This is a genomic window from Dickeya aquatica, assembly GCF_900095885.1.
Taxonomy (GTDB): domain Bacteria; phylum Pseudomonadota; class Gammaproteobacteria; order Enterobacterales; family Enterobacteriaceae; genus Dickeya; species Dickeya aquatica.
The window spans coordinates 3,458,619-3,515,187 of record NZ_LT615367.1 but is presented as its reverse complement, the minus strand read 5'-3'; the positions used below and the strand labels follow the sequence as shown (position 1 = coordinate 3,515,187).

Sequence of the window (56,569 nt, the reverse complement as noted above, 5' to 3'; positions counted from 1 at the left end):
TGGTAACACGAAAGCGCGTCCACACTCAATGAGAGAATGGGTAATGCATCCAGATAAGGGCTTTTGCGAAACATTTTACGTGCTTCCGGCCAGGTGCCATCCAGCATGACAAAGAGCGGTGGTTTGCCGCTTGCGGGCAGGTGATGATGAATTTCCCGGCCCGGTTCGTCACCGTCCGCCAGAAACACCAGCCACGGTTGATAGGCTTCGCTTTGTAACAGCTGCAATAACAGGGGGTCAGGCGTGGTGCGTGACCATAAAAACGCTGTGGTATCCGGCAGAATGTCGGCAATCAGCCTGCCGGTGTTGCTGGGTTTCATCGGTTCGGTATCGAACATCACCAGACAAAAACGGCTGCGGGCGGGATGGGGCGAGAGTGTTTCACACAGGCAGTGAACCTGTGGCAGCAGGCAGCGCTGGCAGCGGATGACGCGGCTGCCTCGGGCACGAAAAGGTCGGGTAGAGAGCGCAAGGCGCTGCTGGCGCAGTTGCAGGACAGCGTTACCGGTCATGATATTCCGCCGAAAAGCGCCATTCTAAACGACTGTGCGGCCTGGCAGAAGCCCCGGCACGGCGATAGCCGGCGGGGCAACCCTAAACCCGTTGCGCTAGAGTGATTCGGCAAGCCAGCTTTCAAACTGTGGCTTAGGCAGTGCGCCACCAAGCATATCGACCAGTTGCCCCTGCCGGAACAGCATAATGGTTGGAATAGTGCGAATGCGAAAACGGGCGCTGAGCTCGGGCTCGTCTTGTGTATTGACTTTGATAAAACGGATTTTCTCGCCGTTTTCGTGGGCAACATGTTCAAAGACCGGGGCAAAATTAACGCAAGGCCCACACCAGGGAGCCCAGAAATCGACCACCACCGGCAGCGAGTCTTGCAGTAGCTTATCCAGTGTTTTTTCTGTCGCGTTGATGACTTCACCGCTAAACAGCGCCTCGCCACAACGTCCGCATTTGGCATGCGAATGGGCCTGAGTCGTGTTGTCAGGCAGGCGGTTGGTGGCGTGGCAAGATGAACATACCGTATTCATAAGCAAACCTCGAATAACAAAAACGGAACAAAACCTGTACAGTTAACGCCTGAGTACATGAGCAGGAGCAAGGCGGTAAGGGGAGTCAGTATGGTGAGGTGGCGTTATCACCACAAGGCGTTTTACCCAATGGTTATAATAGTGTGGAACTTTTATGATCGGGCCGGTGGCTAACTGGGTGGACATAGGGTAATCTTCGCGCCCTGCGTGTAGGGGGAGAACAAGATGAGCGATGCATTAAGTGGGAAAGGCGGTAAGGTCCGTGTCATGTACGTTCGCAGTGACGATACTGCGGACGATAAAAGCAGTAAAACGAAGCGGCCTGCCGATAAACGCCGTGGTGGTGAAGGGGAAAACCGTTCTCACCATAAAGGGCGTGACGGTGGCGCGCGTGGCGGACGAGATAATGCCGGTGGCGGTGCGAAGTGGCGTGGCGAGTCAGACCGGCGTGAGCGCCCGGTGCGTCGTGATGCCGCCGACCGCGTGGACTCTCCGTGGAAGACCGTCTCCCGCCCATCAGATGACACACCGGATCACGGTGGCATCAGCGGCAAAAGCCAGATTGATCCCGAGCAGTTGCGGCGTCAGCGCACGGAAGAGACCCGTGTCTATGGCGAAAATGCCTGCCAGGCGCTGTTTTTAAGCCGCCCGGAGTCGATTGTTCGCGGCTGGTTTTTGCAGGAAGTGACCCCCCGTTTTCGTGAAACGCTGCGCTGGATGGCCGCAAACCGCAAAGCATACCATGTGGTTGATGAAGATGAACTGACCCGGGCATCCGGCACTGAACATCACGGTGGCGTCTGTTTTATCATCAAAAAACGCCGTGGCCTGGATGTCGCCACGTACCTGAAAACCGCCGGGGAAACCGACTGTGTGCTGGCGCTTGAAGATGTCGGCAACCCGCATAATCTGGGTGGCATTGTACGTAGCTGCGCGCATTTTGGTGTCAATGGCGTGATGGTGCGTGATGCGGCCATGCTGGAGTCTGGCGCAGCCGTGCGTACGGCAGAAGGCGGAGCCGAGCATGTAAAAGCCATCAATTCCGATAACCTGATTGAGGAATTGGCGCAGTTCCGCGCGGCAGGATATACCATCGTTACCACCTCCAGCCACAAAGGAAGCCGTTTATCACAGGTAGAATTACCGGCCAAAACGGTGATTGTGCTCGGGCAGGAAGGGGATGGCCTGTTAGATAGCACCTGGCAGCAGGGCGATATGAAAATCTCCATTGACGGCACCGGTAAGGTCGAAAGCCTGAATATTTCAGTCGCAACCGGTATTCTGCTGGCGCAATGGTGGCGGCAGAACCACGAGTAAGTACGCAGGCCTGCATCAAAAAACAAGGTGGCGTATGCCTAATGCTTGTCAGTTAAGCCTTTGAAGGAGGCCGCAACGGATAACGTTGCGGCCTCTTTTTTACCGCTCTGGGGTAATGACGTGCTCTTCGTTCCGGCAGAACCAATCCCGGGGTCATCGCCATTATCTCTTTCATTATTCACGGGATTTTTCCCGGTGCCACACCCGGTAACAGGCTCAACTGACTTTTCAGATACAGCGCTGACTGTTTAAAACTCATCTGATAAGGCTCCACACCTTTCAGGCTATACGCCATCTGTGCCATCATGAACCTCAGAAGATTGTAGGACAGCGCCACTCCCCACCGTTCCTGACGCACAAGCTCCGGTTTTTTGCTTCTTACCGTTAGCTCATTATTCAGCAGATGTTGTTTCATCTCCCTGAACCCATGCTCTATTTCCCGGCGATGACTGTACAGCTCCACAATATCCGATTTTGGATACCTCAGCGGGTCACACATGGAGGTCAGTATCTGTACCACCTTGCCGTTGAGCGCTTGGCTGACAAGCCTTGCTGTCAGCGTCAGCGTCAGCGTCTGCGGCGCGAGCGGCCATTTTTTCTTCGCCTGTGGCGATAACGATAATTCCACCAGTTCCTGCCCGGCACCTGACTTGCGTACAACACGGTACTGAGCGCCTTTACGCAGTGGCAGCATCCAGTGCCTTTCCGTTCCGGTGAGACAGGGGTGTTTTCTCAAACCACAGGCGCTGAGTTTTCTCAAACATTAACCGGACGACGTCTTCACCGGGTCGCTGGCGAGCCTGAACAACGGCACTGGGCGCGACAAAGGGTCGTTTCCCCGGCAGCAGAATGTCCAGATGAGACACGAGCTGGTTCATTGAATGGGAACGAAAAAGTGACATTCCCATCACGGCTCAGACCATCATTTCCATCGACAGTCGGCGTTTACGTAATGTGACCACGCCGGTATCGGCAAGGCACTCATCAATCAGTTCAGGAGAAAGGCGGTCTGAAGGGACTGCGAACTCCTGAGGAGTAAATGGGTGGAGGGTGTCCAACGCCTGGCTGAGAAGCATAAAAAATCCGTAATCCTTGAGAGATTACGGATTCTTGCAGAACTGCCGGATCGTTCAACCGATCATTTTTGTCTTAACTGATCGGCATTAGGCGTATGCCACCTTATTTTTTTGTCAGCGTTGACTCACCTTAACCCCGGCAAAGACTCAGTGTGCGCCACCGGCTGAATGGCTGCCAAATGGGGGTTTGGCAAACCAGACCAACACAATCAGCACCACAAAAACCCCGGCGGAGAGCCAGAAGATCTCATTTGCGCCAATGATAAGCCCTTGTGCTGTCACCTGCTGGGCCAGATAACCGGACACCTGTTGCTGGCTCATCCCCATCGCCTCAAGTTGCTGATAGGTTTGCTGCGCCACCGGGTTATAAGGGTTGATAGCCTCTGTCAGGTGTTCATGATGCAGTGCTTCGCGCCGCTCCCACAGCGTGGTGGTGATGGATGTCCCAATCGAGCCTGCCAATGTACGGGCGAAATTGAACAGGCTGGAGGCGGCGGCCATGCGCTCAGGCGGCAGGCCGGAGAGGGTAATGGTGGTCAGCGGCATAAAGAAGCACGCCACGGCAAACCCCTGAACGAATTGCGGCCAGGCCGATGCGCCGAAATCCATTGCCGGTTCAAAGGTATAAGCACGCCAGTAGAAACAGACGGCATACATGATAAAACTGAACGTCACCAGACGGCGCATATCCAGTTTATGCATGAACTTGCCGATGATGGGTGAGAGGAGAACCGGCATCAATCCGACGGGAGCGGAAGCGAGCCCGGCCCAGGTGGCGGTGTAGCCAAACACCACCTGAAGCAACTGTGGCAACAGCACAATCGCCCCGAAGTAGAGCATAAAGGCGAGACTGGTACACAGGCAGCCAATGGTGAAGTTCCGCATCTTGAACAGTGACAAATCCACCACCGGATGGTCGTCCGTCAACTCCCATACCACCAGCACCGACAGTGACACCACCGCCACGGCGGCCAGCACTATTATTTCGGTGGAGTTGAACCAGTCCAGCTCTTTGCCCCTATCCAGCATCATTTGCAGGCTACCGATACCGGCGGCCAGCAGCACCAGCCCCATGCTATCAATGGGGCGGATTTCCGTTTTAGTCTCGCGCCCGCGCAAGGTTTGCAGCGTGACCAGCACCACCAGAATGCCGAGCGGCACATTGATGAAAAAGATCCATCCCCAGTGGTAATTGTCACTGATAAAGCCGCCCAGAATCGGGCCGAAAATAGGGGCCACGACCACGGTCATCGACCACAGTGCCAGCGCAATACCGCGCTTGGCAGGCGGGTAGTTATTGAGCAGCAGGCTTTGCGACAGCGGAATAATCGGCCCGGCGACCAGCCCTTGCAGCATCCTTGAGAAGATAAGCATCTCCAGGCTGGTAGACATGCCACACAGCCAGGAGGTGAGGGTAAAGAGGGCAGTAGCCCAGACAAACAGCCGTACTTCACCAAAGCGTTTGGCCAGCCAGCCAGTAATCGGAATGGAGATAGCATTGGCTACCCCAAACGAGGTGATGACCCAGGTACCCTGTGAGTTGGAAGCTCCCAGATTCCCGGCAATCGTCGGTATGGCCACGTTGGCGATGGTGGAGTCCAGCACCTGCATAAACGTGGCCAGTGACAGGGCGATGGTCATCAGAGCCAGCGTCATTCCTTCAAGCGGTTTTCTCATCACGCAGCTCTCCCTGGCGTTCAGTCCGCGTTGTCACTGATGATACGGGCAATCAACTGGTCAACCGGTGCCAGCTCCAGCTCCAGCGCATCGCTTTGGTAGGCGGGCGTATTGCGCGGCGTATCGGCCAATACTTTGCCTTCGCTATTGGCGGTATCCACGTTAACCAGCATCGACAAACCAATACGCAGCGGGTTGTCTGCCAGTTGTCGGGCATCAAGCTCAATACGTACCGGCAGACGCTGTACCACTTTAATCCAGTTGCCGGTGGCATTTTGGGCAGGCAGCAGTGAGAAGGCGCTGCCGGTGCCCATGTCGAGCCCGACCACTTTGCCTTTGTACACGACTTTGTCGCCATAGACGTCACTGATGACGGTCGCTGGCTGGCCGATGCGCATATTGGCTAACTGGGTTTCTTTGAAATTGGCATCAACCCAAAGTGGTGCGGCCGGGACGACGGCCATCAGTGCTGAGGTGCTGCCAATTCTGGCCCCCACCTGCACACTACGGCGCGAGACATAACCCTCAACCGGGCTGACGATATGGGTACGTTTGAGCGCCAGCCACGCGCTGCGCAGGTCAGTTGCCGCCTGAGCGATTGCCGGTTGTTGTTCCAGCGGCGTGTTTAACACCAATGCCTGTGTGGCGGCGTATTGATGTTTGGCCGCCTCCAGCGAGGCTCTGGCGCTGGCAACCTGATCGCGGGCGTGTTGCAGGTCTTCGCGGCCAATTGCGTTAGCGCGCCCCAGCACTTCACGGCGATTGAGGTCATTTACCGCTTTATCGAGCGCGATTTGTTGCAGTTCGATATTCGCTTGGTACTGGCGCACGTTGATCATCTGCTGGTGCACCTGACGCACACTATTGGCCAGCGTGGTTTGTGCGCGGGCAAAGGCCTGCTCGGCATCAGTCGGGTCAAGTTCGACCAGCACGTCGCCTTTTTTAACCACATCCGTATTATCTACATTGACGCGGATAACACTGCCGCTGACCTGCGACATAATTTGCACCTGATTGCCTGCAACATAGGCATCGTCCGTTTCCTGGTGGTGTTGCAACACCAAATACCAATAGGCAAACCAGATACAACCGATAAAGATGAACACTATCATTAATAGCGTCAGCATCCCTTTGCGCGATTTTTTCGCTTTATGCGGCGTGGCAGAGGGGGTCTGACTTTCCACGTTGGCACTCATAATTCTCTCCTGATTAACGTTCTTTTTTTGCGGCCTTTCATGGCCTTTCGATTGCCGTTCATGGCGACATCATGGCTGTGGTGGTGACGAATACAACGCAACCTGCAAACCACGAGGGTTTGCAGGGTAACGAAAAGAGTGGTCTGTGTCGGTGCTGCTACAGGTGCTAAACGCCGTTTTGTTCCATTTCATCCAGGCGTAACAGCAATTTGCGCATCAGCCCGTCCAGTTGTTCTCGTTCGTTGTCTTCAAGCACAGAGCAAAGAATATGCAGGCTGCGATGCTGCGGCGGCAGCAACTCATCGAGAAACGCTTTGCCTTTTTCTGTCATGTACAGGTAAAGGCAGCGGCGGTCGCTGTCGCTTTCACGCCGCTCAATCCAGCCGCGTTTTTCCAGTTCATCCGCGATGCGGGTGGCATTGGTACGAGAGGAGCCAAGCGCGGCGCTCAGCTCTGACGGCTGGATACAGTAATTCTCCTGTGACTCCAGTGTAATCAGCGCCATGAACAGGGTTTCATTGATATCCTGCTCTTTAAGCATTTGATTACGGTGTTCCAGTATTTTGGTTTGCATATGCAAAAACAAACGCAGCAGCATTACTTCCTTGAGCGGAAAATCAGGGCGGCGTGAAGCCCGCATACGTAGCATATCTTCAATTGGGGCGAATGAACTTTCCATAGATGTCAACCTCATTAATCACGACCAGTATAGTAACCAATGTTACTAATTGGGTAAATGCGAGAAACTTGTCGATTAGTGCTTATTTTGCTGCGGGCCGAAAACGTATCGACGTTAACCCGTCGCCATTTAGACGCCAGTTGCGGGCAGCATGTGAAGCACCTTGAATACCAGCCCATAACACAGCGCACCCAACAAAGTTGAGAGCACGATGCTGCGAGTCTTGTAAAAACACAGTGTTAGCAGGGTAAACCCCGCCAGCGTTGGCAGCACTCTGTCAGCGTGACGCAGAACCTCCGGTACGCTTGACACAACCAGCAATGCACAAATAGACGCAATGCCGATGCTATCGAGCAATAAGGCCATCTTCCCCCGGTACAGCCGGCCTGACCGGCTACCACCGACGTGCAGCGGCAGATAGCGAAATAAAAAATTGACGGTTCCCACCAATAAACCAATCAATATCACTGAAGTATTCATGATGATGTTTCCCTTTCTGTGCGCTGTGGGGCCAGAGAGGCCAGGCAACCGCAGCCAATGCCTGCCAGGATTGCAGCCGGAATCGATGAGGCCAGCAATCCCAGCAGCGCACCGCCGAGTGCCGCCGCGACCACCAGACTTTGACGACGACGAAAGGATGACAGCAGAAAGCTCAGAAACAGAGCGGGTAACATAAATGCCAGTGCTGACTCCACCGCCGGAAATTCGGCCAGTGGGCCATTACCGAAGTGAGCACCCAGTACCGTTCCGGCCACCCAGGACAGCCATGCGCTGATTGCCACCCCCAACATCCAGTGTTCGCTCCAGCCGGAATGACGGCGCGAGAGCCTGGCGGTAGCGGCGGCAAAAACTTCATCGGTTAAACCAAATGCCCACCACGGCGTTTTCCTGGTAGGCAGGCGCTGAGTGATGCGCTGGCGCAGCGAAGGGCCGTAGAGCACATGGCGGATATCCATTGCCATGACCGTGAGGGCGGCGACCCAGAGCGAGGCTCCGGCGCTCAGGAGCGCGGTAATCACGAATTGACTGGCTCCGGCATAAATAATGCAGGAGAGGAAAATCGCGTCCAGCGGTGTAAAACCCAGTTTTACCGCATTGAGCCCGAAAGCAAAGGCGACGGGAACATAGCCAATAACAATCGGCAGGCTGTCAAATACGCCGCGGGCAAATGAGGCCTCTGTCGCAGAGGGAGCCTGGCTGGAAGAAAGCGGTTTCACGGTATCTGGGTCTGTCCTTAACATGAAAAAATCATCGGTACCAATCGTTGCCGGTAGTGGTTGGATAAACGACCTGATCGAGACGTTAACTCACTGTTAAATTGAGCTAAGTAGTTTAGTATTGAACAGTCACGCCACAGAATCCAGCAATTTATCTTATAAATTCACCCGAAAATAATCAGGTATTTTATCAGTCAATCTGAAAAACTTATCGGTATCACGGCTGAACCTGGTCACCATGACGGCAACGTGATAACCGCGACCGGCTGCTGAGGTCGCGGTGACACGGCGCTGTAGCGTTACTTCACCGCTGCACGCGCACGGGCTATCCAGCCGTCAAACAATGCCTGATGTGCCCCTATCCAACCCTCAACATGGCGTTCAATGGCTTGCGCGGAGGACTCTCCCTGACGCATACGCAGGTTTTGTGCATTCACATCCGCCAATGGCAAGGTCATGATGGCGAACAACGTTGCGGCAGCCGGGTTTTTTTGTGCCCATACCTTGTTGGCCACAATCCGCATTTGGCTGACCGGAAAGCCGTAATTGGCACCGCCAGGCAGGGCTGTCTGGATATTTTTTTGTACGCCGGGGAGCGAAGAGAAAGGAACCTGTAACCAGACCACATCACGCCCTGGCCGCAGCACATCACTCACCCAGTACGGTGTCCAGGTGTAATAGAGAATGGGTTTACCCTGCTTATAACGGCTAATGGTATCAGCTATCAGGGCAGCATAATTCCCCTGATTATGGGTCACGCTGTTGCCAAGGCCGTAAGCCTGAATCTGGTGATTGATTGACGCCTTCACAGCCCCATCCGGGTTGCAGCCGGTCAAATCGGCTTTGCCATCGCCATTGGTATCAAACAGTCTGGCCAGTTTCGGGTCTTTAAGCTGATCGATGCGGGTAATCTGGTACTGCTCGGCGGTTTTCTTATCGATAAGATACCCTTGAGCGGCACCGGAAACATACACACCCTGGCGGTAGAAGATGTTGTCACCGCCTGCTGACTGATACATGTCATCATGTAGCGGCTGCCAGTTGATTGCCGTGAAGGTGGCATCGCCGCTGGCAATTGAGGCATAGCCAACGTTGTAGTCTACCTCGCTTGGCTTTTCGACGCGGTAGCCCAGTTTTTCCAGCGCTTTGCTGACCAGCAATGTCTGAAATGTCTCTTCAGATAGCGTGCTTTGTATCGGTTTGACGGTGATGCCCTGGCCGGGCAGGCGTTTGTCGGCATCGGGATGCGCGAGTGTCGTCAGGTTATCGGTGGCCAACAGACTGCCACTGAGTAACGCCGTCAGTGCCAGTGTGGCTATGTTGATATATCGCATCATATTTCCTTAATCGGTTTGACGGTGCCCGGCATCGTGCGGTAGCGGTATGGCGGGCACCACTGTTCGCGGTGTTGCAGGCAGCCAAACGGGCGATTATCCCCGTGAGACGAACGGGCGCATTAGTAGTCCGACTGGCCCGTGCCGGTACCAGCGATGGGGGCCACGGCTGCGCGCATCGCGGCCGAGTGATTGCGTCAGGCGGTCAAGAATGATCGCCAGCATCACGATGCCCGCGCCGCCAATCGAGGCCAGCCCCATATCCAGACGGCCAATCCCACGCAGCACCATCTGCCCAAGGCCGCCAACGGCAATCATGGAGGCGATGACCACCATGGAGAGCGCCAGCATCAGTGTCTGGTTGATGCCTGCCATGATGGTGGGCATCGCCAGCGGCAACTGGACTTTAAACAACATCTGACGTGGGCTGGCTCCGAATGATTCCGCTGCCTCCAGCAAATCGGCAGGTACCTGGCGGATGCCCAAAATTGTCAGGCGTACCATCGGAGGCAGCGCGAAAATGATGGTGACGACCACGCCCGGCACGTTGCCGATGCCAAACAGCATCACAATCGGCACCAGATAAACAAATGCAGGCGTGGTTTGCATGGCATCAAGCAGCGGGCGCACAAGGCGGGCTGCGCGATCGCTGCGTGCCAGCCAGATGCCAAGCGGCGCGCCGATAGCGACACAAAAGAGCAGCGCAGTAAGCACCAGTGACAGTGTGACCATGGCCTGTGACCAGGCTCCGATAGCACCGATAATCACCAGTAACGTCAGCGTCAGCGCGCCGATACCGGCGCTGGCTATCTGCCAGGCCAGCAGTGAAAAGACCAGGATGGTCAGCGGGGCGGGCAGGCTATTGAGCAGTTGCTGAAAACTGTTGAGGATCACATCGACAGGGACACGAATGCCCTGAAAGAGCGGGCGAAAGTGCAGTACCAGCCAGTCAATGCCCCCGGTAACCCAGCTATCCAGCGGGATCAGGGGATGATGAAACGGGTCTGACAGGCTAAACGGCTCCTGCGTTGCAGGCGGCACGCTATTGAGCCAGTCAGCGTTGCCGGATGAGCCTTGCGCCGCTGCCGTGTCGGTCACCGGTGATGAGGTTGCCCACGGGTCAGGAGTGGTGTCGGATGTCGCCTGCACGGCTGTCGTGAGGGGGCGGTGGTATCAGTCATTCTGCGTGCTCTCCTTATCGAGGGCCTGTAGCAGCATCCCTTTGGAGATGATGCCAAGATAGTCATGCTGCTCGTTTACGACCGGTACGGCGCAGGGGGCTTGTGCCACCAGAGAGAGCAGTTCACTGAGCGGCATATCCGCCTGTACGGGGGCCGGGGCAGGTAACAACGCGTGTTCCAGCGGTTGTTGTTGACGTAGTGCCTGTTTGAGGGAATCGAGGGAGACAACGCCGATAAACCTGCGCCCCCGTTCCAGCACGTAACCGTATTCCCTATCCTCCTCTTGCAGGATCTTGAGCGCGGCGCGAGGGCCGACACCCGGCGTATGGCGGATTACGGTGACAGGGCGACGGCGGGCAATGTCTTTGGCGCAAAATACCTGGCTGATGTCCACACCGCGAAAGAAGGTGCGCACATAGTCATTGGCTGGTGCGTTGAGGATCTCATCGGGTGTGCCGGTCTGGATAACTTCGCCGCTGTGCATAATGGCAATGCGATCGCCGATACGCATGGCTTCGTCAAGATCGTGCGAAATAAACACAATAGTGCGCTGCTGGCGGGCTTGTAACTTGATAAGCTCATCTTGCATTTCGGTACGGATTAGCGGGTCGAGAGCGGAGAATGCTTCATCCATCAGCAGAATATCGGGGTCATTGGCCAGCGCCCGCGCCAGCCCGACGCGCTGGCGCATTCCGCCGGACAGCTCATCCGGATACGCCGCGGTATAGGCCTCAAGCCCCACCTGTTGCAGGGCATTCAGCGCGTTTTGTTCCCGCTCGGTACGGGAAAGACCGGCGAGATCCATACCGAAGGCGGTGTTATCGAGAATATTCAGGTGTGGCATCAGCGCAAAAGACTGAAACACCATGCTGATTTTTTTACGCCGTACCTCTCGCAACCCACGGGCTGGCAGGCGCGCAATGTCTTGCCCGTCTATCAGCACTTCGCCGCGGGTTGGCTCTATCAGGCGATTGAGAAGGCGTACCAGGGTCGATTTACCGGAACCGGATAATCCCATGATCACAAAAATCTCGCCTTCTTCAATGGCCAGACTGACATCTTTTACCCCGACGGTCAGACCGGTTTTTTCAAAAATCTGATCTTTATCTCGCCCTTGATCCAACAGGTGAAACGCGCGTTCGGGTTGCTCACCAAATATTTTATAAAGGTGTTTTACTTCAAGTTTAATTGACATGTAATGATGTTTTTCCTGTGTCGTTTTTTCTCTTAATGCCTCATTGCGAATGAAACTTTTTATACCCTATCACAAACTGTCGTGCTGACAACCCCTGGGGATAATCGTGGTTTATGTTGAATTAATACGTACTTGATGGGATTGGTGGGTAATTTCACTCATCTTTTTTATTCGTGTTTCATATTTCCATGTTTTTTATTTTTTTTGTTTTAAATCAATTATTTGTTTTTTTTATTTTCTTGTTTTTTTATCCGTGATTTACTTCGGGTTTATTTTCTTTAAATAAAATTATAGTGGTTTTGGAATAACGATGGATTACCGATGTTGATGCCTTTTTAACCTAATCGAATTATTTCTTTATGACTGCTTTTAAATAGCGCCCTGGCTTGATGGTCAGGTAATGGAAATGTGCAGTAATAACGGGGGCGTAGCGCGGAAATTTGTTATCGTCAACGAGGGAAATATAACCCGAAAAATAATCGGTATGATAATTAATGGTCGGATAATTCTTAAAAATAGATAAATGAGAAAAATACCCTGCCGATGTGGCCTGGCAGGGAGGATATCGCTCACTTGCTGAACGTGTGTCTTAGCACCGGGGCCGGGCGTGGGAGCGCCGGTTTGCGTGATGACCGGCGCGTGACATCGCAGGCTCCTGTTTTACTGTAACTGAGCAAGGTATGACCGCCAGCCGCCAAATGCCGTAATATCCTGCGCCCCTTGCAGCGCAGCCGGTTCACAGATAAACCCTTTCACGCAGCGACCATCGGCCAGTGTGATGGAGCCGATGCCAAGCGGTGACGGAATCTCTGCCACGAATTCGCCAAAGCGCGCGAGCGGGATGTCCCACAGCTCTACCGTGATCGGCTGCCCCTGACCGGTTTTGACCAGCCCCGGCTTGGCAGGCACGGTATTCGCCAGCGCATACAACCGATAGTCTGCCGAGGTGCTGGTTTCTTCAACCCACACCGCGTTACGGCTGACTAACTGATGATTCAGCGGCATTCCGCGCAAATGCGCACCCACAACCGCAAGACGAACGTGGTGCGGTGAACAGGCACCGGGACATGCCGGGGGTGCAGGCAACGGCTGCGCGGTTGCCCCCAGCGGCAGTTGAGTGGCTGCTTGCCAGCGTTGCCCGAAGGCGGCCAGCGCTGCATCGTGCCAGGCGGGCGCAAGCAGGGTGATACCGGCGGGCAGGCCGTCATCGCGAAACGGTGCCGGTAACGCCAGCCCGCATAAGTCAGCCAGATTGGTGAAGTTGGTGTAAAAACCGAACTGCGAGTTGTACGCCACCGGCTGCTGCGCTATTTCTGCCCGCGTGTGAATGGTCGGCGTGGTGGGCACCACCAGCGCATCAAACCCGCTTAAGCGGGTGGCAATTTGCCGCGCCAGGCTGGCGCGCAGGTATTCGGCTTCAAATACGTCACAGGCGCTGAATTCCGCACCTTTGGCAATAATGCCGCGCACCACCGGGTCGATTGCCTGCGGCTGTTCGCTAAGCAGCGCGCCGACGGCGACCGTGCGTTCTGCCACCCATGGCCCTTCATATAACTGGCGCGCCAGTTGCACAAAGGGGCTGAAATCTATCGGTTCAAGTTTTGCGCCCAGCGCCTGAAGCTGTGATAGCGCGTGCTGAAATGCCTGTTCGGCGTGTGTGTCGCCAAAAAACTCCAGTGGATGTGGCAGCGCCAGCCTTGGGTGCACCGGCAGGGCTGCCGGTGTGGTGTGCGGATGTACACGCGAATAGGCGTCATCCGCATTGTAGCCACCGGCCAGCGACGCGACCGTAAACGCATCTTGCACGGTGAGTGCAAAAACCGAAACGCAGTCATTGAGGCGGCAGGCGGGCACCACACCCTCGGTGGACAACCAGCCTTTGGTGGGTTTTAATCCGACAATGTTGTTAAACCCGGCGGGCACCCGCCCGGAGCCGGCAGTATCGGTGCCGAGAGCAAACGGCACCAGGCCGCGCGCCACCACCGAGGCCGAACCGGAACTGGAGCCACCGCTGACGTAATCCGGCTGAAAGCTGTTGACCACTGCGCCGAAAGGAGAGCGGGTGCCGACCAGGCCGGTGGCGAACTGGTCAAGGTTGGTTTTGCCGATGACGATAGCCCCGGCTGCCTTCAGGCGTGCAACAACGCTGGCATCGCGCTCTGCGGTATAGGTAAAGGCCGGGCACGCGGCACTGGTCGGCCAGCCGGCAACATCAATATTGTCTTTAACCGCAAACGGGATGCCATAGAGTGGCAGTGAGGCCGCATCCGGTTGACTGAGCAGGTGGTCAATTTGTGCATTGAGCTGTGATGCCTGCGCCAGCACTATCCAGGCGGTATCACGCGGGTTGTCGTTATCCGTGCTCAACTGCCGGAGCAGTGCCTGCAAGGTGTGACGTAACTGACGTTCAGACTGGCGCTGGTGGTGCAACCACTGTGTCAGGGTCAGTCCGGGTAAAATCGCGTGCTCTGTCATGGTAAGAATCCATCGGGTATACAAGATGGTTTTGCTATTCAAAGCCTGTGCCAGTTTTTTAGTGTGTTGTTTTATATGGGGTTATTTTCATTCTGGCGGTTTGCGGTGCCCGGGGACGCAACGGTGTGCGCCGTGATGGGGCAGCCCCCTGGCAGGGGAACGGCCCCAGAGTGTGTCTCACCCGGTTCGCTTATGCCTAGGCTGTGTCCCTTAACTTAACAACCGCTTTAAAAATAACCTGATCGCCCCCAGCTTTAGCATACTCAGGTAGTTTCTGGCTGTTTTTTCCGAGCGTGTAGCGATACGACGATTTTCTTTGAGTATCGCAAAGCAGCGCTCCACGACATTGCGTTTTTTGTACAGGCCTCTGTCGAGGGGCCGACGTCTGTCCTGACTGGCTTTTTCATTCGATTTAAACGGAATTACCACTTTTATTCCCTTTATTTTCAAATGAATGCGGAGGCTGTTACTTGAGTAACCCTTATCCGCCAGTACCGCTTTCGGACGCGATTTCAGATGCCCACTTCTTCGGATAATCCCGACGCGGTTAAGCAACGTTTCCGCATACCGGCTTTCGTGGGCCTGTCCACCGCTCAGGCAAAAACTTAGCGGTAATCCTGTGCCATCTGTCGCCAGATGGATTTTGGTGCCAAAGCCGCCGCGTGAGCGACCCAGCCCATGGTCCTCGTGTTCATCGGGATGTTTTTTTTCGCACCAGCGGCCGCTTTCAGGGCGCGAACGTTACTGCCATCCAGCGCGATAACATCCCAGTCAATCAGTGCGCCCTCATCCAGAATCTGGAGTAATTTATTGAAAATACTGTTTATTACTCCGGCTTTAGACCACCGGTTAAAGCGGTTGTAAATCGTTTTCCATTGACCATAACGCTCAGGTAAATCCCGCCATGGCGCGCCGGAGCAAAGCACCCAAAATATGCCATTCATGACATGCCGGTGAGCAAAGTAAGGACGGCCGCCTCTGGAAGAGCCTCTTTCAGGCGGCAGCATGGGAGAAATCAGCGCCCATGCATCATCGGGAAAATCGTAACGAGCCAAATTGAAGTACTTTTTGTGGCAAAATCATGTCCCTGATTGTACAAAAAACAGTTACGGGACACAGCCTAGTCTTTTTCCAGCGCCAGAGCGGATAAACGGCTGTCCGGTGTCTGGGTGAGTTCACGGCGGGCCAGGTAGCGGTAACTCCCGGCACCGAGAGCCACGCCGATAAACCAGCTAAAATTAGCCACCTCATGCCAGGCCGGAATAAAGCTGATAATCAGGCCAATAGCCACAGACGGCAGCAGTGCCAGCACCGCATTCGGGTTGATGCCGTTGCGATACCAGTAGCGACCAGACGGGGTATCGTTAAACAGGGCGTCCACATCCACCTTCGCGCCTTTAATCAGGTAAAAATCCGCCAGCAGGATGCCAAACAGCGGGCCGATAAATGCGCCCAGCACATCCAGCGTGTAGTGAATCAGCTCCGGTGAATTGAACAGGTTCCACGGTGTCAATAGCACCGAGCCGACTGCCGCTATCATGCCGCCGGTACGAAAACTGATGCGTTGTGGCGCACAGTTGGAAAAATCGAACGCCGGAGAAACAAAATTAGCGACAATGTTGATGCCAATGGTGGCAACTACCATCGTCAGCAGGCCAAGCGCTACCGCCACACTGTTGCCAACGCGGCTGACGGTTTCAATCGGGTCGGTAATCATTTGGCCGAATAACGATTGGGTGCCGGAGACAATCACCACCGTAACCACCGAGAACAGCAGAAAATTGAACGGCAGCCCCCAGCGGTTGCCCCGGCGAATTTCCTGCATATTTTTCCCGTAGCGGGAAAAATCGCCAAAATTCAGCAACGGGCCAGAGAAATAAGAGACGACCAGCGCAGTGGCGGTGATCATCTGCCAGAGTTGTTCACCCTGACTGAGCGACTTGCTGCCTAGCGTGAAGGAGATATTGCCCGGCCCGGTCTGGTAAATAATCCACCCGGCCAGCGCCAGCATCACCACATAAACGGCGGGGCCTGCGATATCGATAAAACGCTTGATGGCGTTCATGCCGTGCCAGAACACCATCGCCTGAAGCAGCCACATGATGCCAAAGCATAGCCAGCCCAGCGCTGACAGGCCAAGCCAGTGGCTGGTGGTTAGCGTGTTGAGGCCGGGGGCGAATTTTAGCAGCACCAGCATCAGGGCATTGGCGGCCAGATAGGTCTGGATGCCGTACCAGGCAAAAGCGATAAGCCCGCGGATCACGGCCGGAATGTTGGCCCCGAAGACGCCAAACGCCTGACGAGAAATTACCGCATACGGCACGCCGCTCATCTGGCTGGGGCGCGCCACCAGATTCGCACACACCTGCACGATACTGATGCCCAGCAGCAGGCACAGCAGAACCTGCCAGCTCGCCAGCCCGAGAGTGAAAAAGCTGGCCGCGACGACGTAACCGCCCATGCTGTGTACATCTGACATCCAGAACGAAAAAATATTGTACCAGGACCAGCTTTGTACCCGCGTGGGGGCCAGATCCTCATTACACAAACGCGGGCTGTAGTGCGTAAGAGGCTCTTTGTCGCTGGCTGATGCGATGCCGGGGGAGAACGTGTTTTCTGGCATGGAATCTGCTCCTGTGTGATCGCGTGAATAAAAAATGATGAATGATGTATGCAATCAGTTGTTGCAGGATTTAGGCCAGATTGGTGAATTTTGTATACAATAAATTTATTTTATGTGTACGATTTGCTGTCGGCGTAATAATGGAAGAGAGCCATGAGCGATATGTACGGTGTTGAGAAAGAGACATTTATTGAGCAAAAAGATGAGGTTATCTATCAGGCATTGCTCAATGCGATGGTAGAACAGCAGTTGTTACCCGGTACCCGCCTGCCTGAAGAGGCTCTGGCGGAGGTGTTTGGCGTCAGCCGTACCGGTGTGCGCAAGGTGCTGCAACGTTTGGCGACAGTGCAAATGATCACCCTGCTGCCCAAACGCGGTGCAGTGGTGGCCACCCCTTCTGCGGATGAGGCGCGTGAAATTTTGCTGACGCGCAGTTTGATAGAGTGTGCGAACCTGCCTGCGGTGATCGCGCATTGTCAGCCACCGCATCTGGCCGCGCTGGAGACGCTTATCGCCGCAGAAGAGCGCGCGCATCAGGATCGCAACGGGGCGGAGGCTATCCGCTTGTCTGGGGCGTTTCACGTCCAGTTGCAGGCGATATCGGCCAATCAGGTATTGACCGGGCTGCTGTCTCAACTGGTGCGTCGCTCTTCTTTGGTGATTGCGGCCTATGGCGCGCCCTGGCAGCAAGGGTGCCGCTGCCACGATCACCGTGCACTGCTCACACGGCTACGTGACCGTGACCTGGCCGGGCTGACGCAGGCGATGCAGCAGCACTTTGACGATATTACCGCCAGCCTGCGCTTTGACCGCGATGACACACAACTTCCCGATTTTTCAAAGTTATTTAGCCATCTTCGTTCGGGCGGTGCCGCATGAGCCGCTGCGTTATTCAGGTGATTAACCCCAATACCAGTCAGGCCATGACTGCCACCATCGGGGCGGCAGCAACGCGCGTGGCCGCTCCCGGCACCGAGATAGTGGCGGTGTGCCCGTCGCAGGGTGTGCCATCGATTGAAGGGCATTTTGATGAAGCGGTGGCGACGCTGGGCGTACTGGAGCTCATTCGGCAGGGGCGTGAGCAGGGGGTCAGCGGCCATGTCATCGCCTGCTTTGGCGACCCCGGTTTACTGGCCGCGCGTGAGCTGGCCTGCGCGCCGGTCATCGGTATTGCCGAGGCAGCGATGCATCTGGCAACGCTGGTGGCGACGCGCTTTTCCATCGTCACCACGCTGCCGCGCACGCTCATCATCGCCCGTCATCTGTTGCAACGCTACGGCTTTGAGCACCACTGCGCCGCGCTGCATGCCATCGACCTGCCGGTACTGGCACTGGACGATGCGCAAGGGCTGGCACAACACAAGGTACGAGAAATGTGTATACAATCGAAGCGGCAGGATGGATCCGGTGCCATTGTGCTGGGCTGTGGCGGTATGGCCGATCTGGCGCAGACGCTGACGCAGGAACTGGCAATGCCGGTGATAGACGGCGTGAGCGCGGCGGTAAAAATGGTGGAGTCGCTGGTGGGGCTGGGGCTTGGCACCAGCAAACACGGCGATCTCGACTACCCGCTCGATAAGCCGTTAACCGGCGTATTTGAGGGATTACGCTAACGCTGCGGTGTTGGTTTTTATTCACCACTCGTGCGTGACGGTCTTGCCGTCGCGCTCATCAGGATAGGACATAACGTATGGCACTTTCTCCGCAATGGCGTCTCGATCCTGACTACCCGCGTGACCTGGTGGGTTATGCCGGTCAACCGCCGCACGCCCGCTGGCCCGGACAAGCGCGTATCGCCGTGCAGTTTGTGCTCAATTACGAGGAAGGGGCGGAAAACCATGTGCTGCACGGTGACGCCGGTTCCGAGCAGTTTCTGTCTGATATCATTGGCGCGGCCAGCTACCCGGCGCGGCATATGTCGATGGACTCGCTGTATGAATACGGTTCCCGTGCCGGTTTCTGGCGTATTCATGATGAATTTCAGCGTCGAGGCCTGCCGCTAACCGTGTTTGGTGTGGCGATGGCGCTGGCACGTAACCCGGCGGTCGTGGCAGCCATCAAAACCGCCGATTACGACGTGGTGAGCCACGGCTGGCGCTGGATCCACTACCAGAATATGGATATCGACACTGAACGCGCGCACTTGCAACAGGCGATTGCGGTACACACCGACTTGTTCGGCCAGCCGCCGCAGGGCTGGTACACCGGGCGTGACAGCCCGCAAACGCGGCAACTGCTGCTGGAGCAGGGGGGTTCCCTGTACGACAGCGACTACTACGGTGACGACCTGCCATTCTGGCTTGCGGTGCCGCGCGATGACGCGACCTGCAAACCGCACCTGATAATCCCCTATACGCTGGATGCCAACGACATGCGTTTTGCCTCACCGCAGGGGTTTAACAGCGGCGAGCAGTTCTTCTGTTACCTGAAAGACAGCTTTGACGTGCTGTACGCCGAAGGCGCAGAGGCACCGAAGATGATGTCGATTGGCATGCACTGCCGCCTGCTGGGGCGGCCGGGGCGTTTTCGTGCCTTGCAGCGGTTTCTTGATTATATCCAGCAGTATGACCGGGTGTGGGTCTGCCGCCGTCAGGATATTGCCGAACACTGGTATCGCACGCATCCGTACTGCGCCTGACGCAATAAGGCACTCATCGCGCCACCAGGGGCTGGGTATTAGCCAGGTAATGTTACTTATGGGTTTCATTATCTGGCTTTTTTGCATTTTGTGAAACGTATAGGTTTCATTATCAATAAACGGAGTTTTTGATACATAAAGGTAACGTTAAAAGCGTGGTGGCAATTTAATGTAACCTTTTGGTGATGTTAATGGTCTTTTTGGTATTTTACGTGTGCTATATTACGCGTAATGAGATCGGAGGGGCTATGGAGAGACTGACCGTACAGGCGTTTATCGACAATGCGTGGCAGGATATTGCCGAGATCGGTTTTCCCGAGAGCTACCGGGATAATTACCTGCTAACCCGGCTGGATTATGCGTCCGATTATGGCATTGACTATATGGATTGCGATGACCACCACGCGGTTTCCGTCAATTATCCGGTGCAGATCTTCTTTGACGATGGTGGTGAGCCTGGGTGGATGCGCTTTCTGGATGACATCATCCCGGCCGGGGCTAGCCGGCAGTATTGGATTGAGCATCTTGATCTCTCCGGGTTACCGACACAGTTGCAAAATTATGTCTTGCTGCGTCACGCCACCATTGCTCCGGTTGGTCACTTGCGTATCAAAGAGTCAATTCCTGCACAGCATAACGGCACCACCCGATTTTTCAGCGTGGAGGACGTAAAGAATCGGGCCAGCGATTTTCTGGATTATGCACAGCAGCGTGGTGCCGCGGCTGGCGGTGCTACCGGTGCAGGCGGCGAGGCACCCAAACTGCTATTACGTTGCAATGCGGATAATAGGGTATGGATCGATACCTGGCAGGATGACCTTGGTTGTTGTGATGCAGCCTATCTGGTGAAGTTTCCACGCGGTCAGCGTAGCGAGATTGACTGCGACATCCTGCGAGCCGAGTTTCATTATTACCATGAACTGGCCGAGATGGGGTTCGACACCATTCCTGTAGCGGGTATGCGTCTGGAAGAAGGACGGCATTATCCGTCGCTCTGGTTACCGCGCTTTGATATTGAATTCTCTGGCAATGGGCAGGTTAAGAGGTACGGCATGGAGTCGGTGTATTCCCTGCTGCGAGCAGGGCCGGGCAGTGCGCTGCGCCATGATCGAACGATTCGCACGCTGATAGCCAAAATCGTGTCCAGCCATACGGTGAGCGTAGACGGAAAAGCGTTTGACCCTGCGGCGTTTGTGATCGAGTGGATTCGACGTGATCTGTTGAACATTGCGTTTGGCAACAGTGATAACCACGGCCGCAATACCGCTTTCCTCAGGGACGAGCGAGGGATTCGGCTGGCACCGATTTATGATTTTGCGCCGATGAAAGCGGACCCGGCAGGTATTGCCAGAACGACCAAATGGCCGGAGCCGCTGGAAATCGGCGGTGATTATCAGTTTGAGCGGATCGCGTCGTTGTTTTCCGACATTCTTCCGCCAGAATTGTTGATGGCAAAATTACAGCAGACAGCCACGCAATTGGTTGGTCTGAAAGCGCGGCTTCAGCGGCGCGGTGTACCCGAATCGATCATCACGTTGCCCTCCATCGGGTTTGATTACCTTCCTGAAAAGTTACAGCGCTGGGGGGTGTTATGAGTCAGGACCGCAATAATAACGATAACTACGCCGATGCACAGGATGTTCAGGCAACCATACGCAAGCTACGTCAGCGTATGCAGGAGCGCAGTGTAGCGCAGACGTATTTTCAGCCGTCATCCGTTGCCGTGGTAACCGAGACTGCCGATATCACAAAAGTGAGGGCATCAAAAAACTCCCGGCCACTCGATACCAGCGAGCGGCGGCTTGCCATGCAAAACGTTATCCGCAGGATGATGTTCGGCGAGATATCGCAGGGAAACGCACTTAAAGAATTGCGTCTTAACGTGTTGGGCCTTCGACAGGAGGCTTACGCCACTCTGGTGGGGGTATCACGCAAAACCTTGTCCGAAATAGAGAACGGCAAGGGCAATTATACGGCGGATATTATCAACAAAGTGTTTAAGCCTTTTGGGTTGAAGATGGGGCTTATGCCGGTATCGCCGTCATTACTTACCGAGATCCTCTCGACCGCTCCCACCTCTGGCGGGCAATCGGATAGCCGGTAAATCTAGCGGCTATCCGACATGCCAGTGGCTACCCGACATGGATGTCGCAACCGTTACACCATCAGGCTCACATGCGCGGCAACGATGCGCCAGCCCTGTTCGGTACAGAGCCAGGTTTGCATCTGGCGGCCGGTTTTCTCGCTGCCGTCACGACGAAACTCGGTACTGGCGACCGCCATGTCGCGGCCATAGGTGGTTATCACGGTGTTGTGCAACTGCCTGTCCAGCCCGGCTGACGGGCGGGCGGCGCGAAACTCACGGATCTGCTCAATACCGTACAGGTTTTCTGAGGCACCGTAGCGCACGGTGTGTGCACTGTGCCAAAACAGTTCATCAAGCACCGCGATGTCATTGCCGGTCAGGGCTTTTTCGTAGCGGTAAAAGGCGGTTGTTACCTCAGCCAATACGTCGGGCAGGTTGATTTCGGGTGTCATAGTGCTTCCTTTATGAATGAAAAGCCGCAGGGAGGGTCGCCCGGCACACACCGGACTGTTCCAGCCGCCAGGCGGCTTGCAGGGCGATATCCTCGCGCCACGGCGCGGCGATTAATTGCACCCCGACAGGCAGGCCGGTGCGGGTGGTGAGCGGCACCGTGACTACCGGCAGCCCGACGAATGAGATTGGCTGGGTTAACATGCCCATGCTGGCGCGAGTCGGTAAATCGGTATGGTTGATACGCAGGCTTTCCTGGCCGATCGGTGTGGCCGGGCAGGGCGTCGCCGGGGCAATCAGCAGATCGGTGTCACGGAACAGCGCCAGCACGTCACGGCGGAAATGATCGCGAAAGCGCTGCGCCTGCACATACCAGGCCGCCGGGATCATAGCACCGGCCAGCAACCGTTCACGAGAGAGCGGTTCGAACAACTCCGGCGTCGCTTGCAGCGCAGGCAGGTACTGATTGCCTCCCTCGCTGGCAGACAAAATAAAGGCTGCCGTGCGCGCCAGGCTGGCATTGGCCAGCGTCACTGCCTCGCCAGCGCCGAGTGCCTGTGCGACGGCATTCACTGCCGCGCTGGCGTTTTCATCGCACCACTCGGCAAAGTAACCGCCCAGCACCTGACTGCGTAACGGCGTGGCATCGGTCAGTGAAGACGCGGTGGATAGCCGCGGGCGATCCGCCTGAAAACGATCGGCCGGATCGCGGCCTTGCAGGGCGTCAAACACCTGCGCCAGATCGTCGGTGGTGCGGGCAAACGGGCCGATATGATCCAGGCTGCCAACAAACGGCTGGGTGCCGTGGCGTGATAACCGCCCAAAGGTCGGCTTCAGCCCGAAAATACCGCACAACGAGGCGGGAACGCGGATCGACCCATTGGTGTCGCTGCCCAGCGAGAAATTCACCAAACCTGCCGCCACCGCTGCGGCCGAGCCGCCGGAGGAACCACCGGCAATGCGCGTCAGGTCATGCGGGTTACGGGTCGCGCCGTAGTGGCTGTTCTCGGTGGTAAAGCCGTAGGCGTAGGCGTCCATATTCAGTAAGCCGGACAGCAGCGCACCTTGTGTTTGTAACTGGCGCAGGGCAAACGCATCGTGCGTAGCGGCAGGGCGCTGGCTAAACAGTCTGGCTCCGGCAAGGGTGGTTTCACCGGCGGCATCAAACAGGTTTTTTACCGCATAGGGCACGCCCGCCAGCGCAGGCAGTGGCTCGCCCTGTCGGCGTTTAAGATCGATACTCTCAGCCTCGGCCAACATACGCTGTGCAGTGATGGCGGTATAGGCGTTGATGACCGGGTTGTGCTGTTCAATGTGCGCCAGCGTGTCGCGGGCGATGTCGGTTGCCGACAGGTGTCCTGCCGCCAGTTCTGCCTGTAATGCGCGAATCGATAATCGGGCTGCTTTCATGGCTGGTAGACTCCCGCCACTTCCTGCCGTTCGTCGAGCGAAAACGCCATCAGCGGTTGTGCCATCGCGGCAATGCGGCTGAACTGGACGTGCAATTCCTGACGGCGGGCGTCATCCAGTTCGAGCCCCATCAGGACTTCCATTTGTTGCAGGTACGCCGCCAGCGTGTCCTGATCGATATCCCTGTTTTTCATCATCAGCACCTTAGGGTTGAAAAATTAATAGCCAACCGCGCTGCCGTTGCTGCGCGGGTCGCTGGCACCTTCGAGCATGCCGTTAGCATGACGCACGATGGCTCCGGCGTGGCCGACGGTTTCGCTAAAGCTGGTCAGCAGTTCGACATCGTGGCCGAGTGTGCGCAATGCCTCGATGGTCGCCGGGGTGAAGCGGTCTTCCAGCTTCAGGGTATCGGAGGTTTGCCCCCAGGTACGGCCCAGCAACCAGCGGGGCGCGGTGACAGCCTGCTGTAGCGGCACCCCCTGCATGACATGGCGAATGAACAGCGCCGCCTGTGTCTGTGGCTGGCCGTCGCCGCCCATCGAGCCATATACCAGGGTGCGCCCATCATTGAGGCGCGCCGCTGCCGGATTCAGGGTGTGAAACGGCTGTTTGCCCGGCTCCAGCGCCAGCAGGTGATAAGGGTCAAGGCTGAATGACGCGCCCCGGTTTTGCCACAAGACACCGGTGCCCGGTAGCACCACGCCGCTGCCAAACTCATGGTAGATACTCTGAATAAACGACACCGACAGCCCGTAGCGGTCACACACGCCCATCCAGACCGTATCGCCCGGCCCTTTCCCCTGTCCCCAGGGGGCGGCGGCGCGGGTGTTCACATTTTTAGCCAGCGTATTCAGGCTGGCGTCAGACAATAGCGCCTGAATGTCTTGTGTCACCTGCGTCGGGTCGGTGATGTATTTATCGCGCAGTTCAAAGGCCAGCTTGGTGGCTTCCACGATGCGGTGGATGGTCTGGCTGTCGCTGAGATCAGCCATGCAAAGCCGGTCGGTGATACCCAATATCGCCAGAGAAACCAGCCCTTGCGTGGGCGGAGCCAGATTAAACACCTCGCCCTTGCTGTGCTGTAGCACCAGCGGCGCAACGCGGCGGGCACGATAATGAGCCAGATCGTCACCCGTTACCGGCATGCCAAGCGCGGCCATTTGTGTGGCCATACGCTCGGCCAGCGCGCCCCGGTAAAAGCTCTCCAGGCCATCTTGCGCCAACTGTTGCAGGGTCTGGGCAAGGTCGCGCTGGATAAAACGGCTGCCGGTACGTGCAAACTGACCCTGTGGCATAAACAGGCGGCAGAATTCTGCGTTATCACTCAATTCATGATGGCGGTTTATCAGCGCATCTTCCTGCGATTGGGTGACGGGAATGCCGTCCCGCGCGTAGCCGATGGCGTCTTCCAGCAAGGTGGTCAGTGCCAGTGGCGCGTTAAGCGATAACTCGGCAGCATAGTCGAGCGCCGCCTGCCAGCCGCCGACAGTGCCTGCCACCGTGAGCGCTGCGTCAGGGCCGCGATGGGGAATACGGGCGTGACCGGCATAGCGCGCACGGTTTGCCAGTGATCCGGCCGCCCCGCTGGCATCAATAGCAATTGGCTTGCCGTCAGGGGGCACTATCAGCCAGAAGCCGTCTCCGCCCAGACCATTCATGTGCGGGTATACCACGGCGATGGTTGCCGCTGCCGCGACCATCGCTTCGATGGCGTTGCCACCGGCGCGCAGAATGCGTTGGGCGCAGGCGCTGGCAAGATGGTGTGGCGTCACCGCCATGCCTGATGGGGCGATATGACTTTGCAGCATAGCTCTACTCGTGTCAGAGAAAACATGGTCGTGTTAAGCAAAAGCCGTTCCAGTTTTTGTGGCGCATGTTTTCTTTTGTCTGGATTGCCCCTCATGGCCCGGGCGGGCTTGCCGCCCGGTGGCGGTTGTGTGGTATGGTCGCAGTCTGGCTCAGGCGATGAAACGATCGTTACAAAAACAGGGCCAGCAAACAGGCATGATAAAGAAACCGGGGAGCAGCAAGGCAATGAAGCAGATTGATGAGCGGCTACGCAGCCAGTACAGCGAACTGTCGCCACAAGAGCAACGGGTGGCTGACTTTATTTTTGACCATCTCGACGATCTCATTAGTTATAACAGCGCCGAGCTGGCGCGGCTCAGCGGCGTATCAAAGGCGACCGTCAGCCGGTTATTCCGTCGCCTTGGCTACCCGAGTTACCGGGAAATGCGCGATGAGCTGCGCACCCTGCGTCAAAGCGGGATGCCGCTCACCGATAACCGGGACGCGGTGCAGGGCAACACCCTGCTGGCACGCCATTACAAGCAGGAGATGGCGAATTTAACCCAGTGGGTCAACCAGATTGACCCGCAGCAATTTGGCGCGGTGATAGCGGGGTTACAACAGGCGCAGCGGGTCTGCATTGTTGGGCTGCGCAACAGTTATCCGGTGGCCTTGCACCTGCGTCAGCAACTGTTGCAAATTCGCCCGCAGGTGCTGATGCTGGCACAGCCCGGCCAGACGCTGGCGGAAGAACTGGCGGATCTCAGTGCGCGGGATGTGGTGGTGGTGGTGGCCTTCCGTCGCCGTCCACGCCTGATTGTGCCGTTGCTACAGCAACTGCATGTGCGCCAGATCCCGGTGTTGTTGCTGTGCGAGCCGCAGGCGCACACGTTACCGCCACTGGTGTCCTGGTCGCTGAGCGCACCGCTGGATAGCGTATCAGCGTTTGACAGCTATGCCAGCGCCATGAGTCTTATCAACCTTATCAGCAATGCGCTGCTGCATCAGATGCTGGCAGATGGTCGCCAGCGTATTCACGATATTGCCGATCTCTACCAGCAACTTGATGAGCTGGAGCAACGCTGATGGTGCACCACCCGGTGCATTTGATTCATTTTGGTGCAGTCCTTTTCTCATTTTCTGCCCCGATCGTGTGCATTTTCCCGGTCATTCTCTGTACTGACCGGCAATGTTTTCGGTCTTCATCCCCCCTATGATGCGGTTTTTATCCTGACAATAGCCTCAGCAATATGGGTTTTCCGGTGTGTGGCTATCTGGCACGTATCTTGCTTTTGTTTTCTGCAACGAAGGTTTCAATATTTTTATTGAAGAATCTTTGGTTTCAATCTAACTTAACCGGGGGCACAGCAATGAAGATCGGAAAACGTTTTTTGGCGGTGGCAGGTGCGGCGCTGTTGATGGTTCAGGCCGGTCAGGCAATGGCAGACCAGTTGCAAGACATCCAGCAGCGCGGTGTGCTGCGCGTGGCCGTGCCGCAAGATTTCCCGCCGTTTGGCTCAGTCGGTACGGACTTGCAGCCACAGGGTTATGACATCGACATGGCGCGCTACCTCGCCAGTGAGATGAAACTAAAGTTGCAGCTGGTGCCGGTGACCAGCGCCAACCGCGTGCCCTATTTGCAAACCGACAAGGTGGATTTGGTGATTTCCAGTCTGGGCAAAAACGCCGAGCGGGAAAAAGTGATTGATTTCAGCCGGGCTTACGCGCCGTTCTTCCTCGGGGTTTTTGGCGCGAAAGAGACGGCGGTGGACAAGCCGGAAGCCTTGCAGGGGCAAACAGTTGGGGTAACACGGGGCGCGGTGGAAGACATGGTACTGAGCGAGATTGCGCCGAAAACCGCTGATATCAAGCGTTATGAAGATAACAACACCACGCTGTCGGCGTATCTGTCCGGCCAGGTGCAGTATATCGCCACCGGCAATCTGGTGGTGGCGGCGATTACCGAGAAAAACCCGGCCAAAGCGCCGGTCGCCAAATTCATGCTGAAAGATTCACCTTGTTACATCGGCCTGAAGAAAGATGAACCGGCGCTGAAAGCAAAAGTGAATGAACTGATTGAAAAAGCCGTCAAGGACAACACCCTCAATGGGTTGTCGGAAAAATGGCTGAAAGCACCGCTGCCGGCCAATCTGGGCGCGTAAGGATAAGCCGATGACATACCAGCTTCATTTTGCGGCGCTGTGGCCCTACTGGCCGGCGTTACTGTCCGGGTTATGGGTGACGGTGCAGTTAGCCACGATGGCAACGCTCGGCGGCATCGCGATTGGCATTTGCGGTGCGGCATTACGCAGCGGGAAACCGACGTTTATCAGCCGCCTGTGGGGCCTGTATGTCGAGCTTATTCGCAACACGCCATTTGTGGTGCAACTGTTCTTTATCGTGTTTGGGCTGCCGGGGCTGGGGTTAAAGCTCACCGCCGGGCAGGCCGCCCTGCTGGCGATGCTGGTGAATCTTGGCGCGTACAGCACGGAGATTATCCGTGCCGGTATCCAGGTGACGCCCAAAGGCCAGTGGGAAGCGGCACGGGTGCTGGGGTTATCCCGCACCCAGACCTTTGTTCGGGTGATTCTGCCCCCGCGTTTGCAACGGATTTACCCGGCGCTGGTCAGCCAGTGCATCATCGTGATGCTGGGTTCCTCGGTGGTGTCACAAGTCTCCTACGAGGAACTGACCTTCGCCGCCAACTTAATTCAGTCTCGAACCTTCCTGAGTTTCGAGGCGTATCTGGTGACGACGCTGTGCTATTTGCTGTTGTCGATAGCCATGCGCCAGTTATTGCTGCTGGCCGGGCGGCGTTTTTTAGGGACGGCACGCTGATGACGACCTTTACTGACTGGGATATTGTGCGCAACCTGCTGCTGGCCGGGCGCTGGACGCTGTTGCTGTCGCTGGTGGCGTTCTTTGGCGGCGCGCTTGTCACGCTGCCGCTGCTGTTGCTGCGGTTAACGAAACGCCGCTGGCCGCTGCGCCTGACGCGTGTGTACGCCGATGTGTTTCAGGGCACGCCGCTGCTGATGCAACTGTTTCTGGCATTTTTCGGGCTGGGGCTGTTCGGTATCGACGTCAGCCCGTGGACGGCGGCTGCGCTGGCGCTGACGCTGTTTACCAGCGCCTTTTTGGTGGATATCTGGCACGGCAGCGTGCAGGCCCTGCCGAAAGGGCAGTGGGAGGCCTGCCGCTGTCTGGGGCTGAGCTTTACCCAAACGCTGACCCGGGTGATTGCCCCGCAGGCGATGCGTATTGCCATTGCGCCGACGGTGGGGTTTTCGGTGCAGGTGATCAAGGGCACCGCGCTGGCGTCCATCATCGGTTTTGTCGAGCTGACCAAGGCCGGCACCATGCTCAACAACGTCACTTATCAGCCGTTTAAGGTGTTCGGGCTGGTGGCGCTGGGCTATTTCCTGCTGTGTTACCCGCTGTCGTACTACAGCCGTTATCTGGAGAAGAAATTCAATGCCGCTCATCACCATTAATCAGGTTCACAAATATTACGGCCAGAACCACGTTCTGAAAGGGGTGGATCTGGATATTGATGCGGGCGAGGTTATCTCCATCATCGGTCGCAGCGGTTCCGGCAAAAGCACCTTGTTGCGTTGCATCAACGGGCTGGAAGGCTATCAGGACGGCAGCATCAAACTCGGTGGCATGACCGTTACCGAACGCGACTCGCAGGCACGGGAAATCAGTCGTTCCGTCGGCATGATCTTCCAGAATTTCAATCTGTTCCCGCACATGACTGCGCTGGAAAACGTGATGCTGGCCCCCAGGCTGGTGCTGGGGAAAAGCGCCGCCGAATGCCGCGAACTGGGCGTGAAGATGCTGGAGAAGGTCGGGCTGGGCGAGCGTATCGATTACTACCCGTCGAATCTGTCCGGCGGCCAACAGCAGCGGGTGGCGATCGCCCGCGCGCTGGCGATGAACCCGAAAGTGCTGCTGTGTGACGAAATCACCTCGGCGCTGGACCCGGAACTGGTGGGCGAAGTGCTCAAAGTGCTCGAGCAACTGGCCGCCGAAGGCATGACGCTGATTCTGGTCACCCACGAGATGAATTTTGCCCGCGAAGTGGGCGACCGGGTGGTGTTTATGCATCAGGGCACCGTGTGGGAGCAAGGGCGCGGCGATACGCTGTTCGCCGACCCGCAAACCGCAGAACTAAAACAATTTATCGCCTCGGTACGGCTGTAAGCGGCGTACCGCACCACGAAATAGGCTGTGAGATATTAACGACATCAGGAGTTCATGACATGCATAACGAGCTGTTTGCGCAGATCAATCCTCCCCACCGTTTATTGATGGGGCCGGGCCCGATCAATGCCGATCCGCGCGTACTGCGTGCGATGGCAAGCCAACTGGTCGGTCAATACGACCCGGCGATGACCGGGTACATGAACCAGGTGATGGCGTTGTATCGCCAGCTGTTCCGCACCGATAACCGCTGGACGATGCTGGTAGACGGCACTTCGCGCGCCGGTATTGAAGCGATTCTGGTTTCGGCGATCCGCCCCGGCGACCGGGTACTGGTGCCGGTGTTCGGCCGTTTCGGCCACCTGTTGTGCGAGATAGCCCGCCGCTGCCGCGCCGAGGTTCACACCATCGAGGTGCCGTGGGGCAAGGTGTTCACGCCCGATCAAATAGAAGACGCCATCAAGCGGGTAAAACCCCGCCTGCTGCTCACCGTGCAGGGCGATACCTCCACAACGATGCTGCAACCGCTGGCGGAGCTTGGGGAGATCTGCCGCCGCCATGACGTGCTGTTTTATACCGATACCACCGCATCATTTGGCGGCAACCCGCTGGAAACCGATGCCTGGGGGCTGGATGCGGTTTCTGCCGGGTTGCAGAAATGCCTGGGCGGGCCGTCCGGCAGTTCGCCGGTGACGCTCAGTTCACGTATGGAGGCGGTGATCCGCCAGCGTAAATGCGTGGAGCAGGGCATTCGCACCACCGCGCATCAGGACGGTGACGACGAGATGATTTACTCCAATTACTTCGATCTGGGCATGATCATGGATTACTGGGGGCCGGAGCGGTTAAACCACCACACCGAAGCCACCAGCATGCTGTTCGCCGCGCGCGAGTGCGCCCGCATCATTCTGGAAGAGGGGCTGGATGACTGTATCGCCCGCCACCAGTTGCACGGCAACGCGCTGCTGGCCGGTATTGAAGGCATGGGGTTGCAGCCCTACGGCGACATCGCCAACAAAATGAGTAATGTGCTGGGCGTGGTGATCCCGCCGGGTATTCACGGCGAGCAGGTACGCAAGCTGTTGCTGGAGGATTTCGCCATCGAAATCGGCACCTCGTTCGGGCCGTTGCAGGGCAAAATCTGGCGTATCGGCACCATGGGCTACAACGCGCGCAAAGACTGCGTGATGCAAACCCTGACCGCGCTGGAAGCGGTGCTAAACCGTCTTGGTTTCCATTCTGTGCAAGGGGCAGCGTTGCAGGCGGCCTGGCATGTGTACGATACCGCGCAGGCACCGGCATGAGCGAGGTGCTGATGGAAGACATGATGACGAGTTTCGACGCCCCGGCGGCGGCGAGCCGTGTCATGGCGCGCTGTGATGCGCTGGCTCGCATCAGTGAAACGCCGGAGCAGCTCACCCGCGTTTACCTTTCAGCGCAGCACCTGCACGCCAACCAGCAGGTTGGCGAATGGATGCATGAAGCCGGTATGCAGGTGTGGCAGGATGCCGTCGGTAATATCTGTGGTCGCTATGAAGGCAGCACACCGGGCGCAGCGTCACTGTTGCTCGGCTCACATCTGGATACGGTGCGTAACGCAGGCCGTTACGACGGTATGCTGGGGGTGCTGGCGGCGATTGAAACCGTGGCGTTTTTGCATCAGCACGGCATTCGTTTGCCGGTGGCGCTGGAGGTGGTCGGTTTTGGTGATGAAGAGGGCACCCGTTTTGATATCACCCTGCTTGGCAGCCGTGGGCTGACCGGCACCTGGCCCGAGAGCTGGCTATCGCGCCCGGATACCGGGGGCATCACTGTGGCGCAGGCGCTGGAGCAAGCCGGTTTTGCGCCCGCGGCGATAGGTGCGGCGGCGCGGCCGCTGGCACAGATTCTGGCCTATCTGGAATTGCATATCGAACAAGGCCCGTGTCTGGAGCAGGCCGGGCTGGCGCTCGGTGTGGTGACGGCCATTAACGGTGCGCGGCGGCTGAACTGCACCTTTACCGGCCATGCCGGCCATGCCGGGACGGTGCCGATGTCGCAGCGGCAAGATGCTCTGGCGGCGGCGGCTGCCTGGATGGCTCAGGCCGAGCAACTGACGCGCGACAGCGACCCTTATCTGGTCGCAACCTTCGGCACCTTGCAGTGCCTGCCCGGTGCGGCCAATGTTATCCCCGGTGAAGTACGCCTGACGCTGGATATTCGCGGGCCGGACGATAAACCGCTGGATGCGCTGCTGCAACGGCTGCTGACGCTGGCGCAGGATATTGCCGTGCTGCGCGGCTGCACGTTCAGCGCCGACGAGTATTACCGTATTGCCGCCACCCGCTGCGATGCGGCGCTGCAACAGCGCCTGTCGGCAGCGGTGCAACAGGTGCAGGGCGATAATCTGCTGCTGCCGAGCGGGGCCGGGCATGATGCCATCGCCATCGCCGAGCGCTGGCCGGTCGGTATGCTGTTTATGCGCTGCAAGGGCGGCATCAGCCATCACCCTGATGAAGCGGTATTGAGCGATGATGTGGCGCTGGCGTTGCAGGCGCTGCTGCTCACGGTGTTGGGATACCGATAATCAAGAGCGCCTGAGCGCTCTTGATATCACAAACTAAACTTATCGGCGTCGCGCCAGGCGGGGAAGGTTTCACGGTAGCTTTGCAGCGCTTCGAGCGATAATTCGGCGTCAAGGCGCGCCGGCTGATACTCGGCGGCTGAGGCCAGAATTGTGCCCTGAGCGTCGATAATCAGGCTGTCGCCCTGATAGCGGTGGCCGTTGCCGTCGCTGCCGACGCGGTTGCAGCCCGCCACATAAGCCTGATTTTCAATCGCCCGTGCCGCCAGCAGGGTTTTCCAGTGCAGCGCGCGCGGGGCCGGCCAGTTGGCAACATACAGCGCCAGGTCGTAATCCTGCCGGTTGCGGGAGAACACCGGGAAGCGCAGGTCATAGCAGATTTGCGGCAGAATGCGCCAGCCGCGCCACTCGATAATCTCTCGCGTCTGGCCCGGCTGGTAATACTCATGCTCGCCCGCCATGCGGAACAGGTGACGCTTATCGTACTGGTACAGCCGTCCCTGCGGGTCGGCCAGCAGAAAACGGTTGACCGCCCCTTGCCCGGTTTGCACCGCCACGCTGCCGCCTATAAGCGCATTATTGCGCTGCGCCCACTGCTTCAGCCAGGCTTCCACCACCGATTGTTCTAGGCTGCTTTGGGCCGCTTCCATGGCAAAACCGGTGGTGAACATTTCCGGCAGGATGATGACATCGCGGCCGGTCATCTCGCCCAACAGACTATCAAAATGGCTGAGGTTGGCCGGGCCGTCCATCCAGGCCAGCGGTTGTTGTAATAACGTGATGTTTAAAGTTGACATAAGCGCTCCGCGGCCGCATCCAGAGTGGATCCCTGTTTGGCAAAGCATAACCGAATCAGGGTGTGAGGGAAGGGGGATTCGCAGAAAACCGACAGCGGGATCGCCGCCACGCCGATATGCTCGGTCAGCCAGCGGCAGAAGCTGACATCATCCTGGCTGGAGATGGCGCGATAGTCCGCCAGCAGGAAGTAGGTGCCTGCACAGGGCAGAATCTCCAGCCGACTGGCTGAGAGCGCGTTGACGAAGCGGTCGCGTTTGGCGCGATAAAAGTCCGGCAACTCGCGCCAGTGTTGCGCCTGCTGTTGCAGCATGTCGGCAATCGCCAGTTGCGCCGGGGTGTTGACGGAAAAGGTCAGATACTGGTGCACTTTGCGCACTTCGGCACTCAGGGCCGCCGGGGCAACGCAGTAACCCACTTTCCAGCCGGTCATGTGGTAGGTTTTGCCAAATGAGGAGACGGCAATCGCCCGCTGGCGCAGCTCCGGGTGCGCCAGTACGCTGGCGTGGCCGCCGGCGGCGAAACTGATGTGCTCGTACACTTCATCACTCAGCACGTAGACCGGGGCATCGGCAATCGCCTGCCACAGTTGCTGAAAATCCGCATGAGACCAGACGGTGGCACAGGGGTTATGCGGCGTGTTGACGATAACCAGCCGGGTGCGTTTGCTCAGTAGCGCGCGAAAAGCCGTCCAGTCCACCTGAAACGCTGGCGGTTGTAGCGCCAGCCGTTTTAGCACGCCACCGGCCAGCTGTACCGCCGGGGCGTAGCTGTCGTAGCTGGGGTCGAAGCAGATAACCTCATCACCGGGGCGCACCAGCGCGCTGATGGCGGCAAACAACGCTTCAGTAGCACCAGCCGTGACGGTCACTTCACTGTCGGCGTCCGGCTGCCAGCCGTAGAGCGTGCCGGTTTTTTGCGCAATCGCCTGACGCAGCGGTGCCACGCCGGTCATCGGCGCGTATTGGTTCGCCCCCTGACTGACGTGATACGCCAGCCGCTGCTTGAGGTAGTCGGGGCCGTCAAAATCAGGAAAGCCTTGCGACAGGTTAATCGCCTGATGTTGCTGCGCCAGCGCGCTCATTTGGGTAAATATGGTGGTGCCGAGTGAAGGGAATTTACTGTCGGGGATCAGTGCGGCGCTCATAGCGAAAAAGGACTCCTGCAAGCCGGATATTGCTGTCACTATATACAGGATGCTAGTATTTGGCAATCAAGACGCTTGGACGTTTAAACGGCTAAATTCCAAAAATCACTAAGCCATAACCAAACATAATAAGCAGGCTCATGAACGGGTTTCATCCCCGGGTGACAACCGCGTGACGCCTTCACCTGTACAGGACGATTTATGAGTGATACCCCACAACTGGCCGCGCTGGTGGCCGCCTGCCACTGGATAGGCGAGAAAGGCTGGTGCCCGGCGACGGGCGGTAATATGTCCGTTCGTCTCGATGAGCAGCAGTGCCTGATTACCGAATCCGGTAAGGATAAAGGCAGTCTCAACGCAGAAGATTTCCTGCGGGTCGATATCGCCACCAGCCATGTGCCGAGCGGGCGCACGCCATCGGCGGAAACCGGGCTGCATACGTTGCTCTACCGTTTAAGCCCGCAGACGGGCGCGGTGCTGCATACCCATTCGGTCAACGCCACGGTGCTGTCGCGGGTAGAAAAAAGCGACGCATTGGTACTGCACGGCTATGAAATGCAGAAGTCGCTGGGCGGTCAGCACAGCCATCTCGATACCGTCGCCATTCCCATTTTCGATAATTCTCAGGATATTGCGGCGCTGGCGCAACAGGTTGCCGCCCGCCATGAGGCCACGCCGCTGCGTTACGGTTTTCTGGTCAGGGGCCACGGGTTGTACTGCTGGGGCGCAGATGTAAAAGAGGCACGTCGCCACCTGGAAGGGCTGGAATTTCTGTTCCAGTGTGAATTACAGCGCCGTTTACTGGAGGCAAAATGATCGCCGCGATTGTCACCGACATAGAAGGCACCACCAGCGATATTCGCTTTGTCCACAACGTGTTATTCCCGTATGCCCGCGTGCGCCTGGCCGATGCGGTGGCGCAGGCAGAGCAGGAGGCTGAGATTGCCGCCGCGCTGGCATTGGCGCGTCAGGAACTGGCGCAGCCGCAGGCTACGCCCGCGCAACTGCTGGCGGCGTTTAATCAGTTTATGGATGAAGACCGCAAGTCACCGGCATTGAAGTTGTTGCAGGGCATTATCTGGCGCGGCGGCTATCGCAATGGCGATTTTCGCGGCCATGTGTATAGCGACGTTGCGCCGCAATTACAGGCCTGGCGTGAGCACGGTATTGCGCTGTATGTCTATTCATCCGGCTCGGTGGAAGCACAGCACTTGCTGTTTGGCCACAGCGAGGCTGGCGATTTACGGCCGCTGTTCCGCGGCTATTTCGACACCGGCGTGGGTGCCAAGCGCGAGGTGACGTCGTATCACAATATCGCCGCATCGATTGGCCAGCCAGCCAGCCAGGTGTTGTTCTTGTCCGATATTCGTCAGGAACTGGACGCCGCCGCACAAGCGGGCTGGCACACCTGCCAGCTCATTCGTGACGATGCCGATACCGACAGCCGCCATCGGCAGGTAAACCGTTTTGATCAGATTGACCTGAATACCTATCAGGCCCGCTAACAGGAGAACTGCCATGAGTGCCTTAACCATTTTCAGTGAAACGGATGCCAGCCAGCCCGTGTGGCAGAGCGAAGACGCACCCGCGATTCAACAGCAACTTCAGGCGATCAATGTGCGTTTTGAACGCTGGCAGGCTGACCGCGACCTGAGCGCCAGCCCGGCTGCCGGGGAGGTGCTGGCGGCGTATCAGCATGAGATAGACAAACTGGTGGCGGAGAAAGGCTACCAGAGCTGGGATGTTATCAGCATGCGGGCCGATAACCCGCAAAAAGAGGCATTGCGTACCAAGTTTTTGTCGGAACATACTCACGCTGAAGATGAAGTGCGTTTCTTCGTTGAAGGGGCTGGCTTATTCTGCCTGCATGTGGACGGGCGTATTTTTCAGATCCTGTGTGAAAAGAACGATCTGCTGTCGGTGCCAGCCGGTATACCGCACTGGTTCGATATGGGGTCAGCGCCACATTTCACCGCCATTCGCCTGTTTAACAACCCCGATGGCTGGGTGGCCCATTTCACCGGCGATACCATCGCCGACGCCTACCCGAAGCTGGCGTAAGGGCGTTTCAGGCCGTGCTCCGACACGGCCGGTTCTCTCTTGTTTCGCGGCGTTTATGGCATCAGCGGTTGCTGAAAAATACCGGCTTGCACTTGCTCGGGGGTGACAACGCCCGTATCGAGGATCCAGCCGCTAATCAGTGCCGCCGGGGTGACATCAAACGCCGGGTTGTACACCGGGGCATTGTGTGGTGCCCACTGGCACGCGCCAAAACTGCCTGCCACGCCGGTGACTTCGCGTGCATCACGCTGCTCGATAGGGATTGCGTTGCCGTTCGGGCAGTGTGGGTCGTGCGTGGTATGCGGCGCGGCGACATAAAACGCAATACCGTGATAGTGCGCCAGCACCGCCAGGCTGTAAGTGCCTATCTTGTTGGCGACGTCACCGTTGGCGGCGATGCGATCCGCACCCACCCAGATGGCATCGACCCGGCCCTGTGCCATCAGCGAGGCGGCCATCGAATCGCAGATGAGCTGATAAGGGATACCCAGCTCGCCAAGCTCCCAGGCCGTCAGCCGCCCGCCCTGTAACAGCGGACGGGTTTCATCCACCCAGACATTCTCTACCTTGCCTTGCTGGTGAGCGCGCAGGATAACGCCAATCGCCGTGCCGACGCCCGCCGTTGCCAGCCCGCCGGTGTTGCAGTGCGTTAACAGGCGGCTGCCCGGTTTCACCAGCGTGCTGCCGTTATCGGCGATGCGCTCACACAAGGCTTTATCTTCCTCAATCAGCCGCAGCGCTTCTTGCGTCATGGCGTTGACGACATCATCAGCCGCCAGCGCCTGCTTCATGCGATCGAGATTGTTCATCAGGTTAACGGCGGTCGGGCGTGAGGCCCGCAGGGTTTCCAGTGCCTTGGCCAACTGGGGCCGGGATTGCCCCTGCTCGGCCAGCAGTGCCAGCAACAGGCTGGCGGAAAGCCCGATAAGCGGCGCGCCACGAACCCGCAAGGCGCGAATGTGCTCAACCAGCGTGGTGACATCCGGGCAGGGACGCCAGAGAGTTTCTTGCGGCAAGGCCTGCTGGTCGAGGATCCACAGTTGATTCTCAACGACGCGAAGGCTGGTGGTGTTAACGGTCTGCATGGCGAGTTAAATCCGTGTTGCGTTATTGCATCAGAATTCTTATTCTGCCAATATGCGATACAGATGTATAGACGTCCAAACGCTTTTATGTCTAAAAGTAGGGCGCATATAGCAAGCAAATACAAGCGCACATAAACGAGGTTGCCTATGTCACTTTATCGTACTTTTAACGCAGATGACGCCGTGCAGTACGCACGTCAGTATGGCGGGGTGGCACACCCGCAGTCGTTGATAGCAGCCGATGAAATCGGTGACGGTAATCTGAATTTGGTGTTCAAAATTCGTGATACACAGGGCATTAGCCAGGTTATCGTCAAACAGGCATTGCCGTATGTGCGCTGTGTCGGCGAGTCCTGGCCGCTGACGCTCGATCGCGCCCGCATTGAAGCCGAAACATTGCTGGCACATGCACAGTATTGCCCGCAGCACACGGTAGCGGTGTTGCACCATGACCCTGTGCTGGCGGTGATGGTACAAGAAGATTTGTCCAGCCATCGCATCTGGCGCAATGAACTGATAGCCGGGCGTGACTACCCGCAGGCGGCGGCCCAACTGGCGGAGTATCTGGCCGTTACCCTGTTTCATCACTCGGATTTCTACCAGTTACCCCATGCTAAAAAAGCAGCAGTAAGCCGCTTTACCAACCCGGAGTTGTGCCAGATAACGGAAGACTTGTTCTTTACCGATCCCTACTGTGAGCATGAGCGCAACCAGTTTGACCCGGCGCTGTTGCCAGAGGTGCTGGCGCTGCGCGATGACCAGCCGCTCAAGTGCGCGGTGGCCGCGCTTAAACATGCGTTTCTCAGTAAAGCCGAAGCGCTGTTACACGGGGACATTCACAGCGGCTCGATTTTTGTCGCCGATCGGAGCCTGAAAGCGATCGATGCGGAATTCGGGTTTTATGGCCCGATAGGGTTTGATGTCGGCACCGTTATCGGCAACCTGTTGCTTAATTATTGCGGTTTACCGGGGCTGCTGGCGCTGCGCGAGGCATCGGCGGCGCGCGAACGGCGTCTGGAGGAACTGGTGACGTTGTGGCAGCACTTTTCTTCGCGCTTTGTGGCGCTGTGCCGGGAAAAAAGCCGCGATCCGGCGCTGGCGGCAGAGGGATATGTGCAACAGTTTTTACAGCAGGTGTGGCGCGATGCGCTGGGTTTTGCCGGTGCAGAGCTGATTCGCCGTACCATTGGGCTGGCGCATGTGGCCGATCTCGATACCATTGCCGATGACGCCACGCGTCAGGCGTGCCAGCGCCATGCCATTCATCTTGGCAAAACGTTGATTCTGGCCGCCGCGCATATCGATGGCCCAGACGCTTTGCTGGCGCGGGTGCGCCAAAGCGGGGCCTGAGCCGGCGGCGAACATCGTGTTGTCAAAGGGCTGCTATCAGCGCATAGCCCCCTTTGACACCTTCACCCGTCACACCCGTGGGTTATCACATCATCGGGTTATTACACCACCGTTTCGCCAGCGGTGGCTTCAGCCGTTGAGTGCCCGCCTGTGGATGCAGACGCGCGCGGGTTGCTCACCGCCTGTGCGCGTAACGCCTCGGGGGCGAAATCATCCACGTTAATGGTGCGCAGGCGGCTGGCTTCCGCCTGTTGCAAGATTTCGGCCTCCTCTTGGGAGATAACCCCTTCAGCCAGCCCATGTTCAGCCAGCCTGTCCAGACGCATAAACGCCAAGGGATGGCCAGCAGCCTGTGACAGTTTCTGGTGTACCGGTTCGGCGGCCAGAATATCGCACAATGCCTGCTCCAGATGTGCTGCCGGGTGTGTCCCTTCCGATGTCAGATACAGACCGCGCCCGAGCCGGCTGCGGGTTGCACTGGGGGTTTGCAACAGTTTGGCCAACTGGCTGTCTTGTTCATCACTGGCTGGGGCGTTAACCGGGCCGAACGGGAAAAGAATGCCACGCAGCACGATGGCGACCCCGCGCATCGGGAAATTGCGCAGCAGCGCGAGGATGGCCTGTTCTGCCTGATACAGACAATCTTGTACCCCCCACTGCACCAGCGGCAGGTCGGCCTGCTGACGCCCTTCTTCGTCATAGCGCTTGAGCGTGGCGGAGGCCAGATAAAGCTGGCTTAACACATCACCCAGACGGGCCGACAGGCGCTCACGGCGTTTCAGGCTGCCGCCCAGCATCCCCATCGAGATATCTGCCAGCAGCGCCAGATTGGCACTGAGCCGGTTAAGACGCTGGTAGTCACGGCGCGTGGCATCGCGCACCGGGGCGCGGCTGGTGCGCCCATTGGTCAGGCCAAGCCACAGGCTGCGTACCAGATTGCTGGCGATATGACCGATATGGCCGCGCAGCGCCTTGTCAAAGGATTTCAGGTCGCTCTCTTGCGCAGCGCGCATTTCGTTTAACAGGTAAGGATGGCAGCGAATGGCACCTTGCCCGAAGATTATCATGCTGCGCGTCAGAATATTGGCCCCTTCAACCGTAATGGCGATAGGCGCGCCCTGATAGTGGCGGGCAACAAAGTTGGTGGGGCCAAGGCAAATGCCTTTGCCGCCGACAATGTCCATCGCATCAATAATGCCGCGCTGCCCGCGATGGGTGCAGTGGTATTTGACGATAGCGGACAGCACCGACGGGCGAGCGCCTTGCATAATGCCAGTGGTAATCAGTGTTGAGGCGGCATCCATCACATAAGCATTCCCGGCAAGCCTTGCCAGCGGCTCTTCAATGCCTTCCATTTTGCCAATCGGCAGTTTGAACTGGCGGCGAATACGGGCGTAGGCACCGGTGGCCAGTGCGACACTTTTCAGGCTACCGGTGGAATTAGACGGCAGGGTGATGCCGCGCCCGACAGACAGGCACTCCATCAGCATACGCCAGCCCTGACCGGCCATGGCAGGCCCGCCGATGATGTAATCCAGCGGCACGAAGATGTTCTCGCCTTGCGTCGGGCCGTTTTGAAACGGAATGTTAAGCGGAAAGTGACGGCGGCCAATTTTTACGCCGTCGGTGTGGGTGGGGATAAGGGCACAGGTAATGCCGATATCATCGTTATCACCCAGCAGGTGGTCCGGGTCATACAGCCGGAACGCCAGCCCCAGTACGGTAGCGACCGGTGCCAGCGTAATGTAGCGCTTGTTCCAGGTCAGGCGCATACCGAGTACCTGATTGCCCTGCCATTGGCCATAACACACCACGCCCACATCGGGGATAGCACTGGCATCTGATCCGGCTTCCGGGCTGGTGAGCGCAAAACAGGGAATGTCATCACCGCGAGCCAGCCGGGGGAGATAGTGATCTTTTTGCGCTTCGCTGCCGTAGTGTTGCAACAATTCTCCGGGGCCGAGAGAGTTGGGCACGCCAACCGTGATGGCCAGAATGCTCGACACGCTGGCCAGTTTTTGCAGCACCATCGCCTGCGCGTAGGCGGAGAATGCCAGCCCGCCGTACTCTTTTTTGATGATCATGGCAAAAAAGCGATGCTGTTTCAGGAATGCCCACAGCTCGGGAGGCAGGTCGGCCCGCTCATGGGTAATTTCAAAATCATTCGCCATGCGGCAGGCTTCTTCTACCGGGCCGTCCAGAAAGGCCTGCTCTTCAGGTGTTAACGTGGGGCGGGCATAGGCGTGTAGGGTGTGCCAGTCTGGTGCTCCGCGAAACAGTTCGCCTTCCCACCAGGTGGTTCCGGCATCAATCGCTTCTTTTTCCGTGGCGGACATTGGCGGCATCACCCGGCGAAACAGCGTCATGACCGGCGTACTGAGCCAGCGCTGGCGCAGCGGTGTCAGCAGCAGCGGTAAGACCACCAATAGTGGGATAAGCATCAGCCAGCCGGGCCAGCCCGCCAGAAACACCACTGTGCCAAACCCCGTCACCACCAGCGCGCTGCCAAGCCATAGCGAAACCCGGTGGTAGAAAAGTGCACTGATAAGCATCAGCCCTGCCAGGATACTGAGCGCAACCATAGTCGTTTTCTCCCGTCCATTCGTTTTGGGTCGCCTGCATGACAGGTCTGACCTGTGGGTATAGAGTGTTTTTAGTTTACCGGGTGGTTTTTATCAATTTATTTACAACATAATTACAACTCATCTCACAAAGCCGTCATCACCACCGACTGAGGAGGCGCAATGCCGTCGTTTGGTGATTGTCTGCTTCTCGTGATTTGGGCTATCCGCTACACTGCTCGGCAGAAACGTCATGATGTCACTGAATGAGAGGGTTTCCATGTACCAGGACTTAATCCGTAATGAACTCAACGAAGCGGCGGCAACGCTGAACACATTTTTAAGCGATGAGGCCAATATTCAGGCTATTGAAGATGCGGCGGTGTTACTGGCTGATGCGTTCAAAGCGGGTGGCAAAGTGATTTCCTGCGGCAACGGTGGCTCTCACTGTGATGCCATGCACTTTGCTGAAGAGTTAACCGGCCGTTACCGTGAAAATCGCCCCGGTTATCCGGCAATTGCCATCTCTGATCCAAGCCACCTGTCTTGCGTCAGTAACGACTTCGGTTATGATTTTGTCTTCTCCCGTTATGTGGAGTCGTTAGGCCGTGAAGGCGATGTGTTGCTGGGCATTTCGACGTCAGGTAATTCGGGCAATATTATTAAAGCCATTAGCGCCGCCCGTGCCAAAGGTATGAAAGTGATTACCCTGACGGGTAAAGATGGCGGCAAAATGGCGGGCAGTGCTGATGTGGAAATCCGTGTGCCGCATTTCGGTTACGCCGATCGCATTCAGGAAGTGCATATTAAAGCCATCCACATTTTGATTCAGTTAATTGAGAAAGAAATGGCCGCAAGCTGAGGGCAGGCGGTGACGCACAGCAGTAACAAGCCGTAAAAAGGAAGCCGACAATGTGTGAACTGCTTGGGATGAGTGCGAATGTCCCAACGGATATCTGTTTCAGTTTTACCGGCCTGATTCAACGGGGTGGCCGCACCGGGCCGCACCGTGATGGCTGGGGAATTACCTTCTATGAGGGTAACGGTTGCCGCACGTTCAAAGACCCGCAACCCAGTTTTAATTCGCCGATTGCCGCACTGGTACAGAGCTATCCCATCAAGTCCTGTGCGGTGATATCGCATATTCGCCAGGCGAATCGGGGAGCCGTGTCGCTGGAAAACACCCATCCATTTACGCGCGAGCTGTGGGGGCGCAACTGGACATTTGCTCACAATGGCCAGTTGAAGGGCTACCGCCGTCTGAAAACCGGGACGTTTCGCCCGGTCGGCGATACCGACAGCGAATACGCATTTTGCTGGCTGCTGCATCAACTGGCGCAGCGCTACCCGCGAACACCGTCCAACTGGCCGGCGGTGTTTCGCTATATTGCGACGCTGGCAGAGCAATTGCGCAAAAAGGGTGTATTCAACATGCTGTTATCGGACGGGCGTTTTGTGATGGGGTTTTGTTCGACCAGGCTGCACTGGATAACCCGGCGGGCACCGTTTGGCAAGGCAACGTTACTGGATGATGATGTCGAAATCGACTTCCAGCGCCAGACCACACCAAACGATGTGGTTACGGTACTGGCGACGCAGCCGCTCACCGGTAACGAAACCTGGCACGCCATCGCGCCAGGGGAGTTCGTGCTGTTTTGTTTCGGTGAGCGCGTTAATTTTGCTTAACGGGCTGCTGGTGTATTGCTCAACGCCGATGTATGGGTAAACGCATAATGTGACGGGGCAGACTGGCTGGTCGGTGTATTCTGATTGACCACATACTGACCGTTGACGACCGAAATAGCCGGTGCCTGGTGATTTTTGTTGAAAAAGGCATAGCCCGGTTGCAACTGACTCCAGAACTTATAATAGGTGGAGCGGCTGTGGCGCTTCATGTTCTGCTCGGTCATGCGGAACGGATAAATCGCCAGCTCCACCTTCTGCTGCCCGTTACGCAGCGCCTTTTCCACGTAAGTATAAATCTCTGCGATATATTGGTTGGTCATCGCATAACAGCCGATAGACACACACTCGCCGTGGATCATCAAATAGCGGCCGGAATAGCCGTGCGCCTTGTCATATTCATTCGGAAAACCGACATTGATGGCGCGGTAATAATGGCTGTCTGGTTTTAGCTGCCGTAAATCAACCTGATAAAACCCTTCCGGGCTTTTGAAGTCCCCTTCGGTCATTTTCGGGCCGAGGCCACCGGAATATTTACAGATGGGGTAACTTTGCACCAGTTTGTATTCGCCACCGACTTGTGCATACAACTCGAGTACCCGTTCTTCTTTGAAAATCTGAATATAAACGGGTGACCCGGCGACCTGCTGTTGCTGTGCGACAACGGGAGAAACCTGATTGGCGTAACTGCTATTGATGGTAGCGGAAGGCAAAATAAACAGCATCGCAAGTGAAAGCGCGATTTTTTGCATGGTAAATCCTGATTACTGGAGCGGTTGTCTTATCGTGATACGGTGTTGCCGTATTCCCTGTCGTTGTCTGTCAGGCTGTGCCCTGCCATTAGGCTGCATCCTGAACGTGCGGGCAGGTGCTGTCTTGCCAGCGTTCGGAGGTGCAGGCTGATACCGGGGCGCGCAGCCACATTATCACCGCATCTGTTTTATTCAAGAGGGGAAAACGAATAAAAAAACAGATTATTCTTAGCGAGAGCGCGGTTGTGGGTAACATATTGCTTGCCTTGCATTGTTACTGTATTTTTATACAGTCTTGTGGGAGGGGATATGCGCAAAATCATTCATGTCGATATGGATTGTTTTTATGCCGCAATAGAAATGCGTGATAACCCGCGTTTGCGTGAAATCCCGCTGGCTATTGGTGGCAGTGCCGATAACCGGGGCGTGATTTGTACCGCCAACTATCCGGCTCGTCGCTATGGCGTACACAGCGCGATGGCGACAGCCACGGCACTACGCCTGTGCCCGCATTTGACATTGTTGCCTGGCCGAATGGCGCTGTATAAAGAAACCTCCCGGCAAATTCAGCACATTTTTTCTCGTTATACGTCGTTGATTGAGCCTTTATCGCTGGATGAAGCCTATCTGGATGTGACGGATAGCCCGCACTGCAACGGTTCGGCCACGCTTATCGCACAAGCCATCCGTCAGGCGATTTTCAGCGAGCTGCAACTGACGGCTTCTGCGGGCGTGGCCCCGGTTAAATTTCTTGCCAAGGTGGCGTCAGAGCAGAATAAACCCAATGGCCAATACGTGATAACACCGGCAGACATGGAGGCCTTTTTGCTGTCGTTGCCGCTGGAGAAAATCCCCGGCGTTGGCAAAGTCACGGCAAAGCGGCTGGCCGAATGCGGCCTGCATTGTTGCGCGGATGTGCGCCAGTATGCGCAAGCCAGTCTGCTGCGTGAGTTTGGCAAATTTGGCCGCATACTGTGGGAGCGGTGTCAGGGTATTGATGACCGCTCGGTATCGCCTGACCGGTTACGTAAGTCGGTGGGGGTAGAGAAGACGCTGGCGCACGATATCCATGACTGGGCGGCGTGCGAGGCAGTGGTCGAGCAATTGTATCAGGAGCTGGAGAGGCGGCTGCGGCACGTCCGTCCCGACTTACAGATTGCCCGGCAAGGGGTAAAGCTGAAGTTTGATGATTTTCGCCAAACCACGCAGGAGCATGTCTGGCCGGTGCTGCATAAGCCGGATTTATTACAGCTGGCGCGCGCGAGCTGGGAGCAGCGACGCGAGGCGCGAGGGGTCAGATTGGTCGGGTTGCAGGTTTCGCTCATCGACCCACAGCTGGAGCGGCAACTGGTGCTGCCGTGGGACTGAAACCCGCCATGTGCAGGCATGGCGGGCTGTGCATCAGGCGCGTTCGGGAATGGCTTTGAGCAACGCTTTCAGCAGCGTCCAGTAACGGCCTACGCTTTCGATGTGCACCTGTTCATCAGGCGAGTGTGGGCCGGTGATGGTCGGGCCGATGGAAACCATATCCATCTGCGGGTAAGGCTTTTTGAACAAACCACATTCGAGCCCGGCATGAATAACCATGATATTCGGCGTGTTGCCAAACAGCGTCTGATAGGTTTCACGCACCAGATGCATGACCGGCGAGTCGGCATCCGGCTGCCAGCCGGGGTAGCTGCCGCTGGCTTCGGTGTGGGCTCCGGCAAGCTGGCTCAGAGAGGTCAGCATACTGACGACATACTCTTTACCGCTATCCACCAGTGAGCGAATCAGGCAATGAATCTCGGCGTGTGTCTCCGTCATGCTGACAACACCGACGTTCAGTGAGGTTTCCACCACGCCTTTGATGTTATCACTCATGCGAATCACTCCGTTGGGAAACGCATGCAGCAGCGAGACGAAACGCTCGCGGCTGGCGGGTGTCAGCGCCAGCGCATCGGTATCAACCGTCTCCAGCAGCAGGGTCACGTTTTTCTCCACTGCCGCCAGTTCGTGTTTAATCACGGCGAGGTAATCCTGCGCTGTGCGTTTGAGCGCGTCAACGTTGTCGGCGCTCACCGCCAGTGTGATAGCGCCTTCACGCGGAATGGCATTACGCAGCGTGCCGCCGTGCAGGTCAATCAGGTGAGCATCGAGCGTACTGGCGTATTGCGCCAGAAAACGGGCCAGCAGCTTGTTGACGTTGCCAAGGCCGAGATGAATATCACAACCGGAATGGCCGCCCTTAAGCCCTTTGATGGTCAGCCTGAATGACTGATAGCCTTCAGGCAGCGCCTCACGCGCCAGGTGCAATTGACTGCGGAAATCAATCCCCCCGGCGCAGCCCATATAGACTTCACCTTCCTCTTCGGAGTCGGTATTAATTAATATCTCACCTTGCAACCAGCCCGGTTGCAGGCCAAAGGCTCCGTCCATTCCGGCTTCTTCCGTCATGGTAAGCAGCACTTCCAGCGGGCCGTGCTCGACGCTGTTGTCAGACAATACCGCCAGTGCGGATGCCATGCCGATACCGTTATCCGCACCAAGCGTGGTGCCACGGGCTTTGACCCACTCTCCGGCCACATAAGGCTGAATCGGGTCTTGGGTAAAGTCGTGTGCTGTGTCGTTGTTTTTTTGCGGCACCATATCCAGATGCGCCTGAATCACCACCGGTTTGCGGTTTTCCATGCCTGGGGTGGCCGGTTTGCGCAGCACAATATTACCGACCCGATCGCGCTCGGTATGCAGACCACGCGCTTTCGCCCAGGACAGAATGTGCGCCGCCAGCGCTTCTTCATGATAAGACGGGTGCGGAATTGCACAAATGGTGGCGAAAATATCCCACAGCGGCTGTGGGGAGAGTTGAGACAAAGCAGACACGATGGAATCTCTCCAATAGGGCAAGGCGTGCGGCAAGCAGACATTGCCGAAATAACATCATCAGTATTCGCCCGCAGCAGCAGGCAGGACGTAACAGGATAACACTTTCCGCTAAACAGGGAGAATGGGCTCGGCATAAGGATTGCGTATATCAGGGCGATACAGAGGAAGCCCGGTCATTTTTAGCCGCGACAGGCCATGCCGGTAGCGTCATGGCAACGCCATTGTTACGCAAGGCAACAACGTGCGGGAAGCATCGTGACTTCCCGCCTGAAAGGATGTTGCCCTGAAATGGAGGGTGGTCAGTCGTATCCGATACGAGATCGGGAAGATGAAGCCGTGTTGTCAGTGTCGCGGCGGATCGCCACCGGTGTCATCACCAGCGGGCGGCGCAATAACAAGCGTACGCTGACTATCAGCTCAAAGCCGACCAGTAGCATAAAGGCAATGCTAAGGGCAGGGATAAACACGTCCAGTTGTGCGAGGAGGAAACTGTCGAATATCGTCATTGGGTGTTCTCCTGGCGGTGTTGGTTTCACCATGTTTGTAACCTGTTTGCAACATTGCGTCTAATAACTTTTTTACAACATTTTTCATTAATTAATAACGGTTAGTAACCATTTGGTGGGGTGTGGTACAGCGATGGAGAAATACTGGTTTTTGTCCGGCCAGCTATCTATAATCTCGCGCAACTTTATTTCCCCCTTCTGACTCTGATTAGGCTGATGTGACCGTTGGCCGGGATAGGTTTTATGAGCGAAAAGTACATCGTCACCTGGGATATGTTGCAAATTCATGCCCGTAAACTGGCCCAGCGTTTATTACCGGCCGAACAGTGGAAAGGCATTATTGCCGTCAGCCGTGGCGGTTTGGTGCCGGGAGCCTTGCTGGCCCGCGAGCTGGGTATTCGTAATGTCGATACTGTGTGCATCTCCAGCTACGACCATGACAACCAGCGTGAGCTGAAAGTGCTCAAACGTGCTGAAGGCGATGGTGAAGGGTATATCGTCATTGACGATCTGGTCGATACCGGCGGCACAGCTAAGGCCATCCGCGACATGTATCCGAAAGCCCATTTCATTACTATCTTCGCCAAACCGGCCGGTAAACCGCTGGTTGACGACTATGAAGTCGATATCCCGCAGGATACCTGGATTGAGCAGCCCTGGGATATGGGCGTGGTCTTTGTGCCGCCGCTGGTTGGCCGTTAATCCCGACAGGTTGGTTATTGTGCGCCCGGTTATGCCGGGCGTGCGCGTTTTTATCCCCCGCATTGCTCTGTGTGTCATAGCACGGCAAGCTGTATTTTTCGCACACATCGTCCGGTACACTTTCCCTTCTGCGTCGTTGTTGCGGCTCTGATTTCCCCAGGAGGCTGTTGTGGCTCAGGCTAACCTGTCCGAAACCTTGTTCAAACCGTCGATTAAACATCAGGAAACGTCTTCGATTATTCATCGCGCCCGCCGTTTTTCCGGTGTCGCAGCCAGCCCGTCGGCACTGGAGGGGGAAAACCCCGGCAACTGGTATCGTATGATTAACCGGCTGATGTGGATTTGGCGTGGTGTGCATCCGTGGGAAATTGAAGAGGTGTTGTCACGCATTGCGGCCAGTAAGGCTGAACGCAGCGATGAACAGCTACTTGATACCGTCATCGGTTATCGTGGCGGTAACTGGATTTATGAATGGGTGTTGCAAGGCATGCGCTGGCAACAACAGGCCGGGCAACATGCTGGCGGGGAGCAGGCCGGGCAATGCTGGCTTAAGGCTGCCAATCTTTACAGCATCGCCGCTTACCCTCATCTCAAAGGCGATGAGCTTGCCGATCAGGCTCAGACGCTGGCCAATCGTGCCTATGAAGAAGCGGCGACGCATTTGTCTTATGAGCTGAAAACCCTGACCTTTGCGATAGAAGGGGGCGGCCAGTTAACCGCTTTTCTGCATTTGCCCGCGCAAGGCCAGGCTCCGTACCCCACGGTCATGCTGTGCGGCGGCCTGGATATGTTGCAATGCGACAGCCACCGTTTGTTTCAGGACTATCTGGCACCGGCCGGCATGGCGATGCTGACTATCGATATGCCGTCTGTCGGTTTTTCTTCACGCTGGAAACTCGATCAGGACTCCAGTTTTCTGCATCAGCAGGTGCTCAAAGCGCTGGCGGAGGTTCCTTGGGTCGATCATACGCGGGTGGCGGCATTTGGTTTTCGCTTTGGGGCGAATATTGCCGTCAGGCTGGCTTATCTTGAAGCGAACCGGTTGCGTGCCGTGGCATGTCTTGGCCCGATAGTGCACCACCTGCTCTGTGATGCCCAGCGTCAGCGGCAGGTGCCTGATATGTTTATGGATATGTTGGCCAGTCGGCTCGGTATGCCGTTTTCATCGGATGATGCGTTGCTGGTAGAACTGGGTCGTTACTCGCTGAAAACCCAGGGGCTGCTGGGGCGTCGCTGCCCTACGCCTATGCTGTCAGGCTACTGGAAAGATGACCTGATAAGCCCGAAAGAAGAGTCTCAACTGATAGCCAACTCCTCCCGGCAGGGTCAACTGCTTTCGCTGGATTTCACCCCGGTGTATCAGTCATTTCATCAGGCTTTGCAACAGATTACCGGCTGGTTGCATCGCCAACTGCGTTAAGACCGGCATGGTGTGAAAAAAACACGTAATGACGGTTGGTTCTCGGCTGTGGTGTCAGATATTGTATGGCAATTTTGTTTCAACAGGCAGCCAGAGGCGGCATGGTAGTAAGAAAGATGTTATTTACCGTGATGATACTGGCATCACTGTTGATGATGACGGTGGCACAGGCGCAGCCGTCACATCCTGAATGGGAACAGGTGTCCGGTGCGGATGTGCGCCGTATCGTATCGGGAATTATCAGTTACTCTCATTGGCCAGATTTGAACCAGCCGCCGGTTCTGTGCGTCTATTCTTCCGCACATTTTCTGACTGCGCTGACGGCACCTGCGGGCGTACAAGAGAAAGTCGTATTTAATACACTGATCATTAAAGATAATCAGGAGCTGTTTGCCTCTGAGTGTGATGCGGTGTATTTCGGTGAAGAGTCGGTGGCAGAACAGATCAATGCTGCCAGCTATGCAATCGGCCATCCTTTGATGACGATTGCCGAACAGTCTCCGCGCTGCCTTGAAGGCAGCGCATTTTGTCTGGTGTTTGACACTCACACGGTGGGGTTCGCTATCAATATGGAAGCGCTTTCCCGCACCGGTGTGCGAGTTAATCCCGATGTGTTGATGCTGGCGCGGGAACGAAACTAATGATGACACCGGCCCCCAATAACCGGCCTACCACTTTCCGGCAGGCTTTGACCCGTATCAATACGCTGGGACTGGTGATTACCATGGTGTTCTCATGGTTGCTAATTACCGTCGTTTCGCTGATCTGCTTTAAGCAATATGCCGAGAAAAACTTGCAATTGCTGGGCTATACCCTGAGCCGTAATGTTGAGGCTGCCGTCGTATTTCGCGATGCGACCGCCGCCAATGAGGCACTCAGTAGCCTGGGGAAACAAGGCCAGTTCAGCAGCGCTATGTTGACGGACGCCAGAGGAAAAACGCTGGCGCAGTGGCATGATGAAGAAAGCCAGAACGATGCGCGGCTAGACTATCGGGTTTCACAGTGGCTATTTGCCGGAAATGTGATTCAGCCCATCATACATCGCGGGCAACTGATTGGTTATTTGAACATTCGGGGTGCAGATACCCCGGCACGTAATTTTGTGCTTTTTTCCCTGCTCTCGCTCACGCTCTGTATGCTATTGGCATCGCTACTCTCTATCGTCATCTCCCGACGCCTGCACCGCGGGCTAATTCTGTCACTGCATAATATTACCGAGGTGGTGCACGATATTCGGGAGAACCGGCATTTCTCCCGTCGTGTACCGGCTGTCAGCGTGGCGGAGCTAGACCGGTTTGGTCGCGATCTCAATAGTTTACTGGATGAAATTGAACGCTGGCAGCGACAGATGCAGCATGAAAATGACTCATTACTCAAGCGTTCACTGCATGACCCGCTAACCGGGCTTGCTAACCGCACGGCTTTTAGCAGTGCTCTGGCAAGCCTGCTGCAAGATCCTGACTATCAGGCCAGCACCAGCCTGCTATTTATGGACGGCTATCGCTTTAAAAACATCAATGATACTTACGGTCACGCGGCGGGAGATCAGGTATTGCTGACGGTGGCAAGCCGCCTGTCTCATTGTGCCGGTAAGCAGGATTTACCGGCACGTCTGGCGGGCGATGAGTTTGCGCTGATCCTGGTGGGAAAAAAGGACACGCACGAGGTACAACAGACCGTGGACGCGATTCGGCACGCCATGCAGCAGCCGGTGATTTTGCCAGAAGGCCAACAGGTGGTGATGTCGTTGAGTATTGGGGTGGCTCACGCCTCATCACAAACGACGCCGCAGAGCCTTATCGAGCAGGCAGACAAAGCCATGTATCAGGATAAACAGCAGCAGCGGCGACGAGATTTCGAACGGGTATTGCGCTATCTGGATGCTGACATCGCCGTCAAACAGTGACACGGCCTTGAGGGAATGATACGGGGTGTGATACCGCTCTCGCCCCGAAAGGCCAAGTATAAAAAAACTTGAACCGGCCCCGGAACTCCGGCAGGGTTAATCGATGGCTTGTCGGGGTCGTATAACGCCAACAGCCACGAACCGCTTGTATGCCGGGAGTACCCCGGTGCGCCAAAGGCTCATGATTGAGTATACACAGTGCTGTCACGAGACCCGTTGTATGATGTATTGGCGGGCAGAAACCATGCGCTGTTTCAAGGGAGGATGACATGGCAGTTAAGAGCAGACTTATCAAGAGTTTTGTCTCATTAGGGCCCTATTTACGTGAAAATCAGTGTGCGGAAAACCGTTTTTTCTTTGATTGCCTGGCCGTTTGTGTCAATGTAAAACCCGCGCCGGAAAAGCGAGAGTTTTGGGGCTGGTGGCTGGATGTTGAATGTCAGGAAAACACCCTGTTTTACACCTACCGCATCGGTCTTTTTGACAAAGCGGGCAACTGGCGTGAAGAAACCATCAAAGACACAGAGGTACATGAGAAAGTGCTGGCTACCCGTGAAGACTTCCACACCCGCCTGCGTGCGTTGGTAGAACAACTCGACCCACCTTTTTCCCTCTCCGCACGACCATGATGCTCTCCGGCATCGCGCCGGAGCGGGGGACGCGTTTTGCCTCCGGCATGGCGCTCTCCCCTTGTAACCGGTTTTTTCGTTCGTCTTACTTATCGTTCAACTTTATCGTCAACGCAACGGCAGAAAAATTATGAGTGGCAGCCAGACTTTGGTTGTAAAACTGGGCACCAGCGTGCTGACCGGCGGTTCACGCCGTCTTAACCGCGCCCATATTGTTGAACTGGTGCGCCAGTGCGCCCAGCAGCATGCCGCAGGGCATCGTATTGTGATTGTGACGTCCGGGGCGATTGCCGCTGGTCGTGAGCATCTCGGCTACCCCGACTTACCGCCGACCATCGCCACCAAACAGTTGCTGGCAGCGGTCGGGCAGAGCCGGTTGATTCAACTGTGGGAACAACTGTTCTCGATTTACGGTATTCACATTGGGCAAATGTTGCTGACCCGTGCCGATCTCGAAGACCGGGAGCGTTTTCTTAATGCCCGCGACACCATGCGTGCCCTGCTCGACAACCACATCGTCCCGGTGATTAACGAAAACGATGCGGTGGCGACGGCGGAAATCAAAGTCGGCGACAACGATAACCTGTCGGCGCTGGCCGCCATGCTGGCGGATGCCGACAAACTGCTGCTGTTGACCGACCAGACCGGGCTGTTCACCGCTGACCCGCGCACCAATCCTGATGCCGAGCTTATCCGTGAAGTGCAGGGCGTGACTGACGAACTGCGCCAGATTGCTGGCGGCAGCGTTTCTGGCCTCGGCACGGGCGGCATGTCCACCAAATTGCAGGCCGCCGACGTGGCGTGTCGCTCTGGTATCGAAGTGGTGATTGCCGCGGGCAACCGACAGGGTGTGATTGCCGATGTGATTAACGATGTCTCGGTCGGCACCCGTTTCCACGCGCTGGAAACCCCACTGGAAAGCCGCAAACGCTGGATCTTCGGCGCACCGCCTGCCGGTGAAATCACCGTCGATGACGGTGCGCTGGCCGCCATGCTGGAGCGCGGCAGCTCGCTGTTGCCCAAAGGCATCCGCGAGGTGGCGGGTAATTTCTCCCGTGGCGAAGTCATTCGTATCCGCAGCCTGAACGGGCGCGACCTGGCCCATGCCGTCACCCGTTACAACAGCGATGCGCTGCGCATGATTGCCGGGCACCACTCTCAGGAAATTGCCGAAATCCTGGGGTATGAATACGGCCCGGTCGCGGTACACCGCGATGACATGATCATTATTTGAGGAACACACCATGCTTGAGCAAATGGGGCAGGCGGCCAGAGCAGCCTCTTATCAACTGGCGGCGCTAAGCACCAGCCAGAAAAATAAGGCGTTGATGACGATAGCGGATCTGCTGGAAGCCCAGCGCGACGCCATTCTTTCCGCCAACGAGCAGGATCTGGCGCAGGCCAAAGAAAACGGCATGAGCGAGGCGTTGTTGGATCGGTTGCAACTGACTCCGGCGCGCCTGAAAGCCATTGCCGACGATGTGCGCCAGGTATGCCGTCTGAACGACCCGGTCGGCGAAGTGATCGACGGCCGGATGCTGGACAACGGCCTGAAACTAGAGCGCCGCCGGGTGCCGCTCGGTGTGGTGGGGGTGATTTATGAAGCCCGCCCGAACGTGACGGTGGATGTCGCCAGCCTGTGCCTGAAAACCGGCAACGCGGTGATCTTGCGCGGCGGTAAAGAGACCTATCGCACCAACGCCGCCACGGTGAAAGTGATTCAGCAGGCGCTCACCGAATGCGGCTTACCCGCCGCCGCGATCCAGGCGATTGAAAGCCCGGATCGTGAGCTGGTCAACCAACTGCTCAAGCTCGATCGCTACGTGGATATGCTGATCCCGCGCGGCGGTGCCGGGCTGCACAAACTGTGCCGCGAGCAGTCCACCATTCCGGTGATCACCGGCGGCATCGGCGTGTGCCACATGTTTGCCGACGACAGCATTGATTTTGAAAAAGCGCTGACTGTTATCGAAAGCGCCAAAATACAGCGCCCCAGCGCGTGCAACAGCCTGGAAACCCTGCTGGTGCACCAGACGATTGCCGCACGTTTTCTGCCGCTGCTCAGTGAAAAAATGGCGCAGGCCAACGTCACGCTGCACGCCAGCGACAGTGCCATGCCGTATCTGGCGAACGGGCCGGCCACGGTCGTCGCCGTCAACGAGCAGGATTATGATGACGAATGGCTCGCCAACGATCTCAACGTCACGCTGGTTGAGGACATGGCAGCGGCGATTGCCCACATCCGCCAGCACGGCACCCAGCATTCCGATGCGATCCTGACGCGCTCCATCAGCAACGCTGAACGCTTCGTGCGTGAAGTGGACTCCGCCGCCGTATACGTCAACGCCAGCACCCGCTTTACCGACGGCGGCCAGTTTGGTCTGGGCGCAGAAGTGGCGGTCAGCACCCAGAAACTGCACGCCCGCGGCCCAATGGGGCTGGAAGCGCTCACCACCTACAAATGGATTGGTTACGGCGACGATCTGGTTCGCGCATAACACGGCTTATCCCCGGCAGCCGCGAGCATCGCCTGCCGGGTAACATGCTTAGAAAACCATCAGACGATACGCGCAAGTCTTGACTTACCGTAATGATTTGACTAGTTTGTCACCCCGTAGTTCATCGTCACGCACTCGCGGGACGCTCTCAGGGCCGATATAGCTCAGTTGGTAGAGCAGCGCATTCGTAATGCGAAGGTCGTAGGTTCGACTCCTATTATCGGCACCATCCTACCTATTTTAACGTCTCCCTAAGTCTACTCAAACACCCTTTAAGCCCTTATAATACGCGGTTTCACGGCCCTTATTGTCTCTGCTCGTCTACTCACGTTCACAGAAATCTACGGTGAGTTGGGGGCATCGGTGGGGGCATATCGTGTTCGGTCTAGAGGAGATGCCCCCAAATGAAGCTCAATGCCAGACAGGTAGAGACTGCCAAGCCCAAAGATAAACCCTACAAGTTAGCGGATGGTGGGGGCATGTATCTGGAGGTGTTCCCTAACGGCACCAAAAGCTGGCGCATGAAATACCGCATCGCAGGTAAAGAAAAACGTGTGGTGTTTGGTGTCTATCCGACCATTACCTTAGCCGATGCCAGAAGCAAAAGAGATGATGCTAAAAAACTGCTGGTTAACGGCGTTGATCCGAGTGCGTTTAAGCAAGAAAGCAAGCAAGCCCACATCGAAGAAGTGAAAAACACCTTCCAAGAAATTGCGCTCGAATGGCACAACATGAAAGTGAAGAAATGGTCTGTGGGGTATGCCTCTGACATTCTTGAAGCGTTCAACAAAGACGTCTTCCCGTTCATTGGTCAACGCCCTGTTGCAGACATTAAGCCGCTGGAATTGCTAAACGTGCTGAAAAAGATGGAAGACAGGGGAGCAACCGAAAAAGCCAAGAAAGTGCGTCAACGCTGCGGCGAAGTGTTTCGCTACGCTATCGTAACAGGCAGAGCCGAATATAATCCTGCACCTGACCTCACCAGTGCCATGCAGGGGCATGAGTCTACACATTACCCGTTCCTGACCACCGAAGAGCTTCCTGCTTTCTTTAAAGCCCTTGCTGGCTACTCTGGTAGTGAATTAGTTGTATTAGCAGCTCGCTTGCTGATTATCACTGGTGTTCGAACGGGCGAATTACGTGGTGCATTATGGTCGGAAATCGATACTGATAAAGCGCTATGGGAAATTTCCGCTGAACGCATGAAAATGCGCCGTCCTCATATCATCCCGCTCTCTACCCAAGCGTTAGCTATTATCGAACAAATCAGAGCAATGACGGGGACGTTTCCTTTATTGTTTCCGGGACGCAATGATCCAAGTAAGACGATGAGTGAAGCCAGCATCAATCAGGTGTTTAAACGAATTGGTTATACAGGCCGGGTTACGGGGCACGGTTTTCGCCACACCATGAGTACCATTCTTCACGAACAGGGCTACAACACCGCATGGATTGAAACCCAACTGGCGCATGTTGATAAGAACGCTATCCGTGGCACCTACAACCATGCGCAATATCTCGATGGCAGACGCGAGATGCTGCAATGGTATGCCGACTACATGGTAAGCCTTGAGAACGGAAGCAATGTGGTGCAGGGAGCGTTTAACCGGCGTGCGTAAAGATAACTGCTGATAAATGAAGGGCTATGTCTTAACAGGCATAGCCCTTTTTCTTGGCTAAACCAGATAAGAATTAGTTCAGAATTTAAACTGGCATTTACTAACTAATTGATTAATATGTATATTATAAAACACCTTAAAACAAGAAAATAAATAGCACTTTTTGCTAAATCACTCTACACCCCGCCCAGTGACAGCTCTCCCACCATTTCATCCGTTTTTGTTTAAAAAACATTCAATTCAGGTTCAATTCTGATTTTTCGAGGGTTGAACGTCATAAGCGATCTGCAGATACTACATTCATCAAAACAACAACGGAGAAATATATGACAACAAGAAGACTTATTCGCCTGCCGGAAGTGATGAATAAAACAGGATATAGCAAAGCATGGATTTATCGGCTTATTAGCAGGGGCGTTTTTCCAGAACCAATAAAGATTGGAATAAGAGCCAGAGCTTTTGTTGAAAGTGAAATCGATGAATGGATTGAGAAGATTATTCAGTTATCACGTAAACACGTTGATTAATGGAAAATAAACTATTGGTGCTATGAGGTGGTTTTATGTAAAACGTTTAAATATATAGTGTCTTAATAATCAAATAAAAAACTAAGAAATATTATGCATGATAATGCAGGGTATTTTACACCTTAAATAAGAAGAAAAGGAAAACATATGAATAAGAAAAATAATGGTTTTAACAAAATAGCTACTGAAATGTTCCTCAAATCAGCAATGAAAGAGTATTTGATGTTTTTTTTGAGCATGACTAAAAAAGACCCTAAAGAGGTGGCTGGTTTATTGATGGATAATCAATATATGGGGAAAACATATAAAGAAATAATC

54 protein-coding genes, 1 tRNA gene and 1 pseudogene (2 of these 56 only partly in view) are annotated in these 56,569 nt (G+C 56.3%); 31 read left to right on the top strand and 25 right to left on the bottom strand.

Going from position 1 to position 56,569, the window contains the following annotated elements:
• Together DAQ1742_RS15940 and trxC are read right to left on the bottom strand one after the other, a co-directional pair.
• Positions 1 to 512 carry the 5' portion of a tRNA-uridine aminocarboxypropyltransferase gene (locus tag DAQ1742_RS15940; protein WP_035343826.1) on the bottom strand. It extends 205 nt beyond the left edge of the window, so only the first 512 of its 717 coding nucleotides appear in the window; it begins with the start codon at positions 510 to 512; its stop codon lies off the left edge, out of view.
• Between the two features lie 96 nt (positions 513 to 608).
• The gene (gene trxC, locus DAQ1742_RS15935; RefSeq protein ID WP_035343824.1) at positions 609 to 1,034 is read right to left on the bottom strand and encodes a thioredoxin TrxC; all 426 of its coding nucleotides are present in this window, start codon (positions 1,032 to 1,034) and stop codon (positions 609 to 611) included.
• Between the two features lie 225 nt (positions 1,035 to 1,259).
• Between trxC and DAQ1742_RS15930 the strand changes: the two genes are divergently transcribed.
• On the top strand, positions 1,260 to 2,351 hold the full coding sequence (locus tag DAQ1742_RS15930; RefSeq protein WP_035343822.1) for a tRNA/rRNA methyltransferase: 1,092 nt from the start codon (positions 1,260 to 1,262) through the stop codon (positions 2,349 to 2,351).
• A 52-nt stretch (positions 2,352 to 2,403) separates the two neighbouring features.
• On the opposite strand, the pseudogene DAQ1742_RS15925 reads toward DAQ1742_RS15930, so the two are convergent.
• From DAQ1742_RS15925 to DAQ1742_RS15870, 12 genes and pseudogenes are all read right to left on the bottom strand, one after another.
• Positions 2,404 to 3,427 (bottom strand): annotated as a pseudogene (locus DAQ1742_RS15925) (transposase domain-containing protein).
• A gap of 147 nt (positions 3,428 to 3,574) precedes the next feature.
• The gene (emrB, locus tag DAQ1742_RS15920) at positions 3,575 to 5,107 is read right to left on the bottom strand and encodes a multidrug efflux MFS transporter permease subunit EmrB (protein WP_035343820.1); all 1,533 of its coding nucleotides are present in this window, start codon (positions 5,105 to 5,107) and stop codon (positions 3,575 to 3,577) included.
• Between the two features lie 17 nt (positions 5,108 to 5,124).
• A complete protein-coding gene (emrA, locus tag DAQ1742_RS15915; protein WP_035343818.1) occupies positions 5,125 to 6,300 on the bottom strand; it encodes a multidrug efflux MFS transporter periplasmic adaptor subunit EmrA in 1,176 nt (391 codons plus the stop codon).
• Between the two features lie 166 nt (positions 6,301 to 6,466).
• On the bottom strand, positions 6,467 to 6,979 hold the full coding sequence (mprA, locus tag DAQ1742_RS15910; RefSeq protein ID WP_035343816.1) for a transcriptional repressor MprA: 513 nt from the start codon (positions 6,977 to 6,979) through the stop codon (positions 6,467 to 6,469).
• Positions 6,980 to 7,108: 129 nt separating this feature from the next.
• Positions 7,109 to 7,459, bottom strand: a complete 351-nt coding sequence (gene ygaH / locus DAQ1742_RS15905) for an L-valine transporter subunit YgaH (protein WP_035343814.1) — start codon at positions 7,457 to 7,459, stop codon at positions 7,109 to 7,111.
• Complete coding sequence (locus tag DAQ1742_RS15900; protein ID WP_035343812.1) at positions 7,456 to 8,220, bottom strand: AzlC family ABC transporter permease; 765 nt, start codon at positions 8,218 to 8,220, stop codon at positions 7,456 to 7,458. Before DAQ1742_RS15900 ends, ygaH begins: the two co-directional genes overlap by 4 nt.
• Before the next feature lie 275 nt (positions 8,221 to 8,495).
• Positions 8,496 to 9,530: a glycine betaine/L-proline ABC transporter substrate-binding protein ProX gene (gene proX / locus DAQ1742_RS15895; RefSeq protein WP_180706340.1), complete on the bottom strand. Its 1,035-nt coding sequence runs from the start codon at positions 9,528 to 9,530 to the stop codon at positions 8,496 to 8,498.
• A gap of 96 nt (positions 9,531 to 9,626) precedes the next feature.
• A complete protein-coding gene (gene proW / locus DAQ1742_RS15890; RefSeq protein ID WP_180706174.1) occupies positions 9,627 to 10,679 on the bottom strand; it encodes a glycine betaine/L-proline ABC transporter permease ProW in 1,053 nt (350 codons plus the stop codon).
• A 24-nt stretch (positions 10,680 to 10,703) separates the two neighbouring features.
• Complete coding sequence (proV, locus tag DAQ1742_RS15885) at positions 10,704 to 11,906, bottom strand: glycine betaine/L-proline ABC transporter ATP-binding protein ProV (protein ID WP_035343809.1); 1,203 nt, start codon at positions 11,904 to 11,906, stop codon at positions 10,704 to 10,706.
• A 660-nt stretch (positions 11,907 to 12,566) separates the two neighbouring features.
• Positions 12,567 to 14,381, bottom strand: a complete 1,815-nt coding sequence (atzF, locus tag DAQ1742_RS15880; RefSeq protein ID WP_035343808.1) for an allophanate hydrolase — start codon at positions 14,379 to 14,381, stop codon at positions 12,567 to 12,569.
• Between the two features lie 210 nt (positions 14,382 to 14,591).
• Positions 14,592 to 15,436 (bottom strand): IS5 family transposase gene (locus DAQ1742_RS15875; protein ID WP_152482109.1). Its coding sequence is split into 2 segments (ribosomal slippage): positions 14,592 to 15,091 and positions 15,091 to 15,436, totalling 846 coding nucleotides; the frame shifts between segments, so codons are not numbered across the junction.
• A gap of 65 nt (positions 15,437 to 15,501) precedes the next feature.
• Complete coding sequence (locus DAQ1742_RS15870; RefSeq protein ID WP_035343807.1) at positions 15,502 to 17,004, bottom strand: NCS1 family nucleobase:cation symporter-1; 1,503 nt, start codon at positions 17,002 to 17,004, stop codon at positions 15,502 to 15,504.
• Positions 17,005 to 17,157: 153 nt separating this feature from the next.
• On the opposite strand from DAQ1742_RS15870, the gene DAQ1742_RS15865 reads away from it, so the two are divergent.
• From DAQ1742_RS15865 to DAQ1742_RS15845, 5 genes are all read left to right on the top strand, one after another.
• Positions 17,158 to 17,883: a GntR family transcriptional regulator gene (locus DAQ1742_RS15865; RefSeq protein WP_035343806.1), complete on the top strand. Its 726-nt coding sequence runs from the start codon at positions 17,158 to 17,160 to the stop codon at positions 17,881 to 17,883.
• Positions 17,880 to 18,617: an aspartate/glutamate racemase family protein gene (locus DAQ1742_RS15860; protein WP_035343805.1), complete on the top strand. Its 738-nt coding sequence runs from the start codon at positions 17,880 to 17,882 to the stop codon at positions 18,615 to 18,617. The genes DAQ1742_RS15865 and DAQ1742_RS15860 overlap by 4 nt, the downstream gene beginning before the upstream one ends.
• 77 nt (positions 18,618 to 18,694) lie before the next feature.
• Entirely contained in the window at positions 18,695 to 19,642 is a 948-nt protein-coding gene (gene puuE, locus DAQ1742_RS15855; RefSeq protein ID WP_180706173.1) for an allantoinase PuuE, read from the top strand.
• A gap of 248 nt (positions 19,643 to 19,890) precedes the next feature.
• Positions 19,891 to 21,237, top strand: coding sequence for a type II toxin-antitoxin system HipA family toxin (locus DAQ1742_RS15850; RefSeq protein WP_035346276.1), 1,347 nt, complete (start codon positions 19,891 to 19,893; stop codon positions 21,235 to 21,237).
• Complete coding sequence (locus tag DAQ1742_RS15845; RefSeq protein WP_051124113.1) at positions 21,234 to 21,746, top strand: helix-turn-helix transcriptional regulator; 513 nt, start codon at positions 21,234 to 21,236, stop codon at positions 21,744 to 21,746. The genes DAQ1742_RS15850 and DAQ1742_RS15845 overlap by 4 nt, the downstream gene beginning before the upstream one ends.
• Before the next feature lie 53 nt (positions 21,747 to 21,799).
• Here DAQ1742_RS15845 and hpxZ read toward each other — a convergent pair whose 3' ends face one another.
• Genes hpxZ through DAQ1742_RS15825 form a run of 4 tightly spaced genes read right to left on the bottom strand, consistent with a single transcriptional unit; the run spans position 21,800 to position 25,396 of the window.
• Positions 21,800 to 22,180, bottom strand: a complete 381-nt coding sequence (gene hpxZ, locus DAQ1742_RS15840) for an oxalurate catabolism protein HpxZ (protein ID WP_035343801.1) — start codon at positions 22,178 to 22,180, stop codon at positions 21,800 to 21,802.
• 10 nt (positions 22,181 to 22,190) lie between these two features.
• A complete protein-coding gene (locus DAQ1742_RS15835) occupies positions 22,191 to 23,588 on the bottom strand; it encodes an AtzE family amidohydrolase (RefSeq protein WP_035343799.1) in 1,398 nt (465 codons plus the stop codon).
• Positions 23,585 to 23,782: an oxalurate catabolism protein HpxX gene (gene hpxX / locus DAQ1742_RS15830; RefSeq protein ID WP_035343797.1), complete on the bottom strand. Its 198-nt coding sequence runs from the start codon at positions 23,780 to 23,782 to the stop codon at positions 23,585 to 23,587. The genes DAQ1742_RS15835 and hpxX overlap by 4 nt, the downstream gene beginning before the upstream one ends.
• 24 nt (positions 23,783 to 23,806) lie before the next feature.
• Complete coding sequence (locus DAQ1742_RS15825; protein WP_035343796.1) at positions 23,807 to 25,396, bottom strand: gamma-glutamyltransferase family protein; 1,590 nt, start codon at positions 25,394 to 25,396, stop codon at positions 23,807 to 23,809.
• A 226-nt stretch (positions 25,397 to 25,622) separates the two neighbouring features.
• On the opposite strand from DAQ1742_RS15825, the gene DAQ1742_RS15820 reads away from it, so the two are divergent.
• The 7 genes from DAQ1742_RS15820 to hpxK all read left to right on the top strand — a co-directional run bounded on the left by DAQ1742_RS15820 (position 25,623) and on the right by hpxK (position 32,148).
• A complete protein-coding gene (locus tag DAQ1742_RS15820) occupies positions 25,623 to 26,462 on the top strand; it encodes a MurR/RpiR family transcriptional regulator (RefSeq protein WP_035343794.1) in 840 nt (279 codons plus the stop codon).
• A gap of 284 nt (positions 26,463 to 26,746) precedes the next feature.
• On the top strand, positions 26,747 to 27,538 hold the full coding sequence (locus DAQ1742_RS15815; RefSeq protein ID WP_180706172.1) for a transporter substrate-binding domain-containing protein: 792 nt from the start codon (positions 26,747 to 26,749) through the stop codon (positions 27,536 to 27,538).
• Positions 27,539 to 27,548: 10 nt separating this feature from the next.
• Positions 27,549 to 28,214: an amino acid ABC transporter permease gene (locus DAQ1742_RS15810; protein ID WP_180706171.1), complete on the top strand. Its 666-nt coding sequence runs from the start codon at positions 27,549 to 27,551 to the stop codon at positions 28,212 to 28,214.
• On the top strand, positions 28,214 to 28,870 hold the full coding sequence (locus DAQ1742_RS15805; RefSeq protein WP_035343790.1) for an amino acid ABC transporter permease: 657 nt from the start codon (positions 28,214 to 28,216) through the stop codon (positions 28,868 to 28,870). Before DAQ1742_RS15810 ends, DAQ1742_RS15805 begins: the two co-directional genes overlap by 1 nt.
• Positions 28,851 to 29,582 carry an amino acid ABC transporter ATP-binding protein gene (locus tag DAQ1742_RS15800; protein WP_035343788.1) on the top strand — a complete coding sequence of 244 codons (732 nt, stop codon included), beginning with the start codon at positions 28,851 to 28,853 and terminating at the stop codon, positions 29,580 to 29,582. The genes DAQ1742_RS15805 and DAQ1742_RS15800 overlap by 20 nt, the downstream gene beginning before the upstream one ends.
• Before the next feature lie 59 nt (positions 29,583 to 29,641).
• Positions 29,642 to 30,886: a pyridoxal-phosphate-dependent aminotransferase family protein gene (locus tag DAQ1742_RS15795; RefSeq protein ID WP_035343786.1), complete on the top strand. Its 1,245-nt coding sequence runs from the start codon at positions 29,642 to 29,644 to the stop codon at positions 30,884 to 30,886.
• Positions 30,883 to 32,148, top strand: a complete 1,266-nt coding sequence (hpxK, locus tag DAQ1742_RS15790; RefSeq protein WP_035343784.1) for an allantoate amidohydrolase — start codon at positions 30,883 to 30,885, stop codon at positions 32,146 to 32,148. The genes DAQ1742_RS15795 and hpxK overlap by 4 nt, the downstream gene beginning before the upstream one ends.
• A 26-nt stretch (positions 32,149 to 32,174) precedes the next feature.
• Here the strand turns inward: hpxK and DAQ1742_RS15785 are convergent, their stop codons facing one another.
• Entirely contained in the window at positions 32,175 to 32,942 is a 768-nt protein-coding gene (locus DAQ1742_RS15785; RefSeq protein WP_035343782.1) for an amidohydrolase, read from the bottom strand.
• Complete coding sequence (locus DAQ1742_RS15780) at positions 32,930 to 34,087, bottom strand: pyridoxal phosphate-dependent aminotransferase (protein ID WP_035343780.1); 1,158 nt, start codon at positions 34,085 to 34,087, stop codon at positions 32,930 to 32,932. The genes DAQ1742_RS15785 and DAQ1742_RS15780 overlap by 13 nt, the downstream gene beginning before the upstream one ends.
• Before the next feature lie 201 nt (positions 34,088 to 34,288).
• Here DAQ1742_RS15780 and DAQ1742_RS15775 point away from each other — a divergent pair, with 201 nt between their 5' ends.
• Genes DAQ1742_RS15775 through DAQ1742_RS15765 form a run of 3 tightly spaced genes read left to right on the top strand, consistent with a single transcriptional unit; the run spans position 34,289 to position 36,148 of the window.
• Entirely contained in the window at positions 34,289 to 34,903 is a 615-nt protein-coding gene (locus tag DAQ1742_RS15775; protein WP_035343778.1) for a methylthioribulose 1-phosphate dehydratase, read from the top strand.
• A complete protein-coding gene (gene mtnC / locus DAQ1742_RS15770) occupies positions 34,900 to 35,592 on the top strand; it encodes an acireductone synthase (RefSeq protein ID WP_035343776.1) in 693 nt (230 codons plus the stop codon). Before DAQ1742_RS15775 ends, mtnC begins: the two co-directional genes overlap by 4 nt.
• 13 nt (positions 35,593 to 35,605) lie before the next feature.
• Positions 35,606 to 36,148 carry a 1,2-dihydroxy-3-keto-5-methylthiopentene dioxygenase gene (locus tag DAQ1742_RS15765; RefSeq protein WP_035343774.1) on the top strand — a complete coding sequence of 181 codons (543 nt, stop codon included), beginning with the start codon at positions 35,606 to 35,608 and terminating at the stop codon, positions 36,146 to 36,148.
• Between the two features lie 53 nt (positions 36,149 to 36,201).
• Here the strand turns inward: DAQ1742_RS15765 and mtnA are convergent, their stop codons facing one another.
• A complete protein-coding gene (mtnA, locus tag DAQ1742_RS15760; RefSeq protein WP_035343772.1) occupies positions 36,202 to 37,233 on the bottom strand; it encodes an S-methyl-5-thioribose-1-phosphate isomerase in 1,032 nt (343 codons plus the stop codon).
• A 147-nt stretch (positions 37,234 to 37,380) separates the two neighbouring features.
• Between mtnA and mtnK the strand changes: the two genes are divergently transcribed.
• Positions 37,381 to 38,583, top strand: a complete 1,203-nt coding sequence (gene mtnK, locus DAQ1742_RS15755; protein ID WP_035343770.1) for an S-methyl-5-thioribose kinase — start codon at positions 37,381 to 37,383, stop codon at positions 38,581 to 38,583.
• 101 nt (positions 38,584 to 38,684) lie between these two features.
• Here the strand turns inward: mtnK and fadE are convergent, their stop codons facing one another.
• A complete protein-coding gene (gene fadE, locus DAQ1742_RS15750) occupies positions 38,685 to 41,165 on the bottom strand; it encodes an acyl-CoA dehydrogenase FadE (protein WP_051124112.1) in 2,481 nt (826 codons plus the stop codon).
• A gap of 259 nt (positions 41,166 to 41,424) precedes the next feature.
• Here fadE and lpcA point away from each other — a divergent pair, with 259 nt between their 5' ends.
• Both lpcA and DAQ1742_RS15740 read left to right on the top strand, forming a co-directional pair.
• Positions 41,425 to 42,006: a D-sedoheptulose 7-phosphate isomerase gene (gene lpcA / locus DAQ1742_RS15745; RefSeq protein ID WP_035343768.1), complete on the top strand. Its 582-nt coding sequence runs from the start codon at positions 41,425 to 41,427 to the stop codon at positions 42,004 to 42,006.
• 50 nt (positions 42,007 to 42,056) lie between these two features.
• A complete protein-coding gene (locus DAQ1742_RS15740; protein ID WP_035343766.1) occupies positions 42,057 to 42,830 on the top strand; it encodes a class II glutamine amidotransferase in 774 nt (257 codons plus the stop codon).
• Here the strand turns inward: DAQ1742_RS15740 and dpaA are convergent.
• A complete protein-coding gene (gene dpaA / locus DAQ1742_RS15735; protein WP_035343765.1) occupies positions 42,827 to 43,579 on the bottom strand; it encodes a peptidoglycan meso-diaminopimelic acid protein amidase in 753 nt (250 codons plus the stop codon). The genes DAQ1742_RS15740 and dpaA overlap by 4 nt on opposite strands.
• A 309-nt stretch (positions 43,580 to 43,888) precedes the next feature.
• On the opposite strand from dpaA, the gene dinB reads away from it, so the two are divergent.
• Complete coding sequence (gene dinB / locus DAQ1742_RS15730; protein ID WP_035343763.1) at positions 43,889 to 44,947, top strand: DNA polymerase IV; 1,059 nt, start codon at positions 43,889 to 43,891, stop codon at positions 44,945 to 44,947.
• Between the two features lie 33 nt (positions 44,948 to 44,980).
• Here dinB and pepD read toward each other — a convergent pair whose 3' ends face one another.
• Together pepD and DAQ1742_RS15720 are read right to left on the bottom strand one after the other, a co-directional pair.
• Positions 44,981 to 46,441 carry a beta-Ala-His dipeptidase gene (gene pepD / locus DAQ1742_RS15725; protein ID WP_035343761.1) on the bottom strand — a complete coding sequence of 487 codons (1,461 nt, stop codon included), beginning with the start codon at positions 46,439 to 46,441 and terminating at the stop codon, positions 44,981 to 44,983.
• A gap of 302 nt (positions 46,442 to 46,743) precedes the next feature.
• On the bottom strand, positions 46,744 to 46,950 hold the full coding sequence (locus DAQ1742_RS15720) for a hypothetical protein (RefSeq protein ID WP_035343759.1): 207 nt from the start codon (positions 46,948 to 46,950) through the stop codon (positions 46,744 to 46,746).
• A gap of 243 nt (positions 46,951 to 47,193) precedes the next feature.
• On the opposite strand from DAQ1742_RS15720, the gene gpt reads away from it, so the two are divergent.
• From gpt to DAQ1742_RS15665, 11 genes are all read left to right on the top strand, one after another.
• Complete coding sequence (gene gpt, locus DAQ1742_RS15715) at positions 47,194 to 47,652, top strand: xanthine phosphoribosyltransferase (protein WP_013319164.1); 459 nt, start codon at positions 47,194 to 47,196, stop codon at positions 47,650 to 47,652.
• Between the two features lie 169 nt (positions 47,653 to 47,821).
• Positions 47,822 to 49,072: an esterase FrsA gene (gene frsA, locus DAQ1742_RS15710; protein WP_035343757.1), complete on the top strand. Its 1,251-nt coding sequence runs from the start codon at positions 47,822 to 47,824 to the stop codon at positions 49,070 to 49,072.
• Between the two features lie 65 nt (positions 49,073 to 49,137).
• Complete coding sequence (locus tag DAQ1742_RS15705; protein ID WP_180706170.1) at positions 49,138 to 49,713, top strand: YfiR family protein; 576 nt, start codon at positions 49,138 to 49,140, stop codon at positions 49,711 to 49,713.
• The gene (locus DAQ1742_RS15700) at positions 49,713 to 50,978 is read left to right on the top strand and encodes a diguanylate cyclase domain-containing protein (RefSeq protein WP_035343753.1); all 1,266 of its coding nucleotides are present in this window, start codon (positions 49,713 to 49,715) and stop codon (positions 50,976 to 50,978) included. Before DAQ1742_RS15705 ends, DAQ1742_RS15700 begins: the two co-directional genes overlap by 1 nt.
• Before the next feature lie 269 nt (positions 50,979 to 51,247).
• Entirely contained in the window at positions 51,248 to 51,607 is a 360-nt protein-coding gene (crl, locus tag DAQ1742_RS15695) for a sigma factor-binding protein Crl (RefSeq protein WP_035343751.1), read from the top strand.
• A 130-nt stretch (positions 51,608 to 51,737) separates the two neighbouring features.
• The gene (gene proB / locus DAQ1742_RS15690) at positions 51,738 to 52,841 is read left to right on the top strand and encodes a glutamate 5-kinase (RefSeq protein ID WP_035343749.1); all 1,104 of its coding nucleotides are present in this window, start codon (positions 51,738 to 51,740) and stop codon (positions 52,839 to 52,841) included.
• A gap of 10 nt (positions 52,842 to 52,851) precedes the next feature.
• Positions 52,852 to 54,105, top strand: a complete 1,254-nt coding sequence (gene proA, locus DAQ1742_RS15685) for a glutamate-5-semialdehyde dehydrogenase (RefSeq protein ID WP_035343747.1) — start codon at positions 52,852 to 52,854, stop codon at positions 54,103 to 54,105.
• Between the two features lie 153 nt (positions 54,106 to 54,258).
• Positions 54,259 to 54,334 (top strand) — tRNA-Thr (locus DAQ1742_RS15680).
• A gap of 175 nt (positions 54,335 to 54,509) precedes the next feature.
• Positions 54,510 to 55,724, top strand: coding sequence for a tyrosine-type recombinase/integrase (locus DAQ1742_RS15675; RefSeq protein ID WP_035343745.1), 1,215 nt, complete (start codon positions 54,510 to 54,512; stop codon positions 55,722 to 55,724).
• 326 nt (positions 55,725 to 56,050) lie between these two features.
• A complete protein-coding gene (locus DAQ1742_RS15670) occupies positions 56,051 to 56,251 on the top strand; it encodes a helix-turn-helix transcriptional regulator (protein ID WP_027711123.1) in 201 nt (66 codons plus the stop codon).
• A 147-nt stretch (positions 56,252 to 56,398) separates the two neighbouring features.
• On the top strand, positions 56,399 to 56,569 hold the 5' portion of the coding sequence (locus DAQ1742_RS15665; protein ID WP_035343742.1) for a hypothetical protein. It continues 120 nt past the right edge of the window; the window shows 171 of its 291 coding nt (coding positions 1-171); it begins with the start codon at positions 56,399 to 56,401; its stop codon lies beyond the right edge, outside the window.

What these genes read in the sequence shown, in the direction of transcription:
- atzF (WP_035343808.1), bottom strand. Translation starts at nt 14,381, where the DNA reads ATGACAGAGCACGCGATTTTACCCGGACTGACCCTGACACAGTGGTTG.
- DAQ1742_RS15870 (WP_035343807.1), bottom strand. Translation starts at nt 17,004, where the DNA reads ATGCCAGAAAACACGTTCTCCCCCGGCATCGCATCAGCCAGCGACAAA.
- lpcA (WP_035343768.1), top strand. Translation starts at nt 41,425, where the DNA reads ATGTACCAGGACTTAATCCGTAATGAACTCAACGAAGCGGCGGCAACG.
- hpxK (WP_035343784.1), top strand. Translation starts at nt 30,883, where the DNA reads ATGAGCGAGGTGCTGATGGAAGACATGATGACGAGTTTCGACGCCCCG.
- fadE (WP_051124112.1), bottom strand. Translation starts at nt 41,165, where the DNA reads ATGGTTGCGCTCAGTATCCTGGCAGGGCTGATGCTTATCAGTGCACTT.
- crl (WP_035343751.1), top strand. Translation starts at nt 51,248, where the DNA reads ATGGCAGTTAAGAGCAGACTTATCAAGAGTTTTGTCTCATTAGGGCCC.
- mtnA (WP_035343772.1), bottom strand. Translation starts at nt 37,233, where the DNA reads ATGCAGACCGTTAACACCACCAGCCTTCGCGTCGTTGAGAATCAACTG.
- DAQ1742_RS15930 (WP_035343822.1), top strand. Translation starts at nt 1,260, where the DNA reads ATGAGCGATGCATTAAGTGGGAAAGGCGGTAAGGTCCGTGTCATGTAC.
- DAQ1742_RS15805 (WP_035343790.1), top strand. Translation starts at nt 28,214, where the DNA reads ATGACGACCTTTACTGACTGGGATATTGTGCGCAACCTGCTGCTGGCC.
- DAQ1742_RS15810 (WP_180706171.1), top strand. Translation starts at nt 27,549, where the DNA reads ATGACATACCAGCTTCATTTTGCGGCGCTGTGGCCCTACTGGCCGGCG.
- ygaH (WP_035343814.1), bottom strand. Translation starts at nt 7,459, where the DNA reads ATGAATACTTCAGTGATATTGATTGGTTTATTGGTGGGAACCGTCAAT.
- DAQ1742_RS15835 (WP_035343799.1), bottom strand. Translation starts at nt 23,588, where the DNA reads ATGAAAGCAGCCCGATTATCGATTCGCGCATTACAGGCAGAACTGGCG.
- dpaA (WP_035343765.1), bottom strand. Translation starts at nt 43,579, where the DNA reads ATGCAAAAAATCGCGCTTTCACTTGCGATGCTGTTTATTTTGCCTTCC.
- DAQ1742_RS15860 (WP_035343805.1), top strand. Translation starts at nt 17,880, where the DNA reads ATGAGCCGCTGCGTTATTCAGGTGATTAACCCCAATACCAGTCAGGCC.
- DAQ1742_RS15720 (WP_035343759.1), bottom strand. Translation starts at nt 46,950, where the DNA reads ATGACGATATTCGACAGTTTCCTCCTCGCACAACTGGACGTGTTTATC.
- DAQ1742_RS15825 (WP_035343796.1), bottom strand. Translation starts at nt 25,396, where the DNA reads ATGCTGCAAAGTCATATCGCCCCATCAGGCATGGCGGTGACGCCACAC.
- proB (WP_035343749.1), top strand. Translation starts at nt 51,738, where the DNA reads ATGAGTGGCAGCCAGACTTTGGTTGTAAAACTGGGCACCAGCGTGCTG.
- DAQ1742_RS15815 (WP_180706172.1), top strand. Translation starts at nt 26,747, where the DNA reads ATGAAGATCGGAAAACGTTTTTTGGCGGTGGCAGGTGCGGCGCTGTTG.
- proA (WP_035343747.1), top strand. Translation starts at nt 52,852, where the DNA reads ATGCTTGAGCAAATGGGGCAGGCGGCCAGAGCAGCCTCTTATCAACTG.
- puuE (WP_180706173.1), top strand. Translation starts at nt 18,695, where the DNA reads ATGGCACTTTCTCCGCAATGGCGTCTCGATCCTGACTACCCGCGTGAC.
- DAQ1742_RS15675 (WP_035343745.1), top strand. Translation starts at nt 54,510, where the DNA reads ATGAAGCTCAATGCCAGACAGGTAGAGACTGCCAAGCCCAAAGATAAA.
- proV (WP_035343809.1), bottom strand. Translation starts at nt 11,906, where the DNA reads ATGTCAATTAAACTTGAAGTAAAACACCTTTATAAAATATTTGGTGAG.
- gpt (WP_013319164.1), top strand. Translation starts at nt 47,194, where the DNA reads ATGAGCGAAAAGTACATCGTCACCTGGGATATGTTGCAAATTCATGCC.
- DAQ1742_RS15775 (WP_035343778.1), top strand. Translation starts at nt 34,289, where the DNA reads ATGAGTGATACCCCACAACTGGCCGCGCTGGTGGCCGCCTGCCACTGG.
- hpxZ (WP_035343801.1), bottom strand. Translation starts at nt 22,180, where the DNA reads ATGACACCCGAAATCAACCTGCCCGACGTATTGGCTGAGGTAACAACC.
- DAQ1742_RS15795 (WP_035343786.1), top strand. Translation starts at nt 29,642, where the DNA reads ATGCATAACGAGCTGTTTGCGCAGATCAATCCTCCCCACCGTTTATTG.
- DAQ1742_RS15850 (WP_035346276.1), top strand. Translation starts at nt 19,891, where the DNA reads ATGGAGAGACTGACCGTACAGGCGTTTATCGACAATGCGTGGCAGGAT.
- DAQ1742_RS15785 (WP_035343782.1), bottom strand. Translation starts at nt 32,942, where the DNA reads ATGTCAACTTTAAACATCACGTTATTACAACAACCGCTGGCCTGGATG.
- DAQ1742_RS15740 (WP_035343766.1), top strand. Translation starts at nt 42,057, where the DNA reads ATGTGTGAACTGCTTGGGATGAGTGCGAATGTCCCAACGGATATCTGT.
- mtnC (WP_035343776.1), top strand. Translation starts at nt 34,900, where the DNA reads ATGATCGCCGCGATTGTCACCGACATAGAAGGCACCACCAGCGATATT.
- DAQ1742_RS15845 (WP_051124113.1), top strand. Translation starts at nt 21,234, where the DNA reads ATGAGTCAGGACCGCAATAATAACGATAACTACGCCGATGCACAGGAT.
- hpxX (WP_035343797.1), bottom strand. Translation starts at nt 23,782, where the DNA reads ATGAAAAACAGGGATATCGATCAGGACACGCTGGCGGCGTACCTGCAA.
- DAQ1742_RS15765 (WP_035343774.1), top strand. Translation starts at nt 35,606, where the DNA reads ATGAGTGCCTTAACCATTTTCAGTGAAACGGATGCCAGCCAGCCCGTG.
- DAQ1742_RS15780 (WP_035343780.1), bottom strand. Translation starts at nt 34,087, where the DNA reads ATGAGCGCCGCACTGATCCCCGACAGTAAATTCCCTTCACTCGGCACC.
- DAQ1742_RS15900 (WP_035343812.1), bottom strand. Translation starts at nt 8,220, where the DNA reads ATGTTAAGGACAGACCCAGATACCGTGAAACCGCTTTCTTCCAGCCAG.
- DAQ1742_RS15700 (WP_035343753.1), top strand. Translation starts at nt 49,713, where the DNA reads ATGATGACACCGGCCCCCAATAACCGGCCTACCACTTTCCGGCAGGCT.
- DAQ1742_RS15670 (WP_027711123.1), top strand. Translation starts at nt 56,051, where the DNA reads ATGACAACAAGAAGACTTATTCGCCTGCCGGAAGTGATGAATAAAACA.
- mtnK (WP_035343770.1), top strand. Translation starts at nt 37,381, where the DNA reads ATGTCACTTTATCGTACTTTTAACGCAGATGACGCCGTGCAGTACGCA.
- emrA (WP_035343818.1), bottom strand. Translation starts at nt 6,300, where the DNA reads ATGAGTGCCAACGTGGAAAGTCAGACCCCCTCTGCCACGCCGCATAAA.
- dinB (WP_035343763.1), top strand. Translation starts at nt 43,889, where the DNA reads ATGCGCAAAATCATTCATGTCGATATGGATTGTTTTTATGCCGCAATA.
- DAQ1742_RS15820 (WP_035343794.1), top strand. Translation starts at nt 25,623, where the DNA reads ATGAAGCAGATTGATGAGCGGCTACGCAGCCAGTACAGCGAACTGTCG.
- DAQ1742_RS15800 (WP_035343788.1), top strand. Translation starts at nt 28,851, where the DNA reads ATGCCGCTCATCACCATTAATCAGGTTCACAAATATTACGGCCAGAAC.
- proX (WP_180706340.1), bottom strand. Translation starts at nt 9,530, where the DNA reads ATGCGATATATCAACATAGCCACACTGGCACTGACGGCGTTACTCAGT.
- mprA (WP_035343816.1), bottom strand. Translation starts at nt 6,979, where the DNA reads ATGGAAAGTTCATTCGCCCCAATTGAAGATATGCTACGTATGCGGGCT.
- DAQ1742_RS15705 (WP_180706170.1), top strand. Translation starts at nt 49,138, where the DNA reads ATGGCAATTTTGTTTCAACAGGCAGCCAGAGGCGGCATGGTAGTAAGA.
- trxC (WP_035343824.1), bottom strand. Translation starts at nt 1,034, where the DNA reads ATGAATACGGTATGTTCATCTTGCCACGCCACCAACCGCCTGCCTGAC.
- DAQ1742_RS15865 (WP_035343806.1), top strand. Translation starts at nt 17,158, where the DNA reads ATGAGCGATATGTACGGTGTTGAGAAAGAGACATTTATTGAGCAAAAA.